The following is a 57671-nucleotide window of genomic DNA, read 5'->3' on the forward strand; positions in this document are numbered from 1 at the left end:
ACCCGTCGCTCCCGCTGCTCCCGTCGCCCCCGCTGGACCCGTCGCCCCCGCTGCTCCTGTCGCCCCCGCTGGACCCGTCGCTCCCGCTGCTCCCGTCGCTCCCGTCGCTCCCGCCGGCCCAGTAGCTCCCGCTGCTCCCGTCGCCCCCGCTGCTCCCGTAGCTCCCGCTACTCCTGTCGCCCCCGCTGCTCCCGTGGCTCCCGCTGGCCCCGTCGCTCCTACTGCTCCTGTCGCTCCCGCTGCTCCCGTCGCTCCCGCTGGACCCGTCGCTCCCGCTGCTCCCGTGACTCCCGCTGGACCCGTCGCTCCCGCTGGACCCGTCGCTCCCACTGCTCCTGTCGCTCCCGCTACTCCTGTCGCTCCCGCTACTCCTGTCGCTCCCGCTGGACCCGTTGCTCCCGCTACTCCTGTCGCTCCCGCTACTCCTGTCGCTCCCGCTGGACCCGTCGCTCCCGCTGGACCCGTTGCTCCCGCTACTCCTGTCGCTCCCGCTTGACCCGTCGCTCCCGCTTGACCCGTAGCTCCCGCTGCTCCTGTCGCTCCCGCTGGCCCCGTTGCCCCCGTTGCCCCGGCTGGCCCCGTCGCTCCCGCTGCTCCCGCCGGCCCAGTAGCTCCCCCTGCTCCCGTAGCTCCTGTTACTCCCGGATCTCCCGTCACTCCCATAGCCCCCGTTGTTCCCGTTATTCCCGGGTCTCCCGTCGCTCCCGTAGCCCCTGTTGATCCCGTTGGTCCTGATGGACCGCCGGCAGGACCTGTAGGTCCAGTTGGACCCGTAGGACCTATTAATGTCGGCGCAGACAGAACATCCGCCAGTTTAGCTTGCAGAATGGCCTCCTCCAGGCTCACAGCTGCTATCGTATTTTTTATGCTTTCATTAACTAGTAAAATATCGCTGATCGTCACTGCTATTGGTGTAATACCGGGCAGAGTACCGAGTACATACTGCAGCTTTTCTCCTTCCGCGTTCAAAATATGACTTAATCCCAGCTCCTCCAAAGCGATAGAGGCTAGCAGTAAATTTATGGCATCTTCTCTGGTAATAGAGATTATAGGTGTAATATTAGGAAAATCGTCTTCGTACATCTTGAAATCCCCCGCTTTCGTCTATAAAGTCAAAGAAATACGAAAAGAGCTGACTTTTCACAAGTCAACCCCTTCATCGTATAACTGGAATTAATTTCTATACCATAGATACACCGGCACTTGCGTATCCTTCAACTGAAGTCACTAGAGTAAGTCCAGTTGCCGTACTAGAATAAACAAGTAATAATCTTGTTTGTGCTGTTACCGGAATCGATAATCCAGTTATGATACCGGAACTAATGGTCCCTAGCGAGATAGCGCCCGTTAAGGCCGGTGTAAGAGTGACTGCAGCTCCCGGTACAGCTGTGAACGAGTTATTTGGTGTCGTAGAACTATATAGTTGAGCTGTTATAGAAACCGTCGTACCGAGTAATGATAAAGCAAGAGTTGTGCTGAAATATGCAGCAATGGAAGTAATTGTTCCTCCCCTTGGCATCGAAAATGCAAAGTTTAGTAATGTACCACTTGCTCCTGTAAGATCAATAACCCCGCCCAAAATCGTGACGCCAGTTGCAGAACTTCCAAAACCAACCATACTGACAGTTCCTACTAACCCACCTGCAATAGTGGTCAATGTAACTGGAAGACCTGATGAATAAGGAATAATCGGACCAGAACCATTCAATCCCGTTGCCCCGGTGGCCCCAGCTACACCGGTTGCTCCTGCTGCACCTGTGGCTCCTGCCGCACCGGTTGCTCCTGCTGCACCTGTTGCACCAACAGCACCTGTGGCTCCCGCTGCACCCGTTGCTCCCGCTGTACCTGTTGCCCCGGTTGCTCCTGCTGCACCCGTTGCTCCGATTGCTCCTGGATCGCCCGTTGCCCCGGTGGCTCCTACTGCGCCTGTTGCCCCGGTTGCTCCTGCTGCACCCGTTGCTCCGGTTGCTCCTGGGTCACCTGTCGCCCCGGTTGCTCCTGTCGGTCCAACTGCTGGTCCACCTGTAGGACCGGTTGGACCAACAGGACCTGTAGGTCCTACAGAAATCGGTGTTTCAAGAATACTTTCCAGCTTAGATTGCAGAAGGAATTCTTTCCTCGCTACCGTATTAATCGTACTTTTTACGCTTTCATTTACTAGCAAAAGATCGCTAATCGTTGCAGGCGGTCCCGTTAAGCCCGGCAATGTTCCAAGAACATATTGGAGCTTTTCACCTTCCGCATTGAGAATATGACTTAATCCAAGCTCTTCCATCGCAATCGACGAAAGCAACAAGTTAATCGCTTGATCACGTGTTACCGAAATATTCGGTGATATATTAGGTATATTAGCTTGTGACATTGTTCAACCTCCTTTCGATAGTTATAGAATATTCTCATCGATTGGAAGTGTGTTGAATTGAATACCTATTTTTGGGAATAAAGGCGCATTTCCACGGAACCACAAAGGACCGTCCCCTAAGTCATACAATGACAAAAGGACGGCCTTTTTTTCTTTTGTATAATTAGTATGGCTCCATTATACTTACGATCGCTTAGGAGTTCGCTTTCTTTCGCGCCGGGTAAACATTAGCGGAGGTGATGCTGACTTATTGGCTTGTCTACGGTCGGACTCCTCAACAGGCAGAGGACTTAATACACCGGATTGTTCTTCCGCAACATTGTCCGGTTCGACGTAATCGAACCGTTCATTTTCATCCGGTATCGTGTTGCTCATGTTCGGGTTGCTCAGGTAATAATCCTTAAGATGGACCAACCTCTCTATACATTCCTTTTTTGATAAAAGATCGGATTGCTGGAGCAACGCAATCATTCTCAGCACGGTTTCATGAATGTCAGAGGATGGAATCGGCTCAATTTCATTTTTTTCGATATGGGAAAGATTTTGGTGTTTACGCTGCACAGCTGCATGTAAATCTAATAAGGAGGTGAACAAAGCGCAAATTTGAAATGAAAGATCATTTCTGATTTCATCCGCTTCGCCTTTCATACGATACAACAAGGCTTCTATAAGGTGAAATACCGATAAGCTTAACTGAGGGACTGCTGCTGCACATTTGTTTACGGCTTGTTCAGTAGTCGAAATGCTCATACTCCAAGTTTTCCAGTTCCATAATATTTTCTGCCTCCACTTCTTCAAGCGGCGTTGACGATTTTGTTTCAAGGAACTGCATATGCGAGATAGCGTGCAGTTTTTTTAGCATTAACCATTGCGTCATCACCATGGAATCTAGAAATTGAATAACACTATGGTTATAGATAAGAATCTCCTGCGTGGTAGGTGCAGTGGGGAAATCGAGATTTCTTCCCACAAAGGATGATGTTTTATCCGCCTCTGTTCTCATTAATTTAGCAAGTGATTCCTCTTCGGAGGCGAGAGACTGCAGCAAATGAGCGATCGCAGATGTGTAGGAAGGCACTTGCTCGAATGGTCTCAACGATTCACTCCCCTTTCGCCTGAAACTAAGCTCTATTCTTCACAATCATCTATGATATACTCGGAGAGCTCGTCTTTTTCTTCAAGCTTCATGATATCGGATAGTTTAAAGGCAAGCAGCATCTGATTGCTAATGATATTTCTCATCATTCGATCCACGCTCGAATTAATAAGAAGTGCTTCATTAATCGTTAGACAACGGTCTTTGAGGACGTGCTGCAGTTTCTCCGCTTCGGCGTTTATCATGTGAGAAAGTCCGATCTCCTCAAGTGCGATCGAGGTCAACAATAAATTAATAACTTCTTTCCGTTTTAGGATAATTTCCGGTTTAATGTCAGGAATATTAGGCATGGACATGTCTTTCAACTCCTGTATTGTAATATTTTATGAACTTTAAGGCATGCATCCGTACCTTCAATCTAGTATATGATGGTTGTCTGTTTTCATGATTTTTTTAACCTGTTTTTGGAAAAATAAAACAAAAAAAGCCCATACGGGCTTTTTTTTATATAGCTTTAATCATTTACAGAACTTCATTCGGGAAGTGATCCAAAATATTTTCCATTTTAAACTGCAGCAGCATTTCTTTCTTAATCACGTCTTGCAAGGTTTTCCTTACACTGTCATTAATGAGCAAAAGATTCGAAATGTTCGTCGTTGGCGGCGTAATCGACGGAAACAAGGTGCCGACTACATACTGTATTTTCTCTGCCTCCGCATTGACGATATGCGCTAACGCAAGCTCTTCCAATGCTATGGAGGCCAACAATAAATTGACCGTCCCACCTAACGTAAGCGATATTATCGGGGTAATATTCGGTATATTGGCTTGTGACATTTACATTCCTCCATTTCCACTTGAGCAGCTTAAGTTAGTCATATATATGCACGATAGCCCGTTTTTTCGAACTGCTAATTTCAACTTATTTATTGCCCATTTGTTCAAAATATCGTTGATTGTGGATGATCGATGGGTGTTTGGGATTATAGGAATAGGAAATATCATGGTGAAATTTAGCCTTATCCGGCCTCCCGATCCGGTCGTAGCATAAACATAACTGTACATGCGGCAGCCACGTCAATGATGAATGATCCATAAAACCCATAGACTCCTTTGGCTTCGGACACTGTGTTGCGGACTCATACCAATAAATCGCTTGAAGATAATCTTGTTCTTCGAGAAAAACAGATCCGATCCGGCAGCAGCAGTCTGCCCGAGGCATATCGTGTTCAAATGCCCTGAAGAGTGCCAAGAGCTGCTCGTCTCTCTGGGCTAAATGACTGTAACAGGTTGCCAAGTGAAGCGCAGCGGCAATCTTATCTTCCTGCCAGCCCTCCGGAGTTTGAAGAAACGCTTCATAATATACAGCTGCTTCCTGATGAAAACCATGTTCTCTGCATTCATTGGCATAATAAAATTGATCCCGTAAGCTTAAGCCTTCTCCTCTGGCCAACATGTTCCGGTATATTTGTAAATTCCGGTCTGTATGAATTTTATCTTTTCGATGTGTGACCGCAATTTCACTGTCGTACACGCTTCCGCTGGCCGCTAAATATTCATGCACAGCGCCAATCCATTGAAATTGGCACTCTCGGCGCACAAGCCGATTCCTGCGCAGACTATATGTCACATTCTGATTCTCATCAAAGCTTAGATGATAGCTCATCGTCACGCGGTCAACGAGCGGTTCCAACGTCCGAATCAATTCCAGAAAAAGCAGGCGATCTTTCTCTGTCAGCGTATCATCGGCATCCAACCATAAGATGTATTGCTGCGTAGCCTTAGAAAAAGCGAAGTTTCTGGCTGCGGCAAAATCGTCCACCCAAGCGAAATCATAAATTTTATCCGTGTACTTGGAAGCAACTGCCTTGGTCCTGTCCGTCGATCCTGTATCGACAATAATGATTTCATCCGGAATATCGCGAATGGAATGTAGACAAACAGGTAGTGCATTCTCCTCATTTTTAACGATGAGGCACACACTGATGGTAATCTTGCGATCTGCTGACTGTACCCCTTTGCAACTTTGCTTATAGGCATTAATACCGGCCAGTTCTGACTTGCGATAAATATGATAAGCCGGAAAATGAGTGTCCACATAGAGGGCAAATCCCATGGCACGTGCGCGTATGCAGAAGTGCCGGTCTTCTCCCCAAAAAGATAAATTCGGAATTTCGGCAAACCGAACCCCGGCTTTAATGGCTTTGCGGCTGATTAAGGTGCATGCGCCAAGTCCGCCAACTTCATATATACCCGGGACTCTTAATTGGCCGAAAAACTGCCAAGTCCGCTTAGCCGACTCCTCATCGGATAACGATTCCTTCCTGTCTTTGTGGTACAACGTATACTGGTCGCTAAGCCAAACTTGCGGCATTTCCATCGTATCCGGCTGCCATTTCGTCCAAAAAATATTGGAGATGATTTCTTTATTCGCTGAAACAAGATGTTCCAATGTATGCGGGTGTAAGATGAGATCCGAATCGACCAGAAATACATAATCGAATTTGCGGTCAAGGGCATATGTAAGAATAGCGTCCTTCATCCTTGCTACTTTCCAAATCGTTTCTTCCGGCCAGTAGTGAGTGAACTCATCCTTCTCATAGGTTTCAGGATGTTTCTCCTCTATATGGATGTCCGTTCTGCCGTGTTGCGATTGGAATTGACGAAGCAATAGCTGTGAAGATTCTTCTGCATTATCATCGACGAATAAATAGCTCACAACGATGTTTGTTCGTTCAAGCTCTGCCAGAGAGGTGAGAAAAGGGGCAAGTATTTCCGGGCTCTGGCGAATGGGACTTCCGATCAATATGCGCTTTTTCCGACTCAAGGTGTCTTCTCCTCCCGGCGAAGATTGGCAAAATAAGCTTTGTTGTGCAAAATACCGGGATGCGCCGGGTTGTAGACGAATGCAATCTCATTATGCAGCTCCGCTTTTTGCTTCTGTCCTGTTCGGTCATAGCATAGACAGAGCTGCAGGTGCGGCAGCCACGTCCAAGCCGCATGATCAACCATTCCGGCATAATCGGCGGGTTCGCCTAACGTAGTTGCTTTTTGAAACCAATAGATTGCCAGCTCGAGCCGATTGTCCTCCATAAAATAACTGCCCACCCGGCAGCACATCTCCGCCCTTGGCTTCCCATATAGCAAAGTTCTAAACCAAGCTTTCAGCTGCATCTGCCGGTTCGCCAGTTTACCGTAACAATCCCCCATCTTCAGGCAAGCGGCAAAACAATCCTCACGCCACCCCTGCTTCGTGGCAAGAAAACGCTCATAATACATGACAGCTTTATCATCAAGCCCATGATCTTTAAGCTCGTTTGCGTAATAGTACAAGTCTCGCGGAGAAAAAATTTCATCCTCGGACTCGCGCTGCTGATAAATCCGCAAATTACGGTCAGTATACTGCTTATCTTTCTTGTGTGTAATGGCTATGTCCGACTGCATGACGTGCCCGCTGACGATCAGCACTTCGTGAACGGGACCTTCCCAGCGAAAACCGCAGGCTCGCCGGACTAGACGGTTGCGTTTCAGACTTGTTATTACCTTGTTATCGGCGTCAAAGGCTAAGTGATACGGCATCATCACGCTGTCCACAGACGGGTCGATGGAGGATTTCAGCGCTGCAAATTTCCGCCGGTCCTCTTCCTCGAGCTCATCGTCCGCGTCCAGCCATAAAATATAGTCCATGGTCGCTTTAGAAAAAGCAAAATTTCTAGCCTCTGCAAAATGATCCTTCCAAGGCATATCGTAAATAAGCTCTGTAAAAGAGGAAGCTATTTCTTTGGTCCGATCCGTAGAGCCTGTGTCTACGATAATGATTTCATCCGCTATGTCTCTAACCGACTGCAGACAGCGGTGAAGCGACAGCTCTTCATTTTTGACAATCATACATAAACTTATCGTTATCAATGGGCTATTCCTCCCAAAGTACGAGGTTTGGATGTTCATCTAGAATAGAATCATACTGCTCTTTCCATCCATACTGGGCATTCGGATCCAGCCGCATATAGCGCTCATATTTCTCTTTCCTGTCTTCCGGCTTAGCCCAGCCATAATGCTTGATTCTGGCACGGTGGCAAACATAAGAGAAATAGTTGATTGTCGCCGGAAATCTGCCGCAGTGCTGAGGCGTCTCTCTCCAGAGATACGGAAAATGCGGCTTATACCTGATTAGGAAAGGGCGATATATATGATGGGCACTCCAATAGGCATCCTCCCGGTAGCTGGTTTCGCTCCACATATCGTACAGCCGAAAATAGATCGCATCCTGCTCACATCCCTTCAGCAAGTCGCCCACTTGATTCGCAAACTGATCTTCAAACAGTTCATCCCCATCCAAATTCAGTATCCATTCGGGGTTCGTACGCACTGTCGCTTCCCATTGCTGCTTGCGCAGCAGCACTTCATTGGCAAAGCGAGATTCCGAATTACGAATCAGATGCAGCGGGATGCCGGACAGCAGCTCTTGACAGATGTCAGAGGTATCGTCCGTACTTCCGTCATCAATAATAACCGCCTCATCAATCCAATCGCGATGTTGTAACAATGCATTTCGCAAGTAGCGGCCGCCTTCATTTTTGACAACCATCGAAAGCGTTAATTTACTCATATCGAGCGCCCCGCTACGCAAAAAATTTCATGTCCGTTCCAGCCGGCCTGAAGCCCAATCATCATCTTTATTTTCTCTTTTTCAGACAGCGATGGAATTGTGCCAGGATGGATCCGCAAATCATTTTCGAGCCGTGCCGGCTCCTCTCTGGAAAATAAAGAGATAATCTCAAGATGACTTAAAGACATCAGATGCTCAATATGTCTCTTAGCATAATGAAATAAATGGTCCTCTTCTGTAAATAACGGCGATGAAGCTCCTTGCAAAGCATTGGTAAGCGAATGCTGATTGGGCACACTGAACAAGATTCTCCCTCCCGGCGCTAAAACCGTACTTACCTGCTCCATAAAAGAAACCGGGGACGGAATATGCTCTAAAACATGCCAAAATACGATCGCATCGAACTTTTCATCCGCCTCAAAAAGATTCAATTCCCAAAGTTCATTTCTGAGATTCAGACCATAACGATCGTTCGCGTATTCGCAAGCAACGGCCGACGGCTCGAGTCCCTGCACTTGCCAACCCGCTTCCCGAGCCAACCACAGAAACTCGCCGGTCCCGGAACCAATTTCAAGCAATTTCCCTTTTTTACGAAAAAACATATCCAACAGCAAAACGCTGAAAGCAGCATGCTCTCTTAGCGTATTCACCGCATATAGATCCCTCATCGCCACCCAGTTGCTATCGTAAATATCCTTAATTAGCTGTTCTTGCTGAACTTTGTCGACCTGCTCTTGATAAATAAGCTGACAGGACTTACACATCATCAGTGTAAAATTAGCATACGAATGGAAAATCATGCTTTCATTCGCTTTACAAAGTGGGCATGACTGCACGCGATCATCCCTTCTTTCATTTATTTGTATGCAGCCGCATACTTATGGCCATAAGCCGTCAAAACCGGAGGTGTCCCTTGATGAAACGCCCGACTGTTTCACTCTGTATGATTGTGAAAGACGAAGAAGCACTGATCCAAACCTGTTTGCTCAGTGTCAAAGATTGGATCGATGAAATGATCGTCGTAGACACGGGTTCAACCGACAAGACCGTGCAGATTGCCCGCTCCATGGGGGCTGCTGTGCTTTCCTTCGAATGGAACAATCATTTTGCCGATGCCAGGAACTATGGACTCACACATGCCAAATCAGATTGGATCCTTTATCTGGATGCTGATGAGGAACTGTCCCCTCTCGGTGATTTTGATTTGCATAAGGCGCTCAAGGAGACACAAGCCTCCATACTCTCCCTTCATTTAGTTAATTATATTGGGGATTCTCCAAATGAAGACGAAGCATTTCATATAGCTCATCCCCGTTTTTTCCGCAACCACATTGGGCTGCAGTTCAAATATGCCATTCATGAAACACTGAATATCGACGATGTTTTTCCCGATCGTGACCATGCCGAAGTAATGGGAGCTATACCGCTTAAATTGTTTCACCGTGGGTATATGGAGCCAATTACGACTCAAAAAAACAAGTATTCACGCAACATGACCTTGTTGCAACAGGAAGCAAAATCACCGTCCTCTTCTTCCAATCCATGGATTGAGTATCACATAGCGAGTGAGTATTATCGAATCCGGGAGTATGAGAAAGCTTTTGAGTATGTAAATTTATCTATTATCCGATTCATACAAGGCGGCAAAATGCCTCCGTCCATGTTGTATAAACTGAAGTATGCGATCCTTTTCAACACAGGAAGCATTGACGGCGCTTGGCCCGGTATCGATAAAGCTATTGCGCTGTATCCGGATTATGTTGATCTTCATTTTTATAAAGGCGTCATCTGTTATGTGAAAGGGTGGTACGCTGCGGCTATTGACGTATTCAAGCATTGCCTAGAGCTGGGGGAGACGACAGGACTTCATCTGACCTTGCGCGGTACGGGCAGCTTTCATGCCTGGTATTATTTAGGTTTATGCTGGGAAAAAACGGGAAATAACCAAGCGGCAATAAACGCCTACGAGAAGGCTTATGAACTTTCCCCCACCTATTCAATTGCCAAAGATGCGCTTCACAGGCTTCAAGAAATCGATAAATAATGTCTTACCTGTGCAATGAGTCAAAGGAGGAGAAGGAATTTATTTACATTCGTCGAATGTAGGCTATAAGTAAGCATGAAGGAGGAAACCAATGGCTAAGCGCGTTCAACTGCTTGTGGGGACCAATAAAGGGGTTTTTATTTATTCTTCTACGATGGAAAGACGAAGTTGGTCCTTGAAGGGACCCTTTTTACCCGGGTGGGAAGCCTACAGTGTGCTTGGAGATACGCGCAACGGCAATAGGCTGTATGCCGGTACTTCGCATGCCGCCTACGGCGCTACGCTTCGTATGTCTGACAATGGCGGTGAAACATGGGATCAGATCGGGGATGGTCCGGCTTATCAGATTGAAAGCGGTTTCAAATTAAATCGGATTTGGCAGATCGTACAAGGCCATGCAACGGAACCCGATACCCTCTTCGCCGGTGTCGAAGAAGCCGGCATATTCGTAAGCCGCGACAACGGCCGTTTCTGGCAGGAATTGGATGCACTAACTAAGCACCCCACTAGGCCGGACTGGTTCCCCGGAGCGGGCGGCATGTGCTTGCATACGATACTCATTGACCCCCGGAACGCCAAACGAATGTGGGTCGGCATTTCCGCAGTAGGCGTCTTCCGTACGCTGGATGGCGGTTCAAGCTGGAGCCCCTGCAATAACGGCTTGAACCGCGTGCCGACAGGGCAACCCGATGAACGAGTCGGCTACTGCGTGCACAAAATCGTGCTCGATCCGGCAAACTCCGATATTCTCTATATGCAGGAGCATAGCGGCGTGTTTAAATCGGCGGACGGCGGTGACAGCTGGTATCCGATCGAAGAAGGCCTGACGCTGCGCGAAGGCGACATGCCCTTCGGCTTCCCGATTGCCGTAGCGCCAACAGGCGATTTGTTTGTGATCCCCTTAGAAAGCAGCGAACAGCGCTCGATGCGGGACGGCAAGCTGCTCGTCTACCGCATGGCAGCCAGTGAACAAAGCTGGAAGCCGATCGGCGATGTGCTGCCGGAGGAAGAACGCCATGTCAGTGTGCTGCGCGACGCCATGACCGTTGACAGCTTGGAACCCTATGGTCTTTATTTTGGAACTACGTCTGGCGAAGTGTACTGTTCTCTGGACCGCGGGGAAAACTGGGAGCGGCTGCCCGGCCAATTTTCACGCATCCTAACCGTCAAGACGCTTATTGGGGAGGATTAGTATGCGTATTGCCGTTACCATTCCTTCCTTATTGCGCGATTGCACAGGCGGCCGCGTCAAGTTTGAACTGGAGGCGCTTACGCTGCAAGAGGCGCTGAATCAGCTGCTGCTCAGCTATCCTCTGCTGCGCGTGCACCTCTGGACGGAAACAGGACAAGTCCGGAAGCATGTCCTGCTTTATTATAATGATACGAATATCGCGTGGCTGGATGATTTGGAGATTCCGCTGCAGGCCGGTGACCGTCTCACCGTATTCCAAGCTGTCTCGGGCGGGTAAAACGGGACCGCTGCTTCATTCCTCTAGACTTTACTATCATAAAAGTAATGCTTAGCCCGAATGCTGTCGCCCAATTCGATTATGCCGTATGAGTATCGCGGATGCCTTCTTTTATCCGTCGGCGAGCCCGGGTTAAACATGAGCATCCCCTGTATGGTTTCGTGAAAAGGGATATGAGAATGCCCGAAAATGACGATATCCGGCTGCTCGTCCCGGAACGCTTCCCTGGCTCTTTCCTGTGTCGTCTTGCGGTAGCCGTCTCCATGGATAAGGCCGATCCGAAACTTGCCGACGGTCACGATTTTTTTCAAACCAAACCGCTCGATGATTTCCTGACCGTCATTATTTCCAGCTACGGCTTCACAAGGAGCAATTTGTTCAACGAGTTCGACCACATGCTCACTCACCCAATCTCCCGCGTGAAGAATAAGCTCGACACCTTGCAAGCCGTCAACCAGCGCATCCGGCAGTTTTTTTGCGCTTGCGGATAAATGCGTATCTGAAATGACGCCAATTCGCATGAAGATCTCTCCTTTCTGTTCATACCACAAATTCGATGTTTGCCGTGCAGTTTGATACAATAAAGCTGAAGTTTACGCCAAGGGGGACAACCATGATGAAAGAGCCCATCGTCATACAAAATAAATTAAGAGAAGCTATGGGGCATCTCGAAAAAAGGTTCATGGAGCGGGAAGAGCTGATTCGAGTACTGCTCCTAGCCATTATGAGCGGCGAACATGTCCTTTTGGTCGGACCTCCCGGTTCAGCGAAATCACAGCTGGCACGCGCTGCTGCGGATCTATTTGGCAACGAGCCCTATTACGACTATTTATTGACTCGCTTCACGACACCGGATGAGCTGTTTGGACCTGTCTCCTTGCAAAAATTAAAACAGGATGAATACAGCCGTCTCACGGAAGGCTACTTACCAAGCGCCCGTTTCGCCTTTCTTGATGAAATCTTCAAAGCGAACAGCGCCATTCTTAACTCACTCCTGTCGATATTAAATGAACGTGTTTTCTTCAATGGCCGTCTGAAGCAGCCATCTCCCCTTTTATTTCTAATGGCGGCATCCAATGAGCTGCCGGAGGATAATGATCAGCTTGCTGCGCTTTACGACCGTTTTCTGTTCCGGTTTGAAGTCGAATACGTCAAACAAATTTCCAGCTTTGAGCTGATGTTTCAGGCGCCGAACACGCCGCTTCCCACCCTGCTTTCCACAGAGCTCATAAAGCAATTGAGATCACAGGCTATGGATGTACAATTGCCTGATGCTTTAATTTACATGCTCTTCCAGTTGAAAACTGCCCTTCAAGAGAAGGAATATGTGGTTTCGGACCGCCGCTGGAACAAAATCGGACACACTTGGAAAATATCAGCCGCCATTCACGGGCGCAGCGCAGCCGGCGTTTGGGATACCGTCCTTACCCCGCACATGCTCTGGGATTTCCCCGAGGATTTGTCAGAAGTTAAAGCGATCTTCGATACCTTATTTCAGGATATGCTAAAACGAGAGATGGAACAAGAGCTCCCATTACAGCAGTACAACTTGACGGTTAAAAAGTGGCTGGACAAGGAAGATGAGCTTCACGCCTTCCAATTTAAGAAAGAAATCGGCGGCTCCTTGACCAAAGACGCCGCTGAGCGTCTAAAAGGAAACTTGGAAGAGTGCCGAATAGAACTTGAGGAAACCGCACGCAGTTTGCGCGGGAGACTCGTCTCCTGGCAGGAGAAAGAAAAGAAACTGCCGGAATGGGTTGCCTCGCAGTCGATATTTCTGCAGCATCCCGAGCAGTATGCCGTTAAATTTACTCACCTTCGCATTCAGGGCGAGCGTATTTTACAATCCATACAAGGCTTATACCGCACATTGTTTGACCGTGAAGTACCGGGCATTGTATACGACTACACACTCTAAGAGGTTATCCTATGATCATACGGTGCACACGGGTTGACCGCTATGTATTTGAGGGCTATGTCCATTCTTCAAGCGTCGCACAGGAGTGGATGCGCGAAGCGGTGCGGCAAGCGCCTTGGTTTTCTATTGAATTGTTTGCCGATTTCTTCATGTGCTTTTATTTGACGAAACCCGAAATGGACGCTGCTTCGGAGGAAACGCCATTCCATCGTTGGATGGTGCTGACCTTGACCAAGCAATACTTCTATGTGTCCATTCATCCGCGTACGATCGGGCAAGTGAACGCTTCCTTCAAAACAGCGCTCAAAGCGCTGATGTGGCTGACCGAGTCCTACGAGAAAGAAGTGAAAAAAAGGCAGAAGGAACAGCAGCAGATTGGCATCGGTCTGGAGAAAAAGCAGCAAATGAGCGGCCAAGAAGACAAAAGCGTCAGCGAAAGGCTCACAGATAAGCAAATCGAGAAGCTGCGGCTCGTTGGCTACACCCTGCAGCAAGCAAAGCGCGCCGTTGAGGATAAACAGGAAGCTGCCGATTCGCGGCCGCTGGTTGCTGAAGAGATACGTGCGCTGAAAGAGCGTATCACGGAACTGCAACGCGAGATGCGTACGGAGTTCATGAAACGCGACAAGCTGAAAGCAAAGCTGCGCAAGGCGGAAGAGGAACTCGAACGCCGGAAGCGGCAGCTGGACCGCATGAGCGCGCGCGATCTTGCCGCGATGCAGGAGCTCGAGGCCGAGCTGGGCGACTGGCTCGGCCGCTCTTTGAAGGAGACGCTGTCCCTCGAAGAGGTGGACAGCTTTAACGTACACGAGCTCGTGCAGGCGAGTCAGCGGCTTGCGAACCGGCGCTGGGGCAGCGAGCTGGGGAAACTGCGCAGGCAGACGTTCGAGCACTACATGCAGTGGATCGAGAAACTGAAGCGCAGCAAGGATTTGGTCGCATTCCTGCAGGAGGTGGGCCGCAACATCCATCATCTGCGGGTGCAGCGGAAAAAGCAGCGCTCGCCTTATGTGCCGGAAGCCTACGATGATCTGCGCTACTCCGGCGACATCGCCCACTTGCTTCCCAGCGAAGCCAGTTTGCTTGCGGATATAGACTTCGAGCCTTATTTTTTGGTCAAATGGATGGAAAATAAGCTCATGACTTACAATTACACCGGCTCCTCTCCCGAGCCGCAAAAAGGTCCCGTGATCTGCATGCTCGATACATCCCACTCGATGCGCGGCAGCAAGCTGCGGCTTGCCCAGCTGTTTACCGCAACGTTCGCATCCTTTGCCCTACTTGAGCGGCGGGATTTCGTTCTGCTCCTGTTCGGCGCAAAGGGCGAGCTCGTCGAGCACATCTTGTCATATAAGCGCCCGGACTGGGATCGCTTCTATGGCCTCGCGCAGCTCGCGTTCGGCGGCGGCACAAACTTCGACGCCCCGCTGGGCCGAGGGATGGACATCGTTCAGTATGAGCCTAAGTTTCACGATGCAGACTTTGTCATGGTCACCGACGGTGTCGGCCAAATCTCCAAAGCGACTCTGCAGAAGCTCGCGACACTTGGCCAAAAGAAGCAGCTGCGGCTGCATTCCCTGATCATCGGCTCCGCCCGCCAGCATCTCGTGCAGAAATACGAAATTGTCGGCGTCTCGCATCAGGTGCGCTTTGCGACTGCCTGGGATATGCAGGATCCCGTCAAGGATGAGCTTTTGCTTGATGTGTTTGCGAAGCGGTGACCTCATTCACGAGTTGCGCTCAACACATAAACCCCCTACTCGCCGCTTTCATGGCTTGAGGGGGTTATCTATAGCAAAATAACGCCGTGAAGGAAGCATACGTCTTGTCACGCTTCGGACACAGCAGCCGTTATCTATACGAAAAGCGTCGTGTCTCTCTGCTAATGGACGCCAGAGCTCTTACTTGCTGATTTTGGGGCGATATCAATCCCCCAGTGTGCAAATAAAAGCGCTGGTGTCTGTTATATGTTCGAAGAGGTCCTTTTCCATCGAATAAGGGCTACTCTGTCCGTCAGCGAGGACAAAGCCTGTGCCCGGCCATTACGCCTGCTCGACCGGCTGAGCAAACAGCCTTCCAAAGCATTTCGTCGTTGGAACCCGACACTAATATGGAAAGGGAACTCCATTCCCTTATTTAAGCAAATCGCCGAATTTCGTGGGCCCAAGGGGAACTACAGGGTCTTATTCAACCTCCATCGTCCAAATTTGTGTCAAAATGGCGAAATAGCGGAGCCTAGTTCCCTCTTCCTCACGCAAAAGGATCTTTTTGGCCAAATAGCGGCCTGTAGTTCCCCTGTAAACATAGCAATTCTATAATATTAAATAAGGACCCCTTTCGGAGTCCACATCCACATTCACATTCACATTCGAAAATCTCAAGCCCGCATCAAATCCCTAATCGTCTTAAGTGACACACCTGTTTGATGATACACCTCCATGACCGTGGCGCGGGGATGTTGCCGGACAAAGTCCTTCACTCTGTGCGACTCGATCAAGAGCTGCTGAGAACACGATTTACAGCGCTTCCCGTAGTTTGAAATAAATACGGTTCCGCACGTTTCACAGTTGCATAGCGACATCTCTCCACACCTTCCATAACCGAACCATTGCAGGCTATTTCTATTTAGAAACAGCATTCGAAAGCTTGCCTGATCTTATGGGGGTATGCTAGGCCGACAATCCCAAGAAATTAATGATGAATCTCGATGAGATCCCCCGACTTCAGCTCGCCAGGACGTTCCACGTAGGCGACGATACCTCTTCTTTTTTGAGCCTGAATCATGAATAACTTCGTTAAACTTTTATCACCGTAATGGTTGGCAATAACATTGCCCGGTCCGGCACAAGGCTCATTTTCTCCCTCACAGACGAGTCCGCCAACGCTTGAAAGCATCATGCGGATGCCCATCGGCAGCTTAGTTAATTCAGGTACGCCGCTCACGAGAGTATTCGCCCCTAACCACTCCGATCGAATCTCTTCTACACCAAGCCGCTCTGCAATTCCTTGCAGCTCCTCTACGGAAACAATGCTAAGCTGGCGTCGGTTCATGATTTCTGTGCCCCGACACCATCTATTTCTCTCGTCACAAAGGTAGCTGCATCATCAGCGATAAACACAGCTTCTACTTTTGCAATTAAGGTCATCCTGCGATCCACCAACCTTGTCTGCCTGTTTTCACTTTCTTCTCGTCTTCCCCACCAAAGGCTTACTCAAAATCGGATTTATCAACTATTTCTCAGCTGCTTTCTCCGGCCACATCACGCCGTCTTCCCAGCCGAGCACAAAAGCTTCCCACCTGCGCGCCTCCGGGAAGACGGCAAGATCGCCAAAATATTTGGAGATCGCAACATGCTGCGTAGCATGAGCTTTCAATGCCGCTGCCTTGACGGGCCAACCTCTTTCGGTATCCACTACGATGGAAGGCTTATGGCCTTGATCACGTAATGTTCCGGATGCGGCATAATAGAGCCTGCGAACACTTGGACATTGTCCACTAAGCACGGCTGCCGTTGTCGCTTTGGAGATCGTTACATGATCTGGATGACCGTTCCCCCCATCCTCTGCGAAACTGAACACGTTCTCCAGTTCGTAACGCTGAATAAACGAGACAACACCTGCAACAAGCGCATCAAAATCAATCACAACCAGTTGGCCGTCCGGATAGCCTAAATGCTCGACATGTGAAAGGCCAAGCACTTCGGCGGCAGCTTTCATCTCTTCCTCCCGCAGTCTGGCAAGCTCCGACTTGTCTGCCGCTCTTTCCAAGCCTTGCCTCCCGGCATCGCCGCGTGTTGCAAGAAGCAGGACAGGGCTGCTGCCTTCGTCGGCAAACTGGCGAATCAAACATCCGCTCAGGAAAGTCTCATCATCCGGATGCGCATATATAAATCCATAGCGAGTTCCCATTTATCGTTTCACTCCATTTTCTATTATTTAAAATCTGCCGGCGGATATACTTTCTCAATGAGATAGATCGCCTGATCCAAGGACATTATCCGCTCATGCGGCTCCAGCCTATCCATGAAGCTCACTCGATCCGCAGCCATTTCATCATCATGGATCCCAACGACAAACCGGATACCAAGATCCTCGGCCATTTGTATCCCGGACTTCGGATTTACACTTTCCGTCCTGACGCCAATCCCGACTTGATCCAGTTCACTAATTAAGTGAATTGACTTCCTTGAATCTTTAGGAGCTAACAGGATGACTCTGACTTGTTTAAGTTGATTGACATTTTGGTTATTCTCATCTGTAATTTCATACCATCTATTCGCGTTCCCCATACCTTCACCTATTCCCTTCTCCCGAGATAAAAAAACGCGCCGGACCTATGGTCCTGCGCGAATTGCTATCCCGCAGGGAGGCCAACGCGAAATGCGTTAGCCCACCCTGATATGTTCAGGTATGTGCTAACGCCTTTGAAAATAATGAAATTGTACGAACCAAGCTGTATTCTTCATATTGATTCGACTCCTTCAACGTTATGATTATTCTGATTATAGCGGGGGCTTGTCTCCATTGCAACTTTTTTTTAGCTATCCTAAGCTAAAATGGCTTCAATATCTGCTGTGATGTCAGAAGGCTCTGTTCTTGCACTATATTGTTTGACTACATTCCCGTTAGCATCTACGAGGAATTTCACAAAATTCCATTCAATTTCACCTGTGCGATAAGCTTCTGGCGTATGCGACAACAAATATGTAAATAACGGATGCGCATCTTCACCTTTCACATCCACTTTGGCAAACATAGGGAAGGTCACCTTGTAATTCAACTCGCAGAAGCTCTGAATTTCTTCATTAGTCCCAGGCTCTTGTCCTGCAAATTGATTGCAAGGGAATCCTAACACGACCAAGCCCTTGTCCTGATACTGTTCGTACAAGCTCTGCAAACCTTTATAATGCGGTGTAAGTCCGCATGCACTTGCAGTATTTACAATCAATAACGCTTTGCCTTTGTATTCAGAAAGTGACTTCGTTTCTCCCGTAATGGTTTGAACCTCGATATCATAAATGGACATAGCGTTTGGCTCCTTCATAGGTATAATAGGTACTCTCCCATTATAGCATTGTTTCCCAGCGGCCCCAAATGTGCCTGCGTTTACGGTTTAGCTTCCCATATCCTGACAGGTGTGGTATATTGTTTACCTGTTTATTCGCAAAATAGACAACATCTGATCTTAGGAGGTAACTGATCTTGGACACAAAGACTCAAAGTGCCTATCAAGAAGAGCTGCAACGGCTTGAAGAAACCAATATCGAAATTGATAAACAACTCGCAAGGCTGCGAGCAACTCCTGTTTATTATGGCCCTGATTTAACCGAACAGGCGCTGGAGGTTGCCCGTGAAAACGGCAGACACAACTTGGCCAAAGCCGTTGACGAGCCTTATTTTGGCCGCCTCGATTTCCAAGAAACAGGCACTGCATCTTCCATGCCGCTTTACATAGGCAAATCAGGCGTAGAAGACGAACGTACCGGACAACTGCTGGTCATTGACTGGCGCGCACCGGTAGCGAGCCTTTTCTACTCGTTCACCGGCGGACTTGATGCCGCTTCCTATGACTCGCCGGACGGTCTCATCGAAGGACTCGTCTACTTAAAGCGAAATCTCGTAGTGCGCAAGCAAATCCTCCAACGCGTCGTAGATACTTATGATCGCAATGAAGATTCCCTGGCCGTTGGCGACGAATTCTTACTGTACCGGTTAGGCGAAAATAAAGATAACAAGCTGCGTGATATCGTCTCCACGATCCAAGCGGAACAAGATCGAATTATCCGCGCAGCCAAAAATACCGCCCTCATTATCCAAGGGGTAGCCGGCAGCGGTAAAACAACCGTAGCCCTGCACCGCCTCGCTTTCCTGTTGTATCAATACCGTGAACAAGTCCGCGCCGAGCGGATGATTATTTTTGCTCCGAACTCGATGTTCCTCGACTATATTTCCGGCGTGCTTCCTGAATTGGGCGTAGGCAATATTCAACAAAGCACCTTTACGGATTGGGCGCTGGACGTGCTCGATCATGAGGTCAAGCTGGCCGATCAAGCTCTAACGCTGCAAACCTGGTTCTCTCTTGGCAGCAAAAGACCTCCGGTGGACGATAACGCTCCGGGTCGATTTAAAGGGTCCGTCGCTTACAAGACCTACTTGGATGACTGCTTGACGAAGTTCGAAACGTCCTATGTCCCTTCGGCGGATTATATCCCCTGGGAGGGTGCTAAGCTGCCGCTGGCAACCATTCGCGAATGGTTCTTCGTCGAGAACAAGCATTACCCGCTTGTCAAACGCCGCGAACGCGTCGTAGCCCGGATCAAGCGCTGGACGGAGATGCAGCTCGATAAAATCTGGGAGCAAACCCGAAAGAAAGAACTCAAAAAGAAATCCTCGCAGAAGCTGCGGACCTATTTGACCGGTTGGCCTGAGCATTCAGCATTCAGCTTTTACAAAATGCTGTACACAGAAAACGGCCGCCCGGACAGTTTGCCTGCAGAGTTGTTAAACCAACTCCCTGAACAGTTGGTCAATGCGTCGCTGAAGCTTTTCAAGAAAAAAGAAGTGCAGCTTGAAGATCTTGCTCCGCTCCTTTATATTCATACGCGTCTAAACGGAATATCATCGGATCAATTGTTTGACCATGTCGTCATTGACGAAGCTCAAGACTTTTCACCTTTCCAGGTAGCTGTTCTCGATAGCTATACGCGCAACAGCTCTTTTACAATACTAGGCGATTTATCGCAAGGGATTCATGCCTATCAAGGCATCAAGGACTGGAAGGAATTTTCCGGTCTGTTTCAAGAAGACCAAAGAGGCTACTTTGAGCTGGAACGAAGCTACCGTTCCACGATGGAGATCATTCAGTTTGCCAATTCGGTGCTGAAACGCGGCGTCGAGAACCCGCTCCTTGCAGTCCCCGTGTTTCGAAGCGGCAACAAAGTCCGGGTCTTGCAAACGGATCTCAAAGGCAGACTGCCTTTGCTGCAACGCGCTATCGCAACCTTACAGCAAGGGACCTCTCGCACCATCGCCGTTGTCGCGCGCACGGAGAAGCAAGCCGAAGAGCTGCATGACGCTTTAACTTCGGCCGGAATCGAAACGAATCTCATCACGTCCAAACAGCGTGTGTACCGCGGCGGAATATCGGTCGTGCCCGTCTATTTGACGAAAGGATTGGAGTTCGATGCCGTCCTGCTGATGGATGTTACCTCCGGACATTATGAAGCCTCACTCATCGATGCCAAACTGCTTTATGTGGGCTGTACGCGCGCACTTCATGAATTGTGGCTGATGGCCGCTGGCGAATTGTCGCCTCTCGTCTCAACGGATGAACCGGAAATCGTCACAACCGCTTTTCCTGAATAAAATAGACACCTGATCCTTCCTTGGCCAGTAGCCTTGGAATCCGATCAGGTGTCTTCTTTGTTAATAGGCGATCAGTACGCCGCCTTCTCCGGCATATGTGCCAATGACCGTGCCCATGTTGGCAAATAACACATTGCGGAACGGATGTTTCTCGAGCAGCTGGTTCAGAACCTCACGCGCTCTTTCCTCGCAATTGCTGTGTGCGACCGCAATCACATCTTTTTCGTAATCGTGGACGGCCTCGCCCACTTTGGCAATCATCCTCTTCAACGCTTGCTGGGTGCCGCGGATTTTTTCCAACACTTCAATTGAACCTTCTTCACTTGCTTTCATGACCAGCTTGATGTTCAGAATGGAAGCGACGGCACCGCGAACCCGGTCAAGCCGGCCGCCTTTGATCACATTTTCTAACGTATCCAAGAAAAAAAGCGTCCCTGAAGAAACAACCGATTGTCGGATTGCTTCTACTAATTGCTCAAAAGGAACATGTCTTTCAGCCATTTTGGCAGCCTTGTATACAAGAACACCAAGGCCTAAGGAAGCCGTTTTCGAATCGATGACTTCAATGCGGCCTGTATAACCTTCCTCTATCAACAAGTCTTTGGCCATGAGTGCATGATGATACGTGCTGCTAAGAGCAGATGACAGACAAATCACAAGAATATCCTGATTTACCTCAGCTTTCTTATGATAATCGGCGAGAAAATGCTGCGGTGAAGGGCTGGACGTCTTAGGCAGAACACTTTCCGTTTTCATTCTCGCATAAAAATCACAAAGTTCCATGTGAGGTGGCATGCACTCCTCTCCGAAATGAACGGACAATGGCACAATGGTAATCCCGAGCTCATCTACAATCATTGTGGGGAGGTCGCAGCTGCTGTCAGTGATAATCTTGATTGTCGTCATGTTGTGTGTACACTCATTTCCTATTTTTTGGCGAAAACGATTCCAACCGTTCGCGGTCCGCAGTGACTGGAAACCACGCAGCCCGTTTCGGTCATATAGACTTGCTTTACATTCGTTTGATGTTCAATCTGCCTTTTCACATAAGCCGCTTCTTCGGCTGCCAATGCATGAGTGACAAACAGAAACTCTGTGTCCATGTCGTCTTTTTGGGCTAGCGCATTATCCAAGAGCTGCTGGAGCGCTTTTTCCCTCTTCCCTCGTACTTTGTCCGTCAATGTCATAGCCCCGTTAATCACTTTCACAACAGGCCTAATTTTCAACAGACTCCCAATGAAGTGCTGCACGCTCGAACATCTGCCGCCTTTATGCAAATACTCCAAGGTGTCGATGATAAACTCAACTTCAATACGGGAACGAAGCGACTCGATCATGATTTTGATTTCCGCGCTGCTTTTGCCGTCTTGAGCCGCTTGCGCTGCTTTCAGCACTAGCAAACCAATTCCAGTTGATAGATTCCTAGAATCTATCAGGGTAATTCTATCATCGGGAAAATTCGCTGCCGCTATGGCTGCATTTTGAATCGTCGAAGACAATTCAGACGAAAGCCCGATGTAAACGATATCATCTCCGGACTGAATGACACCCTCAAACGCACGCTCGAAATCTATGGGAGAAGGCGCAGCCGTTTTGGGCAGCTTACCCGTTTGCTCAACAAGCTCAAAAAGCCGGTCAGACTTAACGGATACGCCGTCTTTCAACGATTGGTCCTCAAAAACAACGTAAAGCGGTACGATTTCAATTTGATATTGTTGAACGAGTTCATTGCTTAAATCACATGTGCTGTCTGTAAAAATACGCACCCGGCACATTGCTGTCTACCACCTTATCTTCATGTTCTAGCAAAACTTTCTATTAATGAAAACCACATCAAATCTATGGATTGTTGTGTGTTCAGTATAAAGGATATAGAGGGAAAGCTCAATTAATGATAAATAAGAACCCTTAGATCGTCATTCCGCCATTCACGAACAACGAATTTCACCTGCTACGTGGTTTAAATGAAGGTAAAAACATATTCTCAACGTCTAATCTGTTAGGTAGTATGTTATTCAACAAGGAAAGAAGGGATTTCCATGGAATATTCCATCCAAGAAGAAAAAGCAAATGCCATCAGCCACGGGATTGGCGTACTGTTGAGCGTCGCAGCGCTTGTCCTGCTTGTCATTCAAGCTTGTCTGCATGGCGATGCGTGGCATATTGTGAGCTTCAGTGTGTTTGGCGCGGCTCTCGTCACCCTGTATACCTGCTCTACCCTGCTGCACAGTGTCACACATCCGCGTTTGAAAGATGTTTTCGAGATTCTCGACCATTCCGCCATTTATCTCTTAATTGCCGGCACGTATACGCCCTATTTGCTTGTGACGCTGCGCGGTCCTTTGGGATGGACATTCTTTGGCGTTATTTGGGGGCTTGCACTTATCGGGATTGTGCTCAAACTATTTTTTGTGAAACGATTCATCATCATTTCAACGCTTTGTTATATCTTGATGGGCTGGCTCATTGTCCTTGCCTTTAAGCCCCTATACGCGAACCTGCCCTATGGAGGCATCGTTTGGCTTGTGGCAGGCGGACTGCTGTACACGTTCGGTTCGATCTTCTATGTATGGAGGCGCATCCCTTTTCACCATGCCATTTGGCATATTTTCGTGCTCGCCGGTAGCGCCTGTCATTTCATTTCCATCTTCGGATATGTCATCATGTCATAGCTGCTTGAGCAACCGCTCAAGGTGCTGCAGCGAAATGGCACTTTCAATCTGACGCGCAAGCTCGTCATAGCCATCCTCATTAGGATGAATGGAGTCCTCGGAAATGTAACGGGTATCCTGCCCCACAAAAGCATCATACACTTGCACGATGTGAATATGCGCCTGCTCCAATTTACGTAAAAACAGATTAAAACGCTGCACCCAGTAAGCCGATTCCGGCACCTGCGGTAAAGGATTATACAATCCGATCAGAGCAATTAAGAACGGGGTATCAATGCCTTGCCGCAGCGTTTCTATTTGTGTCATTATTTTTTTGTAGTTCGCTTCGTAGGTTTGAAGAGCGGTTTTTAAATATGCAGCATCATTTTCATAAAAGAAAGGAATTGCCGCTTGAATAAGATCATTACCGCCAGCCGTAATCGTAATGATATCCGCCGCCTGGATATCCTTCTGAATTTGCGGATCGGACTCAAGCGTTTGGAGCAATTCGCTTGTCGTGGCGCCATTCGTACCCGCTTGAATGAATTGAACGGGAACGTTCAGCAGTTGCTCTACCTTCCGCCGAAAACTGTACACGAATCCGCGACCGTCCGGCGCTCCGAAACCAACAGTAAGCGAATCTCCAAATGCCAAATAGGTGATCGTCTTATCCATGCTATCCTCTCCCTAAAGCTGACGTAGGATAGTATATGCATAAGCGCCCAGTTTGGGAAGGGACATTCTCCTCCGCTGCGAGGCAAGTTTTTTATACGTTTACATGCTCTTGAACAAAATTTTCGATTTGCGCTTTTTCTGCATACGTGAATTGAAATTCGCAATCGCAGCCCTCGTCATGAAGCACAATTTGAACAATTTCCCCTTGCAGATTACATATCACAAGAACGGATGGATCGATGAGATCCTCCGGAAACGCCTCCCCGGCCTGAAGATGCATCCTCAAATAAATGTCGCGCCATTGTCCGCGTACTTCAGATTCTATAAAGGTTAGTGTAAATCGGTGCTCAACGTGCTCGGCTCCGTATTTCATCATCTGACAATTCCCCCATTACTTTATTTTCTCAGTAAAATAATCGCTAACCGTATGAGCTTTCGTTCAATCATTGTAACCCAGCGCGACTTAAAGTGGTAGTTTGGCCGCCTTTATACTACAATAAAAGAAGTACCATGATAAAGGAGCCTTCCGACTTATGAAATCCATCATTACACAAACTATTGACAGCAATGCGAATAGATTCAAATCAATTTCCAGCTTTATCGGAGCGAACCCTGAGCTGGGACACGAAGAATTTCAGGCTTGCTCACGTTTAACGGAGGAACTGGAATTCCACGGTTTCCAAGTTGAACGCGGCGTGTTGGATATTCCAACCGCATTTATCGCGACATTCGATTCCGGCAAAGCTGGACCTGTCGTTGGCTTTTTAGCTGAATATGACGCCTTACCAGATCTAGGCCATGCCTGCGGACATCACTTGATCTGTATGATGAGCATTGGCGCAGCCATTGGGCTTAAATCCGTCATAGCTGAAACCGGCGGCAGTATACGTGTCTATGGGACTCCGGCTGAGGAAACCAAGGGCGCCAAAGTGCCGATGGCCGAAGCAGGACTCTTCCGCGACGTGGATATCGCCCTAATGGCACATCCCTACTACACCTACGAAAAATCAGGTGAATCCCTCGCTATGGATGCGATTCAGTATGAATTTTTCGGCCGCTCCGCTCATGCTGCTGCGCAGCCATATGAAGGCATTAATGCGCTGGACGCCGTGCTACAGCTGTTCAATTCCATTAACGCGCTGCGCCAGCAAATCAGATCGGACGCCCGTATCCACGGCATTATTAACGAAGGCGGCAAGGCACCGAACATTATCCCGGACTACGCTGTCGCTCAGTTTTACGTCCGTTCCGCTACGCGAACGTATACCGATGAGCTCGTTCAGAAAGTGCTCCGCTGCGCGGAGGGCGCTGCCTTGCAAACAGGCTGCACACTCAAAACGTCATTCTATGAGTATTCGTACGACGAACTGCGAACCAATGAGACATTGTCCCAGGTTTTCTCAGATCAGCTGAGCGAGATGGGCATCGATCCTGAAGACATTGAAATCGGCAAGGATCACGGCTCGCTCGATTTGGGCAACGTTTCGATCCAATGTCCGACGATACATCCCTTCGTCAAAGTTGTAGGCGAGAAACACATGCTGCACACCAAGGAGTTTCGCGATCTTGCCCAGCAGGAACCTGCGCTGGACGCGATGATTTTCACGGCCAAAGCACTTGCTTTCACCGCTTATGAAGTACTAAGCAGCCCGGAGCTGCTGCAGAAAATCAAAGCGGAGTTTGCTGCGTCGATGAAATAAACGAGAACAAGGGGTTGTCCCTTCAGGACTTGAAAGTCCTATGGGACAGCCCCTTGTTTACTCTTTGACAGCGGAGAGCTTAAAGCGAAACGCTCGCACTCGCATTTGGTGCAGTCGATGCCTTGTAGCTCATCTCCGCCTTCACTTTGCGCTCCTCTAATTGAGCGAGAATTGCGTAAAACATCGCCATGCCGACAAGCCCGCTTAGCAAGATAAGCGACGCCATCATCCATGACGGAGTCCATCCCCCAATGATAACGCCAAAACCGCCAAGCAGCATGGCCCCTTTGTACACCATCCCATATAATGCCATATAAGAACTGCGTGCATGATCAGGAGCAATGTTGCCCAGATAAGCTTGCTTAATCGGCACATACATCAGCTCACCAACCGTCGCAATCAGCATCGAGAGCAGCAGCAGCATAGGCTGATTGCTGTAAGCTAAGTAGCTGTAGCCCAAAATATAACAAGCATAGCCGACAAACAGCACTTTGCTATCCGAAAACCGCCGCATTAAGACCCCCATCAACACCGAAAGTACAACAACGAGTACGGTATTCTCCGTGCGGATAAAGCCTAGCATTTTGAGTCCGTCAACGTGCCAAGATGACTCCATCCATGGGATGAACGGAGCAGCTACCATCTCTTTTTCCAGTCTGACACCGACATAATTGCCCAAATGAAACTCAACGGATACAAGAAGCAAGGAAGCTGCTGTGAAAATCATAAACGTCTTGTCACGCAGCACCAACTGATAATTGGACCACATCGATGTCTTCCTCTGACTGCGACCCGGTTCCCCCTCATCAGACTGCGGTCGGTAAACCTCATCAATAAAGAAATAAGTAACCATTAGCGTGATCATTCCAATCACCGATAAACCAATGAACAACTCAAATAAGTACGATTTGAACAGGAATGCCCCCGCTATACCGGCAATAGCAAAAGATAAATTGTTCAACCAATACATGATGGCATACATGAATTTACGAATATCGGGAGCAGTAACATCCAGCAGCATCGCATCATTCGCCGGTCCGTGAACCCCCCAGAACATACTTACAAAAATCATAAGCACAAATGTCATCCACGGCGATGAAAACCACGGCGAGTTGGAAACGGCCATGCCCATAAAACAGATCATCCAGCCTATTTCTGCAGTTATCATCAGCTTCTTGCGTCCAATCCGGTCAGCATAATAGCCGCCGATGAAACCTGCGATGACGCCTGCTAAAATGCCAAGGATGACGACAAGCCCAGCGCTCGTATCGCCTAATTTTCCGGAAAAGTAGATCGACATAAAGGGAAGTACCATATTGTTGGCAGTGCCGGATAGAAAGGAAAGACCGATTCTTAGTTTGACATTACGGTGAAAATCACGAAATCTCACGTTATCCCTCCAATGTAGAAAAAAACTTTCTGCCAACCCTCTTATTTTACCTGCGTTCAATTAAAGCGTGAGATTAAAGCATGAAAAACTGTTACTGTTTCTCGTTGCTGCGCAAGAACAAGCCAACTCCCACTAGCAGTATACAACCTGCCAGAAGCTGGATCGCGGTAATTTTTTCGCCAAGTAAAAAATAAGCCAACAAAGACGCGCCCAGCGGCTCTCCCAAGACCGTCATCGAAACGGACGATGCTTTCATGTACTTGAGCAGCCAATTAAACACATAATGACCAAAAACAGTGGGGATGATCGCAAGCAGCAAGAATACTCCCCACTCTTTGGCCGGATAGGCTGTGAATGAAGTGCCCGTGGCAACGTTTGTTACCGCTAGAACGAGTCCTGCGAACAAAAAGACGAAGAAACTGTACACGAAAGCGGAAATGCGCTCTCTCAAACTTTTACCCCAAAGCATATGCAGCGCAACCGCAACCGTTCCGATGAGAGATAGAAAGTCTCCTTTCAGTGCGGTTCCTGAAAATTGAAAATCTCCCCATCCGATACAGATGGCGCCTATAATTGCTACACACATCGCTATGACCGCCTTGCGGCTCGTTCGCTGGCCGTAAATCAGAAACGCTCCGCCAAGTACAAAGATCGGCTCCAGTGTCAGAATCGCAGTTGAGCTAGCGACCGTTGTAAAACGAAGAGAATCCATCCAAAATAAGAAATGCAGGCCCAGTGCGATACCGGAAGCCGCGGTGCGCAACCAATCTCTTCGGCGAATTCTAGTAATCTCGTTTCGGTAATTCCATAGAAAAGGAAGCATAAGCACATTCGTCATCAGCAGCCGGTACATGGCGGTGACTGAGGCTGGCGCATCTGACCATCTGACAAAAATAGCCGAGAACGAGATCGCGATAATGCCGATCAACAAATAAACAGAGATCGGAACTTTGGTTTTATTCATTGCATTCATACTTGCAAAACTCCTTAGTTAGTAGATACCTGTTGATGCCAAATAATTATATAAGAGGAAGCTGGGATTGCCAATCTTTTTTAAACATCGTTCAATTTTCTTCAATGATCAAAATAAGGGGAAGGGTATAAAAAAAAGCCCTCCTGGAGCCACCTAAATATACTTAGGCAGCCACCAAAAGGGCTCTCGAATCATTCCTTGCGCTATTAGTCTAAAACAGCCGTAATATGCTTGGTTGTGACAGACCAGTGAGAGGTGTTCCAAATGGATTCTTTATTTTTAAAATAAAGAATTTGCGGCGATGCGTGTTTAATTCCAAGATCCTCCGCAATTTGGTTTGAAACCGGACGGGATTCGATCACCTTCACCAAATAATAATCGACATCGCTATTCGGTTTTCCAGACAAATACTCTTCGTATTCATCCAGCGCGCTTGCGCTAACCGGACATGTTGTGCTGTGCTTCAGGACGACCGCCGGTTTATCGGAGGATCGATCGAGAACTTCCTGCCATTGATCAACGGTTGTGAGCTCTTTCCATGCTGACATTTCCTACATCTCCCTTCCCATTACATTAAAATTAGTATAAAGTAACGAATCCTCATATGCAACTCGCACAATTCGCATACGCCGCTTCCTTCTTGGTATAATCAGGATATACCTAGGACATCATGGAACGGGAGGAATTTATGCAATCACCACCCCAAATATCAAGACGCGCTTTTCTAAAAAAAGGCGCTGTGCTTGCCGGTTCTCTGCTGGCTTCCGGAGGTCTTGCCGGCAGTTATGCCAGTTACATCGAACCCAAATGGTACGAATTCACACGAATCAACCTTTCATTTGAAAGACTGCCAAATAACTTTCACGGCCTTAAACTATTGCAGTTCAGCGATTTACATCTCGGTCATCATCTAAACCTGCAGGATCTCGAACATATCGTGAGCCTTATCAATCATGAAAAAGCAGATATCGTAACTTTCACCGGCGATTTATTCGATTCCCAAATTACGGAAGACCCCGCATCAACGAGCAAATTGCTCGCCAGCCTTGAGGCTCCTTTAGGCAAATGGGCTGTCCTTGGAAACCATGATAAATTGAACAAAACAAACCATACTCTGTCGATCCTCCAAGAAGGCGGCTTTCAAATGCTGCTTAATGCTTTTAAAAAGATCTCATACAAAGGACAGACCATTCAAATTGCAGGCGTTGAAGACAAGCTCACCGGCAATCCCGATATCACAATGACCCTTCAAGGTGCCAATACACAAATGTTCACGCTCCTTCTCTCTCATTGTCCCGATTTCGCTGATGAAGCTGCCGCCTTACCCATTGATTTGCAATTATCCGGGCACTCGCATGGCGGTCAGGTCCGATTGCCTGTTGTCGGCGCCCTCTTCACCCCGCTCCAAGCTAAAAATTACGTAATGGGGCTTTATGAGGTGCCCGATTCCAAGATGCTTGTTTATACCAATCGGGGCATAGGAACAACGTTCCTCCCTTTCCGCTTCCTATGCAGACCTGAAATTACAGTCATCACGTTACAAAAAAGAAAACCCTGAGCGCCTACGCAGCAGCATGACAGGGTTCAAGCCTTATTGTCTGACATGCAAAAACTGACGGAATAAGAAAACGGCTTTCAGCTTCAACAGGTCATTGACTTTTTTGAAATCCACTTGCAAGAGATCACTGATCTTCTCTAATCGGTAAGTGACCGTATTTCTATGAATAAATAATTGCTTCGCGGCTTCGCTGACTTGACCGTCATTGCGGATAAACACTTCTAAGGTCCGAATCATTTCTTGCGAGTACTCGGCATCCCTTTCCAAGAGCGGACGAAGTATTTTAGCGCAATAGTCTTCCATCATATTCACCGACACATGTTGAAAAAGATGCGCAAACTCTATCGTTTCATAATGAACCACCCGGTCGGAAAGCTCGAGTTTATCCGCCATTCGCTGCGTCTCCATACATTCCATGTAAGCTTCTCTTAAAGCTGTCGGCTTTGTCTTCATTGCACTTGTATAGAAAGCGATCTCGCCAGCTTCCTCTCTGCAGCCAGAATCCCCCGCATACTTGATCAGAAGCTGCGACAACTCCTCTTCGGGGAAGTTATCGGCATGATTCGCGGAATAAACAGAGAACATCATATCCCGAATAATAAAGTGGCTCGCATGCAAAATATTGGATTTAGGATGCAGCTCCATATACTGTTTCAAGCGCTTCAGCTTCCCTTGGCGTTGTTCATCCGCCTGACTGTCCGGCTTGCTTTTACTTATAACGCATTGGTATCCGCCCGTGAAAAGCGATAAGTTTCTGTTCTCCACTTGTTCCAAGAACTCCTCGAGCGATGTTCCCTTCTCCAAATACCGCAGCAGCGAGTTAACCATATCCCGCTCCGCCGAAGCCTCGACATGCGACCGGAAGGTATAGCTCATATGAAAAGTTAAGATGTCTGCAGCTTGCTGAAACAAGCCTTCTTCCACATTTGCAAGCAGCACCACATCCGGCATAATGAGCAAATGCCCCAGAAGTTCATCTTCTTGCTGACAAAGTCCCACCCGATACGCACGGTCTTTGTTGGCATAAACCCAACCTGATTTTCGCTTAGGCCAGTTCTGAACCAACTGCTCTTGTGTCCAAGCGCTTGTATTATATAGAATCTGCCCTCTGGCAGAAACCACAGCCATCGGATAGCCAAGGATATTGCTTAACAATTGGAACATAGACGCCATATTCTCTTGTTTCAAACCGAACTGCATCAGCTTCGTCTGCTTTTCCAGCACGGATTGCAGCATCTTCGTATTGCGGCGGTATTCCGCATTGAACAAGGCATTCATTTGATCGGAAAATGTAAATTGAAAAGGCATCTCAATAATTGGAAAATGCAGCCGATCCGCTTCCTCGACAACAACCTGTGGCAGCTCCGTCCAGAATCGTCCCAGTTTAATGCCCAGCCCGGCAGCGCCGCGATCATTTAATTTACGAAGCAGATTGACCGTTTCCTGCGGACTGTCTTTCATAGCGAAAGCGGTAGTGAAGAGCATTTCGCCGGATTTCGTCCAATCGGCAATATCTGGTGCGTCCATCACATTGACTGATTTAACGATGCGGGATTCCCCTTGTTTGCCAGCTACTAGCTTCGCTTCCGTTAATGGATAGATGGATAATGCTTCGCGAATGGTAAGATGCATGGTGCTCCCCCCTTATGCCTTTTTAAAGATTATAGGATGACATTAGTAAACAGTCAATGACTATATGTTAACTTATATGACATTAACGAAAAATTTATGAACATTTTATGACTGTAATTTAATTTCATGTCATATTAAGTGACATGAAATTAAAAAAAGAACATGCTCGCACATGTCCCGCAAACTCATACAACCTATATGACGCGAAAAGTTCCCGTTCCCATCGTCCCTAAATTTCCTTCCCGGTCCAGCACTCGCCCTTGTGCCGTAATCATTTTTCGAGACTGATGAACAAGTTCGGCCGTTACCGTCAACCGCCCCTCATAGAGCGGAGCGACGAAGTGCACGTTCAAATTCGTTGTCACAACCTTATCCTCGGGTCTGGCTGTCATCACAACAATGCCCATGGCATTATCCAGCAAAGAGGAAAGAACGCCGCCATGAACAATACCGATCGGGTTTAAATGATGGGGCTTTGCCTCCAAGGCAATTGTAATGACCCCATCGTTCATATCTACGAATTCACAGCCGAGAAAGCCCCAAAATGAAAGCTCCGCTGATGCCGCCAACTGCTGCAGCCGTCTATTCACTCGCTCGCGAGTATTATCCATAGGATCCCCCTCCACTCTTCTTGCAAAGGGCTAACCCTTATGTGAACAAACAAGAAGAGACCGCTAAGTTTTTTTCTCTTCTTCCAGTAATTGCCTTCGCAGCACTTTCCCAATCATTGTTTTCGGCAAAGATTGACGGAATTCCACCTTCCGAGGCACTTTAAATGCAGCCAAGCGTTCCCGGCACCACAGCTCAAGTTCCTTCTCCGTCAACGTCATGCCGGGCTTCAGCACGATAAATGCTTTCACCGTTTCCCCCCGGTATTCATCCGGTACACCGACCGCCACCGCTTCCAATATGGCCGGATGCTCAAAGAGCACCTCCTCGATCTCACGCGGGTAAATATTGAAGCCGCCGGCAATGATCAAGTCTTTTTTACGGTCAACAATAGAGAAAAAACCATCCTCATCCATACGTCCCATGTCGCCCGTATAGAGCCAGCCGTCTCGAATGGTCGTGGCGGTTTCATGCTCACGCTGCCAATACCCTTTCATCACCTGCGGGCCTTTGATTAACAATTCCCCAATTTCACCGATTGGCAATTCTTCGCCGGAATTCACATCGACCACTTTGGCCGCCGTATCCGGTAAAGGAACGCCGATCGATCCGATTTTCCGATAACCCCAAATGGGATTGGCATGTGTGACCGGGGAAGTTTCCGTTAACCCGTAGCCTTCAATTAATTTACCGCCAGTCAACGCTTCAAATCGCTCCTGAACTTCTAAGGGAAGGGGAGCTGAACCGCTTACACAAACATTAATGGAAGAAATATCAACCTCTTTCACCCGTTTGTGATTAATGATAGCAATGTACATCGTCGGTGCTCCGGGGAAAATCGTCGGCTTCATTTTGTTAATCGTGTCCAGGATCGTATCAATATCGAACTTCGGTATCAGAATCAGCATTCCTGCCTGCAGCATCGCTTGATTCAGCAATACGGTCAGACCAAATACATGGAAACAAGGAATCGCTCCAAGGAAACGCTCGCTTCCCATTTGAGTCCGGTAGCACCATTTCATCGTTTGATACGCGTTGGCGATTAAATTCGAATGAGTCAGCATAACTCCCTTGGAAATCCCTGTTGTACCGCCCGTATACTGCAGCAGAGCAATATCCGTATCTGCATCCACGTCAACACAATCGGGTATTCTTGAGGTTTCCCGCAGCAATTTTTTGAAAGCGTAAACGCCCTCACCATAGACGACATCCAGCTTTGCTCCGTCTTTTTTCATTTTAATCGGATACAAGACATTTTTCGGAAAAGGCAAATAATCTTTGATTGACGTTACAATAACGTGTTGAATCGGCGTCCTTGCTTTCGCCTTCTGCACGCGGTCGAACAATAAATCTAGCGTGACAATGACCGTTGCCCCAGAATCGGAGAGCTGGTGAACCAGCTCCCTATCCATATATAGCGGATTCGTCATAACGACGATCCCGCCCATCAAGAGCGTGCCGAAATAAGCGATAATGGCGGACGGACAATTGGGCAGCATAATCGACACGCGGTCTCCCGGCTTCACACTCAAAGCTTTTAAAACATTTGCAAAACGATACGATGCATCAAGCACTTCTCGATAACACAGCGTTTTACCCATGAAATATAAGGCAGGCCGGTCCGAATATTTTTGAGCGGAATCTACCAACAAACGTGCAAGATTATGCTTAGGGTACTCGTAAGTCGGCGCCACTTCCTCCGGATAATGACGCAGCCAAGGCTTTGTCTCACTCATACAAAACCATCCCCTTCAGGTTCTTCACACCGATGACTATACGATGAATTTCTCACCCTGAATAACACGTGCGGCGATGTCGCGCTTCAATTGAGTCGTATTGACTGTGCTGCGTCTTGCCAGCTTTTTCAATATGGATAATTGCGTCCGAAGCACATCTCCTTCTTCCATCGTACTAAGCGCTTCCTTCGCGTATGCCTCAATTTTGTCAAAAGCTTCGTGCACGAATACCGTTGTTATTTGAATCGCATTGACCGATTTGTCTTCCCCTGCTTTGGCGATCAGCTTTTGCGTACGTAGAAGTCCGCTCTCCCCCGCAAAAATCTGGATCATCATATCAGCCAAATTGCTTAATACTTCCTGATTTTTCTCTAGTGCCATGCCGTACTTTTGCACAGCAAGCCCGCCAACCATAAGGAAAATTTTCTTCGCCATCGAAATGAGATGCGTCTCTTCAGCGAGCGTGCCCTCGAATGTTTGGCCCGGGACGATCGACAGCAGCTCGCCTTGCAGCGCTTGCGCTTTTTGCAGCAAAGGCAGTTCGCCTTTCATCGCTTTCTTCACTAAAGTCCCCGGAATGAGCAGGCGGTTAATTTCATTCGTTCCTTCGAATATGCGGTTAATGCGCGAATCGCGATAAATACGCTCAATTTTGTATTCCTGAATAAAGCCGTAGCCCCCATGAATTTGCAAGCCTTCATCTGCGACAAAATCCAAAACTTCCGATGCGAACACTTTATTGATCGAGCATTCCAGCGCGTATTCAGAAATCCCTTTCGCCGAATGTTTGCCGGCATCGGGACTTGTATGATCGATGTCTTTGAGCATGTCATCGAATAAGCCCGTCGTTCTATACACCATGCTCTCTAACATATACGTTTGAATATTCATTTCAGCCAGCTTCTTGCCGATCAGCGGGAATTTGGAGATTGGCGTATTGAACTGTTGACGGGTATTGGCATATTTGGATGCTAATTCGATCGTTTCCTTGGCTGCGCCCAAACAGCCCGTAGCCAGCTTGTAACGGCCGATATTCAAAATATTAAATGCAATCAGGTGCCCCTTCCCGATTTCGCCAAGCAAATTCTCCACCGGCACCTTGACATCTTCAAAAAAGAGCGGTCGGGTCGACGAGCCTTTAATCCCCATCTTTTTCTCTTCCGGTCCGAGCGTAAAGCCCGGGTCGCCTTTTTCTACAATAAACGCTGTGAAGTCCGTTCCGTTGATTTTAGCGTAGACGATGAAAATATCGGCGAATCCGGCATTCGTAATATACAATTTAGAGCCGTTTAAGAGGTAATATTTCCCATCATTTGAAAGCCGCGCGGTCGTCTTCGCACCCAATGCATCGGAACCAGATGTCGGCTCCGTCAAGCAGTAGGCTGCAATTTTCGCGCCTGTGGCGAGATCGGGCAAATACTTTTTCTTCTGTGCAGGTGTCCCGAAAAACACAATCGGCAGCGTTCCGATCCCGACATGCGCGCCAATTGAAAGTGCAAACGCGGAAGCACGCGCCAGATTTTCGCTAATGACCGTGGAACTTACCTTATCCAGCCCAAGCCCGCCATACATTTCCGGCACATCGGCTCCCAGCAGCCCTAATTCCCCAGCGTTTCTCATCAGCTTAACCGTCAAATCATAATCCAGCTTTTCCAGATGCTCGTCATTCGGCAGCACTTCGCCCGCTACGAAATCGCGCGTCGTGTCCGCAATCATGCGATGTTCCTCCGTAAAATCCTCCGGAGTTACGATATTATGAAAATCGATATCAGAAATGACAAAGCTGCCGCCTACGATTTTATCGGACATGGTTCATCTCTCCTCAGAATGAATTGGACAAGGGTTAATAATTGGATGCGAGAAAGGAAGCAAAAACAGCGCGGGAACTCCCCCCTTCCGCTAAAAACAAATAACTGGAATTACTGCCGTTATTTCAGCGGATTATTTCAGAAAAGCTTATTTTAGATGGAAAAACTCCCGCTAAATCGAACAGATTGGATCGTTTTAAGCGAATAGGCAGCCAATAGGGGGGAGAATTTCCCGTTAATTGAACGATTCTACAATTTGATGATTGATTAACTGGAGGAAATCCCGTTAATTACAGGCGTGCACAGGATAATAGTAGATTAAATGGGACTCCCGCTAGATTAATGAGTGACAACATAACGAGTGAGTCACGGGAGGGTAACGCATTAGACACCCAAATCAAGCGTGCACTTGAAAGACGCCCGCAGCGCCCATCCCGCCTCCGATGCACATGGAAACTACGCCGTAACCGCCCCCTCGGCGCTGCAGCTCATGAATTAAAGAAGTCGTCAACTTCGCGCCCGTACATCCTAACGGATGGCCCAGCGCAATCGCGCCGCCGTTCACATTGACCAGCTCCTCATTCAAACCGAGCTCGCGAATGATATGGACGCATTGCGAAGCAAACGCTTCGTTGATTTCAAACAGATCCACCTGGTCCTGGGTGATGCCGGCCATCTGCAAAGCCTTCGGAATCGCCTTCACCGGGCCAACCCCCATAATTTCCGGTTCCACACCGGAAAGCGCGAACGCCTTGAACGTCGCCAGCGGCTTCAGCCCGAGCGCCTCCGCGCGCTCACGGCTCATCAGCACGGCTGCCGCTGCGCCGTCCGACGTCTGTGACGCGTTGCCCGCCGTCACCGAACCGTTCAAGCTGAACGCAGGCTTCAGCTTGGCAAGCCCTTCCACGGATGTATCGGGGCGAACGCCCTCATCCGCAGCAAATACAAACGAACGCTCAAACGCTTTGCCGCGTTCGTCAATGCCCTTCACGCTCGTAGCCACCGGCACGATCTCATCCACGAACTTGCCGGCTGCTATCGCCGCAGCCGCCCGCTTATGGCTTCGCACCGCGAAGCCATCCTGCGCTTCGCGCGAAATGCCGAAGCGCTCCGCCACAGCTTCGGCCGTATGCCCCATGCCCATGTACACCTCAGGCATAGTCTCGACAAGCCCCGGATGCGGCGAGAGCTTGAAGCCCGTCATTGGGACGTGGCTCATGCTCTCTACGCCTCCGGCGATAATCACCTCCGCGTGGCCCAGCATAATGCGCTCCGCCGCATAAGCGATGGCCTGCAGCCCGGAGGAGCAGAAGCGATTGACCGTGATCGCCGGCACGGTCACCGGGAAGCCCGCATAGAGCGCCATCGTGCGGGCGAAGTTGAGCCCTTGCTCGCCCTCCGGCATCGCACAGCCGATGATGATGTCGTCGACATCGCCTTTATCGAGGCCTGGCGCCCGCCGCACCGCTTCTTCCAAAACGGCTTTGCCGAGATCCTCCGCTCTCGTTTGAGCGAAACTGCCTTTCTTTGCGCGTCCGACGGCGGTACGCGTGATCGATACAATGACTGCTTCCTTCATCGTTTCTCACCTCAATCAAAGTAGTAGGGACACTTTCACTTATTTCCGTTCGCAATCACCGCTTAGTTGCGCAGCGGTTTACCTTTAGAGAGCATATATTGCATACGCTGCTGCGTTTTCAGTTCTCCGCACAGGCTCAGGAAAGCTTCCCGTTCCAGATCCAGCAAATATTGCTCGGTGACCAGCGTGCCTGCAGAGACATTTCCGCCGGCAAGCACATGCGCAAGCTTGTTGGCAATCAGGACATCGTGATCGCTGATGTAGCCGCCCTGTTTCATCGAATACGCGCCTACCTGCATAACCGCTTTGCCGTTTTCCCCGACGACGCGGATTTTCTCCACCGCAGGCGGCGAGTATCCTGCCGCATCCATGCGAAGGACGGCTTGCTTCGCTTCATAAATCCGGTGATCGTCATTAATCACGACCGTATCTTGGGGACGCATATATCCGAGCCGCTTCGTATCGTGACCGCTCGTCGACACCTTCGCCATCGCCACGGTCTCAAAGCTTGCATTGATCCATGGCTGGAGATCCACTTCCGGATCGCGCACAAGCGCACTGGCCTTAAGCGCCAGTTCCTTACAGCCGCCGCCGGCAGGAATTAAGCCCACGCCAACCTCAACGAGCCCATAATACGTCTCCGCTGCGAAAATAATTTGATCGGCCGGCATACAAGCTTCAACGCCGCCGCCGAGCGTCATCTTGTGCGGAGCTGCAACAACCGGCTTCTCCAAGCTTTTCAGCTTCATCATGGAATTTTGGAATAAACGAATAATGCCGTCCACTTCATCCCACTCGCCATCCTGCGCTTCCATGAGAAGCAGCATCAGGTTAGCGCCGACACAGAAATTTTTGCCTTCATTTGCCACGACAAGTCCGCGGTAATTGCTGCGCACTTCATCTACACTCTGTTGAATCATGGTGAGGATATCTCCGCCTATGGCATTGTTCGGCGACTGAAATTCTAAGCAGGCAACCTCATCCCCGATATCGATTAAATTCGCTCCGCTGTTTGAGCGGATCACTTTATTTTGCTGTTTTAATGCTGACAGTGAAATAAGCTCTGGCTTTGCTTCAATGCCGCGATACTCATTTTTCAAATAATAAAAGCTTTGGCCTTCCTTGCTCTTATAGAAGCTGTCGTTGCCTGCAGCAATCCATGCTTTCACCCAGTCAGGCACCTTGCTGCCTTCTGCTTCCATGCGCTCCACAGAGCGCTTTAGCCCTATCGCATCCCATGTCTCGAACGGACCCAAATCCCAATTAAAGCCCCATTTGAGCGCACGATCGATCTCCACAATGGAATCCGCGATTTCATTCATTTTTTCTGCGGAGTACAGCAGCACGGGTTTCAAAATGTTCCACGCCAGATCGGAATACCGATCCTTCGCGCCAAGCAAAGCTTTAAGCTTGCCGCTTGTGCCTTTGGCCTGCTTCGACGCCTCCAAGGATGCCGAGCTGATCTTTCGGCTGGCCGCATACGTCATAGTGCCCAAATCCAGCGACTGAATTTCTTTTCCGGTTTCAGACTTTACCTTTTTATAAAAACCTTGGCCAGCCTTCTCCCCGATCCAACCTTTTTCTACCATCGTTTTTAAAATTTCCGGCGTGTCGAAAACTTCCTTCTCAATCGTGTCATCCACAAGGCCAAACACATTATTCGCCACATGCACAAATGTATCCAGACCGACAAGATCCAGCGTTCGGAACGTCGCGCTCTTCGGACGGCCCATAGCCGGACCTGTGACGGCATCGACTTCTTCAACGGAATAACCATTGGCCAACATTTCACGCAACGTAACCAAAAGCCCGTACGTACCGATCCGGTTCGCAATGAAATTCGGCGTATCCTTGGCTTGCACGACGCCTTTCCCCAGCTTCTTCTCACAGAATTCAGTCATTAAAGATACAATCGCCGGGTCTGTGTGTTCACTTGGGATAACTTCCAAAAGCTTCATATAACGAGGCGGATTAAAGAAATGGGTGCCTAAAAAATGCTTTTTGAATGCATCGCTTGCCTGCTCGATCATCGCATGAATCGAAATGCCTGACGTGTTAGAGGAAACGATCGTTCCCGGCTTCCACACCTTTTCAATACGGCTTAATAACTGCTGCTTCGCCTGCAAATTTTCTACGATAACTTCAATGATCCAATCCACGCTGCCAAGCTTCGCTAAATCATCCTCCAAATTACCGGGCGTGATCCGGTCCATGAAGGCTTCACTGTATAGAGGCGCCGGGTTCGTCTTTTTGAGCTTATCCATGGCGTTAACCGCTAACCGGTTCCGCACTTTGGGATGATCCAGCGTTAGTCCCGCGGATTCTTCTTGCGGCAGCAGCCCGGTCGGCACCATATCGAGCAGCAACACGGGAATGCCTGCATTTGCCAAATGGGCAGCAATGCCGGAGCCCATTACACCGGAGCCGATAACGGCAGCAGTACGAATCTTTGTCATATGGAAATACCCTCCTACATGAAATATTCAGTCTGTCTTACGCGGTTCCAAACACAGACAAGGCAAGAATTTCAGCGATATCCCGCGCTTTAACCTGCTCCTCTACCTCCTTAAGCTTCGTACCGTCCTCCACCATCGTTAAACAATACGGACAGGCCGAAGAAATCACTGTCGGATTCACACTCAGAAGCTGTTCAGTGCGTGCTACATTAACGCGAGTTCCGGCTGTTTCTTCCATCCACATCATGCCGCCTCCGGCACCGCAGCACATGCTGTTTTCGCGGGATCGCGGCTGCTCCACCAATACGGCCCCGGGAATCGCACGCAGCACGCTGCGCGGTTGCTCATATACCTCGTTATAACGGCCCAAGTAACACGAATCGTGATACGTGATGCGTTCTTGCACTTCGTATTGAGGATTCAGGCGCCCTTCTTTCACCCACATATCCAACAGCTCCGTGTGATGAAAAACGGCGGCCTCCAAGCCGAATTCAGGATACTCATTTTTAAAAATATGGTACGTGTGCGGGCAGGCCGTTACGATTTTTCGAACCTTATACTTTTGAAAAGTCGCAATATTGTCGGCACACAGCTGTTGGAACAGGAATTCGTTCCCCATACGGCGGGGGGTATCACCGGAATTTTTCTCCTCATTCCCCAAAATGGCAAAGGAGATCCCGGCTTCATTCATCAGTTTCACGAAAGCATGCGTAATTTTGCGGCTGCGGTTATCATAAGAGCCCATGGAGCCTAGGAAGAACAAATACTCGAAGTCGGGATTTTCCTTTACCGTACGAACGTTCAGCTCATGATTCGGGTCTATTTCCTTGATCCATTTCACGCGATCATTCCTGCTAATTCCCCACGGATTGCCTTGACGCTCAATGTTTTGCAGGGCACGCTGACCGTCATGCGGCATACTGCCTTGCGTAAGCACCAAATGTCTGCGCAGATCCACAATTTTGTCTACGTGCTCATTTCCGACCGGACACTGATCCTCGCAGTTGCGGCAAGTTGTGCAGGCCCACAGCTCCTCCTCCGTGATTACTCCGCCGATAAGCTCAACCTCCAGTGGGTTATGTCCGCTTTGTACGGCAAATGCGGCAGCAGGCACCCATGGCGATTTGGACGTGATGGCGGCGCCTTTCTCTGTCAAATGATCGCGGAGCTTCGTAATCAGGTGCATCGGCGAAAGCAGCTTGCCTGTCGTATTAGCCGGGCAAACATTCGTACAGCGCCCGCACTCCACACAGGAGTAGAAATCAAGCATTTGCTTCCGGGTAAAATCTTCAATTTTGCCAACACCGAACGATTCTGCTTCTTCATCCTCCAGATCAAGCGAGGTTAGCTTGCCGGTTGGCTCTGTACGTCTGAGCAAGATGTTGATAGGTGCAGTAATAATATGAAAATGCTTCGATTGGGGAACATAGATCAGAAAAGACAGCAGGATCAGCAGATGCATCCACCAGCTGACATAAAACCCTATGGCCGCCCCCGTATGCGAGAGACCGCTAAACATGGCCGCAAATAAAGATGAGATAGGAGCATAGCCAGAAGCTTCAAGCCCTTCCCGCACCCGCTCAAAACCTCCGCTGACCACGACGGAAAGCATGAGGAAAAAGATAAAGAAAACAACGATGCTTGGTTTCCACCCGCGTTTTAAGCGTTTGAGCTTTTCGATATACCTACGGTAAGTCGCATAACCCATCGCCAGCAGAATCAGGGCAACCGTCACTTCCTGAATGAAGGTGAAATAATCATAACCGGGAAGCGGCAGCCCGCGGCCTATTAATCCTCTTAGAATGAGATCAAGCGCCCCTAGCTGTAAAATAAGGAAGCCATAGAAGATGACAATGTGCATGATGCCGCTTTTCATATCCTTCAGGAGCTTCGTCTGACCGAAAACTTGAATGGCGAATTCCTTCAGGCGCGCTTTTGCTTCTTTCTTTAAATTCACTGACTTTCCCAGCTGGATGTACAAGTACCGGTGGTATACAACCCGGCCAAACAAGTACAACGCGGAACCTGTAACCATTAGAAACAATAGAAACTGAATGAGTGAACCGATCATAGAGGACCTCCTTGCATTGAAAAGATAGCGCTTACATTGGTGGATCGTAAAAAAGCAAGTTCCATATGCCCCTATTTCCAGAGTTGAAAAATGCTTCATTGTTTGCTGTAAGCCGGCTAACTTTCTTACTTGCTTCTTAAGCTGAATAAGTCGTTGACAAGGCGTACTACGTATTTTATGATGGGATTACAAAAATGAATGAGTATTCATTCACCAATATCTGTATCTTAACACCGAGGTGATCTTCTTGACAAGTAGCAAAAAACCAGACAAGTACTATGCAATTCTCGAAGGCGCTCTGAACGTCTTTGCCGAGAACGGCTTTCACAAATCCCAAGTATCCCGGATCGCCAAGGAAGCCGGAGTGGCCGACGGAACCATCTATTTATATTTCAAAAAGAAGGAGGATATTTTGACAAGTTTGTTTCAAGAGAAATTAGGCGAGCTTGTTGAGAAATTCAACTCCGGCCTCACGGAGCAAATGACAGCGAAAGAAGCCCTGTACAAAGTTTGCGAAATTCATTTCAGCGAGCTTGAAGCGAATGTCAATCTTGCTTTCCTTACCCAGATAGAGCTGCGCCAGAGTGATTTGGAGCTGCGCAAAGAGATTGGCCTTGCCCTCAAGAGATATATTATTCTCATCGAAAATATATTAGAAAGAGGCAAACAAGACGGGAGCTTCCACGCTGACTTTGATGTGAAACTCGTAAGGCTTCTCATCTTCGGAGGCATGGATGAAGTTGTGACCTCTTGGCTTATCTCCGGGCAAAAGTATTCCTTAACCGCTCAAGTTGGCCCTACGATTAACTTTTTTATGAAAGGCATCGAGGCTTAAGGGTCTGTATATCATGTATATTCAGGAAGGAGCTTGGCTATGGACATTTTTGTATTATTGAAGCAAACGTTCGATACAGAGGAGAAAATCGTTCTGCAAGGGGGCAGCGTGCAAGAGGATGGCGTCAAATTCGTCATCAATCCTTACGATGAATATGCCGTCGAGCAAGCCATTCAGCTGCGGGATGAATTCGGGGGTAAGGTCACATTGCTCTCCGTAGGACCTGACCGAACGGCAGAAGCACTGCGCACCGCTCTGGCTATGGGGGCGGATGAGGCCATTCTCATCACGGATGACCGCATTCAAGGGGATGAGTTCGAGGTTGCCGAAATCTTGGCGCAGTATTTGCGCGGACAGTCCTTCGACTTGGTGTTAGGCGGTAATTTCTCTGTCGATAACGGTGCCGGCCAAGTGGCGATCCGCATCGCTTCCCTTCTTGATTTACCTCATGTAGCATCCATCACGAAGCTTGACATATCGGGAGGCGTGGCAGTTGCTCACCGCGATGCAGAAGGCGATATGGAAGTGATCGAAGTTCCGCTCCCCGCCCTTTTCACGGCCCAGCAAGGCTTGAACGAGCCTCGCTACCCTTCGCTGCCGGGCATTATGAAAGCTAAGAAGAAACCGTTTAGGCACTTAACGCTAGATGACATTGAAGGTTTCAGCTCCGCTGCCGCCAAAACAACGCGTATTGCCTTAACACTCCCGCCGGAACGCAAAGCGGGCCGCATTCTGAGTGGCGAGCTCACTCAGCAGGTGACTGAGCTTGTCCAAGCGCTGCGCAACGAATCCAAAGTGATTTAAGGAAGAGGAGGCTACCATCTATGGCTAAAATATTTCTCGTTGTTGCCGAAGCTCGCGGAGGCAAACTGCGTCAAGTTACCTTCGAAGCCTTGCGCGCTGCGCAGCTCTCCGCTGCAGACGGCGATGCGATACACGCCGTTCTGATTGGCGGAAGCGGTATCAAAGCGCTTGCCGGCGAGCTTGCCGCGTATGGCGCGGACAACGTCTATGTCGTTGAAGACGCTGCGCTTGAGAGCTATAGCTCGGAAGCATATTTAAGCGCATTATTGGCAGTGAGCGATGCGGTGAAGCCAGGAGCGCTTTATTTCGGCCATACCGCTCTCGGCCGCGATCTTGCGCCGCTGGCCGCAGCGAAGCTCTCCGCCGGCCAGCTCTCGGATGTGACGGCGATCTCGCGCAGCGGCGACAGCGTGCAGTTCACGCGGCCGCTATACGCTGGCAAAGCCGTCGAGAAGAAAGCGTTTACGGACCCGGACGGCATCTGGGTCGTCACGATCAGACCCAACAACATCGCCCCCCAAGCGACGGACGCTTCGCGTCAGGCTGCCGTTGTCGATGTTGCTTACCCGGCCCCCTCCCTGCGCAGCATCATTCGGGAGGTGGTGAAGAAAACGTCCGGCGCCATCGACTTGGCAGAAGCCAAGATCGTTGTCTCCGGCGGACGGGGCGTGCGCAGCGCCGAAGGCTTCCAGCCGCTCGAAGAGCTGGCTGCCGTCTTGGGCGGCGCTGTCGGGGCATCCCGCGGAGCCTGCGACGCGGGCTACTGCGAGTACGCGATGCAAATCGGCCAGACCGGCAAGGTTGTGACGCCGGAGATCTACATCGCGTGCGGCATTAGCGGCGCCATCCAGCACCTTGCGGGGATGAGCTCTTCGCGCGTCATCATCGCCATCAACAAGGATGCCGAAGCGCCGATCTTTAAAGTTGCCGACTATGGCATCGTCGGCGATCTGTTTGAGGTCGTGCCGCTGTTGACGGAGGAATTCCGGCAGCTGCTGAAGTAGCCACTTTGCTTGCTTGCGCGCGCATCATTCATTTGGGAACTATGGTCCGGAGCCCTCTAGTTCCTTTTTGCATTTCCGATTACTGGAGCTACTCGCTTGTCATCCAACTGCTATTCTAGTAAACTCATTGTACAGTTCAAGCAAGTTAGGAGTCCTCATCGATGTCAAAAACACCATCAGAAATCGTTCAGCAATTTTTCCATAACGTCCGTACCGGATTACACCCCGATGCTGCTCATGAGTACATGGCCGAACAAGTGCTGGCTCATCAAATGACGGCCGAGAACGAAACAACCTTTCACCGCACCCCTGCCAATTATGCTGATCACGTCAGGGAAATGATCGCCGCATATGGCGATTTTACGTTAGATGTTCAAGAGCTTATCGCTCAGGACGATCGCGTCTTCGTCCGTTGGAAGCAAACCGGCACACATGTCGGCGAAGTGGATGGATTTGCCCCTACAGGCAAAACCATCGTAGAAATTGCGAGCGCTGTTTATCGGGTCGAGAAAGAACGGATCGTCGAGTACTGGATTCAAATCGACCGCGAAGGCATCCGTCAGCAGCTTCAGCGGAACGTTGACTAGCCCAGCTGTCGTATAACCACCGTCATCTTTCCATGGATAAGAGCCTTTGAAGGCTCTTATTTCTATTTTTTCTCCCCTTTGAGGGCAAATAGCAGTCTCCAAAGGCTTTTATCTCCGCTCTTCCCCAACCTGCTGGTCCAACCAACCCGCCAAGTCGGCCATAACTTCCTCGCGGTTCACTTCGTTCAGCATCTCATGCCGACCGCCCGGATAAAGTTTGCTGCTGACCTTCGTAAGTCCGAGCTCCTGATACATCCGGATCAATCTGCGAACCCCTTTGCCATGCCCGCCAACCGGGTCTTCCTCCCCTGAGAAAATATAGACCGGCATTTTTTTCGGAATCCGCTGAACATGCGCCGGGTGATGGATGGCCTTCAACCCACGGAAGAAGTCCTGAAAAAAACCGGACGTAAACATCACACCACAGTATGGATCGTCCATATACTTATCGACTTCCGCCTTGTCCGTGCTCAACCAATCAAAAGACGTCCGGTTGGGAGCAAATTTTTTATTATACGCTCCAAAAGATAGCGACGTCAGCAGCGAACTGCGATGATGGTCACCCCGAATCGCCGCTTCAGCAGTCGCTAACGCGATTCCAGCGTTAAGCGCAGCCCCCTCGCTCCCATTTGATCCCGACAATATGATGCCTTGTACATGGTCGGGAAATTGTACGAGATAAGTACCCATATAAGATTGCGTCAAGAAGGAGCCCATGCTATGGCCCATTACGAACAACGGCATCCGATTCGTATACCGCTCCCGAATTTTTCCTGTAATCTTCCCCATGTTATCCACCATACGCTCAAAGCTGTTCTTGCCAAATTTACCAACGGCATCCGGCGTTCCGGCTGTTCGCCCATGTCCCAAATGATCGTTCGCATAGACGGCATACCCTCTTTTCGTCAACACCTCAGCGAGCCTTTCGTATCTCTCGGCCGTTTCGGCCATGCCGTGCGCAATCTGCACAATACCTTTAATTGCAATCGTTTCCAAGGGAAGCCATTCGTACACATAGTGGTTGTTATGCTCATCGTCCTGCCATATAAAATGCTGCTTTCTCATAAACTCTTTGGCCTCCCTGCCACCTGCAGTTCCTGTATTCTCTTCAGTATACTTCTCTTTTCACGTGAAAACAGCCCCTTTCCGAAGAAAGAAGGCTGCTCATGATTATCTTTATGATAGCTAGGCTTTGCTGGTTTGTTTAACTGATTTAACAGCTTGCAATTGGGACTGAGATTGCGCGGGAGTGTCGAATCGTCTTCTCTCTGTTTTATCGATTTGAGCAATTTTCCCATCATGCACCACGATCTGTACCGATCCGTATTCCAACCCGTTTAACATTTGTTTAATTCTGTCCACCCAAATGTCATCTAATTCCAATGGTTTCGCCATCTCTTTTCCTCCGCTCTTTATCATATCGTCCAGTCATTCCAGTCGTTTTTCCGTTTCTGAATAAAGGACAGCCAATTACTTGTTTTCTCAAATAGTTCTTTGGTCGCTCCAGATGTCGAATACGTATGATCCGCTTGATAAATAAGATCAAGCTCGCATTGCCCTTCATTGCGCAGCCAAAACATTTTCTGATATAAAGGGGCATAATCAACAGGGATGATCTCATCGGCTGTTCCGTGCAAGACGAGAACATCGCCATTAAATTTTCGCAGTTGTTCAAATGGCTGATGCTGCGCTAACGAATCAAAGAAACGGCTTGTTAGTAAATAACCATGATGATCAATGGCGCCGCCTAACGGCAGTTTCTCATATTCACTCCTGCCTACGATCCGAACGATATCGTTATGCGGGTGTGCCACTGCTGACCAAAGCACAAGCGTTTTGACACGGGAATCTTTCGCTGCGGTCAATACGGCTGCAGCTCCGCCCAAACTATGTCCAACCAAGATAACACGGCTTAAATCTACGCAATCAATGGTTATCGCATAATCAATGACTCTGCGCGTTTGTTCAATGAGAACATCCAGCCCGCCTGCACCGTAATCTCCGGTACTATCGCCGCAACCGCCGTAATCAAAGCGCAGTACCAAATATCCTTTGGAGCTAAATTCACGCGCTGCCTTCACAAACAGCCGATCCACGCCGATCCGGCTTCCGATAAAACCATGACAGATGATGACCAGCGGCCAACGCTGACAGTCGGCTTGCCCAGCTCCTGTTTGATTCGTAGGGTAATGCAGCGTTGCGGCCAATTCGATGTCGTCGCTCTGTATAGTGATAGCATGCTCCATGATGTTAACTCCCTTTCGTATAATTCCGATAAGATTAGTATGAATTAGGTATATACCAATATTAGCATCCACTTACGAGGGTGTCAATCCTGTTTTTAACATATTTTCGGTAAAAATAAGTTGATTCGAAAAGACCCTCACCAAAGTATCCCCAAGTGAGAGTCTTTCCATATTTGTCATTCATTAACCGCGCTTGAATCTCTGTCTATTTACAAACTGTTTGTACTGAAAGTAAATCGTGCATCCAACGCAATAGCCAAGGAGCGCTGCGCCTGCTGCCAGAAGTAAAAATCCCGCAAACAGATAGCCGACGAAAGCCCAGCCAATCGCAAAAGCTGCCAGAGATATGGATAAAAATAATACAGCCAAAGCATTGTTAAACCTGGTCAACTCCTGCGCTTGCGTTTCTGCTGTTGTCACCTTATAGGAAAAGATCTTCTTAAATGCCACCACGAACACATTCCATTTCGCTCCGCCAACTAATCCAAGCACCTGAATGACCCAAAGTATACCAACCAACCATGCCCACTGAAACGCTAAGGCCAGTAGAACAAAAACAACAATGCCTGTTTGATTGGCCTTCACAAAGGAAATGGGGACTTCTCTCATCGCTGTCACCCCTAATTCGTTAACCAGTCCTTAATCACATAATCTTTCTTAGCCAAGCCCTGATCGACCAGGAATTTTTTCGTTTCTTCGATCAGTTTAAGTCCGTCAGGCAGAGCTGCCTCCACAGGCCATTGATCGATTTTGAAGGAAGCTTTCACGACATCCAACGGATATCCAGAGGCTTCTGCATAAAATTTGAAATATTCTTCTTTGTTTTCACGAATTTCTTTGACAGCTCTCGTACGCAGGTCATTCCATAGCTTTGGAAATTGCGGGTTTTTAGCCAAGTAATCCTCGGTTACAACAGTCAAGCTGGAGCCTTGCAGAAGCGGATGATTGGCGGCTTCATCGATCGCCACATAGCCCTTTTTCAGCAGCAAAGGTCCGAAGCCAGTCGGGTAGGCATAAGCGGCAATATCCCCGCGGGAAAGCGCTGCTTCCGCATCTGCAGGCAATAGATGAAGGATTTTCACATCCTTATCAAGCCCTTTCTCTTTCAAAAGGCTGGTTAAATAACGGCTCATATATGAGCCTTGGGAAGTAGCAACCTTTTTACCTTTGAGATCTTCCAACGATTTCGAACCGTCGGCTTTCGCAACCAGCCAAGCATTCATATTGACCTGTGTGATGTTGATTAAACGCGTTTTCAAGCCTGCCGCTTTGCCATTAATGGCCGGTGTGTCACCATAGATGCCAACATCAAGCGTACCGGCCGAGATCGCCTCGTTAAGGTTTGGACCGTTCGGGAACGTGAAGTATTTGAACTCTTTCACACCGTATTTCTTTAGTTCACTCTCTAAATAGCCCTTCGATTGTGCCCAACCTTCTGGTCCGGTGATCGTTTTGTTATTATTCGCCGAAATAAATCCGATCCGCAATGTTTCAGGCAGCGTAATCTTGGCATTGGATGCTGCGTTCGCCCCAACTGGAGCCGCTGTTTTCTCTGAATTAGCTCCGCAAGCTGCCAGCAGTACGGTGAATATGGATAGGATGAGTATAAGGCTGGCTGCTTTCAATGTTCTTTGTTTCATATGTCTTTGACCCCCTGAGTTGTAAATGGATTGGAAAATAAACGAATTAATGCGATGCGTGCATCCGCTGGAAAATGATATAGGAACCGTCAGAGGAGGCTGTAGATACTCTGCCTTTCCCCCAGCCCACGTTTTGTTTGTAGCTGCCTAATAAGCCATCTTGAACTAACTCGCCCTCGTCAACCTTTGTCTTTTCTTCTGCAACCGGTGAAACGTACAATGCGTCGGTCGGGCAATATAATTCGCACATAAAGCAGCTTTGGCAATCCGATTGTCTAGCGATAACGGGATTATCGCCCTGAACCGCCTCAAAAACATTCGTCGGGCAAACGGAAACGCATTGGTTGCAGCTAATGCAGCGATCTTTGCTTAACAGTTCTATCATTACACAACAGCCTCCTTAATCTCGGCCGGTTGGGCTCCATCCACCAACGGCTTCGCCCATGTCTTATCCAAGCCGCCGCTCTTAATGCGGTACTTTTGTGCTTCATCGATACGCGGAAAATCTTCCCGGCGATGCATGCCCCGCGTTTCTTTGCGTTCAAGACCGCTGGTATACATCCATCTCGCCGTCGCTGTCATGGCAGCCGCTTCGCGAACCCGTACGACATTGCCGTCGTTAGCTTGAATGCCATGCTTCAATTCATGCCATAGTTGATCCAATCGCCCTAAAGAGCTCTGCAGACCTTCTCCTGTACGGAACCAGTTGCGGTCATACGGGAACACTTCATCCTGAACGGCTTTGATAATTTCATTCGTATCAGGAGCTCCCGACTTCGTTGTTGCCTGTGTCGGAACGCCGCTCGCTTCCGATAGGCCTTTCGCCTTGCGATCCGAAGCGGCTGCGCCCAATTTTCGTGCATATTTAGCCGCTGCTTCGCCTGAGAAATATCCCGATGACATCGCCCAAGCCGCATTGTGGCTGCCTCCGCCGGTAAAACCGCCGCAGATCAATTCTCTTGTCGCGGCATCCCCCGCCGCATAAAGACCAGGCACTTCCGTCGCGCAAGTTTCATCGATAATATGAATGCCCCCGGTTCCTCTCACTGTCCCTTCGAATCTGAGCGTCACGGGAAACTTTTGCGTAAAAGGATCGATGCCCAGTCGGTCAAAAGATAAAAAGAAGTTAGGCTGCGCTTGCCGCATCGCTTTTTTGACAATGTCATCGGCCTTATCTATTCTTGCGAATACAGGCTGTGTCAGCAATGTCTTGGCGATGACAGACCGTCCTCGCTGCGAACCGGCCCCTTCGATCACCGTACCATCCTCATAGTAAAACGTTGCCCACGTATAGAAGGCTGATTTCGTTACCGGAGAAAAAGCCGGTGCTAAGGAATAGGCGGTAGAGAACTCCATGCCGGATAGGTTCGCTCCTGCCTCAGCAGCAAGCAAGTATCCGTCTCCGGTTAGCACATTCGTACCAAGCGCTTTACTCAGGAACGCGCAACCGCCTGTTGCGATAACGACCGATGCGGCATCCACGCGCCATGTGTCTTTGGTTTGGTTGTTCACACCGGTTGCCCCAGCGACCCCATGCTCATCCGCAAGAAGCTCCAGCGCAGGACTGTGGTCGAGAATGCGGACACCGGCTTTCTGCACCTGCTTGCGCATTAAACGCATGTATTCCGGTCCTTGCAGACTTTTCCGATGTGAAGTACCTGTTTCATCGATTGGGAACGGGTATCCCCAAGCGGCAATTTGGTTCGTATTGCTATACGTTTGATCTAATACCTTTTTCATCCAGCCGCGATCCGCGAGATATCCGCCAAGCGCCTCTCTGCTCTTCATCGCTGCTTCACGTTCTTCGGCCGTTGGGTTGACATACCACAAGCCTGTTCCCGATGGTGCCGTAGCACCGCTCGTGCCGCAATAGCCTTTATCTACAAGTACGACCTTTGCTCCTTCTTTGGCAGCCGTGATCGCCGCCCAAGCCCCGGAAGGTCCTCCACCGATAATGAGTACATCCGCGTGCAATTGCAAATCAAATTGAGTCATCTTTAAGCCCTCCCTCATCTCATCAATCTTAAACTTCATTAAATGGAAAAAGCCTCTGCAGCTGTTTTCGCTGTTTCATAGTGCTGTTTCACTAGCAGCCGGTCCAAAATTATTTTCTCAAAATAAGCAAAGCCGCTATCATGCTCCCTGGGTCTGGCCAGCGAAATCTTCAAATCCAACCCAATCTTTCCATCTTCAATAAGAATGACTCTGTCCGCCAACGCTACGGCTTCACTCACATCATGAGTGACGAGCAGCACGGTGAATTGCTTCTCCAGCCAAAGCTGTTCAATAAGCTGCTGCATCTCAATGCGAGTTAAAGCATCTAATGCGCCAAGCGGCTCATCCAAGAGAAGAAGCCTCGGGTTACCGGCAAGCGCCCTAGCCAGCGCAACACGTTGTCTTTGACCGCCGGACAGAACAGCCGGCCAGTCATCCTTCTTATGTTCAAGGCCAACTTGTTGTAGCGCCTTATAAGCAATCTCCTTGTCGCCGGATTTAACACCAATCCGAACGTTATCGATATTTTTCTTCCAAGGAAGCAGCCGATGTTCCTGAAACAGCACACGAGTATCCTTGTGAATGCCTTGAATCCCCTGTGCATCCAGCAAGATGGCTCCGCTTGTCGCTTCATCCAAACCTGCGATGAGGCGGAGAAGCGTGCTTTTGCCGCACCCGCTGCGGCCCACAATCGCGACGAATTCCCCTTGCTTGATGTTTAAATCGATGCCTGACAGCACACTTGTCGTTCCGAAAGATTTGTTCACATTTCGAATGTGGAGCTGAATGCCTCCGGCTTTACTCATAAGAATCCTCCCCTTCTTACGTTTTTTGAATATAGTTGTGATGCCATTTCAACCAGCGATTTTCGAAAAATTTGGCAATTAAATCCGATAGCTTCCCTAAGACTGCGTATAAAATGACACATAATACCACCACATCCATCTGCATGAATTCTCTGGCATGCGTCGCCATATAGCCAATCCCCGAATCCGCGGCAATCGTTTCGGCGACGATCAAGCTGAGCCACATAATCCCTAAGGAAAAACGGATACCAAGCAGGATGTTCGCCAACGCTCCCGGCAAAATTACTTTAGCAAATAACGAGAACCCCTTAAGGCCATAGACCTTGCCCATCTCGATCAAACCTGGATCAACGGAACGGATGCCATGGAACGTATTCAGATAGATCGGAAAAGCAACGCCGAGTGAAACCAGAAATAATTTGGAGGTCTCGCCAATGCCGAACCACATAATGACGAGCGGAATCATCGCAAGATGCGGAATGGTTCGAACCATTTGCACCGAAGAATCAATATATCTTTCAGCGATTGGAAAAATCCCATTAAGCAAACCGATGACAAATGCGATGCTGCCGCCAATGAGGAAGCCTAGAAATGCCCGCTTGGTACTCACCGCAACATATTCAAAGATGGTTCCGTCTTTAATCACCCCGTATAGAGCTTTCACGACTTCCCATGGTGTTGGCAAAATTCGCTGTGATAGCCATCCGGTTAAGCCAAACACTTGCCATAGCAGTAAAATGAGAATCGGTATGACCCATGGCTGCCAAACCTTGGAACGGGCAATTGGTGCGTTGCGATTAGCTAGCATGTGATTCCCTCTTTCTTTGTATAAAGTGAAGAGGCGTTAGAAAACAAAAAGACTCCCAATCCTTGTTCAGCAAGGACGGGAGTCTCCAGTCATCTGGTCGACTCTTTGTAAACTTTATAATTCTTATTGTTTTACTCGGATATTGATTGATACATATACTAGCACTGGCATTAAGGCGCGTCAATGCTTTTTTTGCAAACAACAGTATGCGAGTCCCTATTGCCAGCAGACTCTCAACCAGTTCATCCTTCTATTTTGTATTCTTTCATATAATGGCCGATCACGAATAGGGTACACGCTTGACAATTATAAATTAATTTGAATAATTCCATAAAAAACAGGAATAGATGTATTGACAAATTTGACTACGCGCTGTTATATTCAATTTAATATTCCGAGTAAAACGCTATGATTAATAAAAATGGGTGGTGCAATGTGATTAACACAGTATTTAAAGCTACGGTTCGATCTGTGCTTATTGGCTATCTGATTGTGCTTCTGCTCATCCCGATCGGTTCCATCTATTTCAAAGGATTTTCTTTAGGATGGGAACCCTTTTGGCAAGAAGTAACAGGACCACTAGCCTGGAAGTCCATCTTGCTTACAATCAAGCTCAGCGTTGTATCGACGATCATTCAAGCCATAGTTGGAACCATCATCGCCTATGTGCTCGTCAGATACACATTCCGAGGGAAGAGCATTTTGAACAGCATGGTCGATCTTCCCTTCTCTCTGCCAACCTCCGTGGCAGGACTCATGTTTCTAACGTTGCTTGGCCCTTCAAGTCCGCTTGGCGTCTGGCTCGACCATGCTGGAATCAAGCTGCTTTACAATCAAACGGCCATAGTGATCGGCTTGGTTTTCGTAACTTTTCCATTCGTGATTCGGACCGTTCAACCCCTGCTTGAGCAAATTGACCCTGCTGAAGAACAAGCCAGCTTTACACTTGGCGCGAGCAGATTCTATTCATTCTGCCGAATCGTTTTTCCAGCTGTATTACCGGGTATTCTTGCCGGCAGCATGCTTGCTTTTTCCCGATCCCTAGCCGAGTTTGGCGCCATCTCGTTGATCTCCGGCAATTTGCCGGGTAAAACAATGGTCGCATCGGTCTATATATACGGTGAGACGCAGAACTATAATCCCGAAGGCGCGGCAGCTATTTCCCTTGTGCTCCTTACGTTATCCCTCCTTATTTTGTGGATTATCAACGTATTGACACGCGGAAAGGGGCGCCTCGCATGAGAAGAATATTGATTAGCATTTCGTTTCTCGTCATTTTTCTATTGATTATGCTGCCGTTTCTCGGCGTAGCCTTCGGCGCTTTTGAAGAAGGCCCGAAAGCCTTTCTCGATGCGCTTGTAAGACCCGAAGCCTTGCATGCCTTAAAAATCTCTTTCATTATCGTACTGATCGTAACTTTGCTAAATACCATCGTCGGTGTTTACCTTTCATTAGAGATCGTAAGAGGTTCCTGGATCTCCCGTTGGTTGAAACCTGTCATCAATGCCCTGATTGATTTGCCATTTGCAGTATCACCGGTCATCGTCGGCTTAATGGTCATTCTCATTTTTGGTCCAAACACGGCGCTTGGAGCATTCATGGAAGATCATAATATGAAAATCGTATATGCCATTCCCGGGATGGTTCTGGCTACGATGTTCATTACGTTTCCTCTAATGGTTCGGGAAGTCGTCCCTTTGCTCGAAGAGATCGGCACGCAGTCCGAAGAAGCATCCGCTACACTTGGCGCCGGTGCATGGCGCACCTTTTTTCAGATCACATGGCCGGGCATCCGCTGGGGCGTCGTGTACGGACTCATTTTAACCATTGCAAGATCGCTCGGTGAATTCGGCTCTATCTTAGTTGTCTCAGGAAATATCATCAACCAAACGCAAACCGCAACTACACTCGTATATCAAGACGCCGAGCAATTTCAGCTCGTTGCAGCAAACAGTGTCGCATTTGTACTCGGTCTCATCTCCATTTCTATTTTATTAACGTTAGAATGGTTGAAAAGAAGAAGCGAAAAATTGAGAAGCCATTAAGGAGGAACCCCGTATGCACATCGAAGTAAAAAATCTCAATAAACATTTCGGGTCATTTCACGCCATCAAAGATGTTAATTTCAGCATTACGAAAGGTCATCTGGTTGGTTTGATCGGTCCCAGCGGCGGCGGGAAAACGTCCATCCTTCGCATGTTATCCGGCCTGGAGAGTCCGACAACCGGAGACATTTATTTCGATGGAAAGCTGGCCACACATCTGCCCGTTCAAGAAAGGGGAATTGGCTTCGTTTTTCAGAGCTATGCTCTCTTCAAGCATATGACCGTTTTTGATAACGTGGCTTACGGCCTTAAAGTTCTCAAAAAGCCAAAAGACGTCATTCATGACAGAGTGACCTATCTTTTGAACTTAATGGGGCTTGCCGGCAACGAGCGCAAATACCCGCACCAGCTTTCCGGCGGTCAACGCCAACGGGTTGCTTTTGCTAGAGCTTTGGCGCCTGAGCCTCAATTGCTGCTGCTGGATGAGCCTTTTGCCGCAATCGACGCCAAAATCCGCAAAGAGCTGCGCCTTTGGCTGCGGAATCTGATTGACGAATTTAAAGTAACAACCCTCTTCGTCACCCATGATCAAGATGAGGCCATTGAGGTCGCTGATGAAATCATCCTCGTTCAAGGCGGAAAAATCGAGCAGCAAGGAAGTCCGTGGGAAATTTACACCAAGCCTGCAACATCATTCGTGGCATCCTTCATCGGAGAATCTAATGTAATCTCCCAATACACGCCGCTCATCGGCTTCCCTTACTTGGATGAAATCCAACAAGACGGCAAATGGCTGCCGGATGTGAACGTGCTGATTCGTCCCGAATCCATCGAAGTTCGCCCCCATGACGTAAGTCATCTTGCAACGGCTGGTGAAAAAGGAAAAGTTACTCATGTCCATTTCCGCGGGGATTCCTGGTATCTGGAAATCGATACGGGCGCGATTAAGCTTTTCGCTTATCAATCTGTGAAAGAGAAAATTTATCGAGCCGGCGATGAAGTGAATATTTTGATCCATCACATTTCCGTCTTTACCAAAACAGAGAACATCGTCATTGAAAATCAGGCGAAACAAGATCCACTGCCTGTTTTTATATAAAAAAACTATTTATAGGATGAAGGGGAGTTGTAAACCATGAAAAAATTCAAATCACTAGGTCTTATCACTGCTACGTTATTCACTGCAAGTATCGCGCTTACAGCTTGCGGAACAAGTACTAAAACAACTAGCACGCCTGCTCCATCAGCGGCTGCAACAGCTGCGGCTACGGCAGCGGCCAGTTCCGCTCCAAAGGCTGAAAAAGTAACGATCACCATCGGCGCGTATTCCATCCTTAAAGATTCCTTCGACGTTATTTTGCCTAAATTCAAAGAAGAGTGGAAAAAGAAAACCGGCCAAACCGTAGAATTCCAAGAATCTTATGTGGCTTCCGGTTCGCAAGCTACCGCGATTATCCAAGGATTTGAAGCGGATATCGCACCACTTTCCCTTGAAGGAGATATCCAAAAAATCGTCGAAAAAGGCTTAATCACACACGATTGGAAAAACAACCCCTACAAAGGCAATATCACCTCTTCCATCGCAGCAATCGGCGTGCGTGAGGGCAATCCAAAAGGCATTAAAGACTGGACCGACTTGACAAAACCGGGCGTTGAAGTGTTGATCCCGAATCCAAGTACTTCCGGCGGAGCCAAATGGGACATTAATGCGATCTATGGCGCAGGCTTGAAAACTTCTGAGGCTGCTGGCAAAAAAGATCCGGCCTTCGCTAAGGATTATGTAGCCAAAGTGTACAAAAACATCAAAGTACTGGATAAGAGCGGTGCAGATTCCCTTGCGACTTTCGATAAAGGCGTTGGCGATGCGATCGTCACATACGAAAATGAGCTTATTTCCCGCATTCAATCCGGCAAAAAATATGTGGAAGTCATCCCGCAATACACGACATCCATCGAAAATCCCGTTGCACTTATTGATAAAAACGTAGATAAGCATGGCAATCGCGAAGCTGTTCAAGCATTCCTCGACTACTTATGGAGTCCTGACGCTCAAAAAGTATTCGCGGATAAAGGATTCCGCTCCGTATTGCCGGAAATTGCCAAACAATATGAGAAAAACTACACAACTCCAGCCGGCTTATTCAACATTGAATATCTTGGCGGTTGGGATAAAGTAAATAAAGAGCTTTACGGCAAAGGCGCTATTTGGGAAACTATCCTCGCAGAAGGCGGATCCAAGTAAGGCAATTGCAAAAAAGCCCGGAGCGAAGGTCATTTCGCTGCCGGGCTTGCTTTTTGTGGACGATGGCATGGGATAGATTTCATTCAATACGGCGATTTTCATGGTTAGTTTCAGGAGGTTGTTATTTTTTTCGTGACATAGCTTCCTGAAATATAGATAACAACACCTATTGCCATGATGATCATAATTTCACTAATCACATTAAGCGGGCTAGCTTTAATCCCGAACTCAACTTTATGACTTCCAAAGTCAATTGCAGATGATGAATTGCTAATGTCAGGCACATACTTCAATGTGATATAGTAGCCCCAAAACACTTGAACGGCATAATAGCCGATGACGAGTAGGATCGCGAATATCAAGGAGCGAAACATCATTTTTCTCATTTGAATCCTCCTTCCGGGTTTTTTTCATTTCCATAATAATCCATATCAGTCGATTTTTCCATCATAAAAAGCATGATGACGCTTCAAGTGGGAACTATGATCCTTTATTTGCTCAAAAAGCTGTTCAGCAGCTCACAATTGGGAACTATGTTCCGTTATTCCACCTTTTTTGCTCGAAAACGATGTTTTTACAATAAATAGTGCCCTGTAGTTCCGTTTCAGCATCCTCTGTGCCCATATTCTTCAAAATAGAGGACTACAAGTTCCACTTACTAAAGATAGTGCTACTGGCCTCCTGTCCGTAAGCACAAAAAAGAGCAGATCTCCATGAGATCCACTCTATATTTACTACAAATTTAAATTCCGTTCCTCTTTCCGAAGCTTGCGCGCGGCAAATCGCGTTTCAGCCGTTTCGAAAAGTCGCTTCTCTTCCTCCGTCTCAGGGATAATGCCCGGCACTTCACAAGGCTGTCCGTTATCGTCTAGAGCTACGAAGGTTAAATAAGAATTGGCTGTCCGCTTTTTTTCGCCTGTCAACAAGTTTTCCGACTCGATTTTCACGAATACTTCCA

Annotated in this window: 56 protein-coding genes and 1 pseudogene (1 of these 57 running past the window's edge); 17 read left to right on the forward strand and 40 right to left on the reverse strand. The window is 48.5% G+C overall.

All coding sequences use genetic code 11. The features are described 5' to 3' along the window. The 10 genes from GC097_RS02815 to GC097_RS02860 all read right to left on the reverse strand — a co-directional run. On the reverse strand, nt 1-1083 hold a 1083-nt coding region (locus GC097_RS02815; RefSeq protein ID WP_171681838.1), incomplete at its 3' end, for an alpha-helical endospore appendage domain-containing protein. A 97-nt stretch (nt 1084-1180) separates the two neighbouring features. Continuing rightward, the gene (locus GC097_RS02820) at nt 1181-2362 is read right to left on the reverse strand and encodes an exosporium glycoprotein BclB-related protein (protein WP_171681839.1); all 1182 of its coding nucleotides are present in this window, start codon (nt 2360-2362) and stop codon (nt 1181-1183) included. Nucleotides 2363-2545: 183 nt separating this feature from the next. Beyond that, nucleotides 2546-3112, reverse strand: a complete 567-nt coding sequence (locus tag GC097_RS02825) for a hypothetical protein (protein WP_171681840.1) — start codon at nt 3110-3112, stop codon at nt 2546-2548. After that, a complete protein-coding gene (locus GC097_RS02830; RefSeq protein WP_171681841.1) occupies nt 3093-3458 on the reverse strand; it encodes an alpha-helical endospore appendage domain-containing protein in 366 nt (121 codons plus the stop codon). The genes GC097_RS02825 and GC097_RS02830 overlap by 20 nt, the downstream gene beginning before the upstream one ends. 32 nt (nt 3459-3490) lie before the next feature. Further along, nucleotides 3491-3814 carry an alpha-helical endospore appendage domain-containing protein gene (locus GC097_RS02835; protein WP_171681842.1) on the reverse strand — a complete coding sequence of 108 codons (324 nt, stop codon included), beginning with the start codon at nt 3812-3814 and terminating at the stop codon, nt 3491-3493. A gap of 166 nt (nt 3815-3980) precedes the next feature. Then, nucleotides 3981-4295, reverse strand: coding sequence for an alpha-helical endospore appendage domain-containing protein (locus GC097_RS02840; RefSeq protein WP_171681843.1), 315 nt, complete (start codon nt 4293-4295; stop codon nt 3981-3983). A gap of 85 nt (nt 4296-4380) precedes the next feature. After that, nucleotides 4381-6285, reverse strand: coding sequence for a glycosyltransferase (locus GC097_RS02845; RefSeq protein ID WP_246293911.1), 1905 nt, complete (start codon nt 6283-6285; stop codon nt 4381-4383). After that, nucleotides 6282-7367: a tetratricopeptide repeat-containing glycosyltransferase family 2 protein gene (locus GC097_RS02850; protein ID WP_171681844.1), complete on the reverse strand. Its 1086-nt coding sequence runs from the start codon at nt 7365-7367 to the stop codon at nt 6282-6284. The genes GC097_RS02845 and GC097_RS02850 overlap by 4 nt, the downstream gene beginning before the upstream one ends. 4 nt (nt 7368-7371) lie before the next feature. Continuing rightward, nucleotides 7372-8067 carry a glycosyltransferase gene (locus tag GC097_RS02855; RefSeq protein WP_171681845.1) on the reverse strand — a complete coding sequence of 232 codons (696 nt, stop codon included), beginning with the start codon at nt 8065-8067 and terminating at the stop codon, nt 7372-7374. Beyond that, nucleotides 8064-8867 carry a class I SAM-dependent methyltransferase gene (locus GC097_RS02860; RefSeq protein ID WP_171681846.1) on the reverse strand — a complete coding sequence of 268 codons (804 nt, stop codon included), beginning with the start codon at nt 8865-8867 and terminating at the stop codon, nt 8064-8066. The genes GC097_RS02855 and GC097_RS02860 overlap by 4 nt, the downstream gene beginning before the upstream one ends. A gap of 116 nt (nt 8868-8983) precedes the next feature. On the opposite strand from GC097_RS02860, the gene GC097_RS02865 reads away from it, so the two are divergent. The 3 genes from GC097_RS02865 to GC097_RS02875 all read left to right on the forward strand — a co-directional run bounded on the left by GC097_RS02865 (nt 8984) and on the right by GC097_RS02875 (nt 11580). Next, nucleotides 8984-10111 carry a glycosyltransferase gene (locus GC097_RS02865; RefSeq protein WP_246293912.1) on the forward strand — a complete coding sequence of 376 codons (1128 nt, stop codon included), beginning with the start codon at nt 8984-8986 and terminating at the stop codon, nt 10109-10111. Between the two features lie 91 nt (nt 10112-10202). Then, nucleotides 10203-11303 carry a WD40/YVTN/BNR-like repeat-containing protein gene (locus GC097_RS02870; RefSeq protein WP_171681847.1) on the forward strand — a complete coding sequence of 367 codons (1101 nt, stop codon included), beginning with the start codon at nt 10203-10205 and terminating at the stop codon, nt 11301-11303. 1 nt (nt 11304) lies between these two features. Beyond that, nucleotides 11305-11580, forward strand: a complete 276-nt coding sequence (locus GC097_RS02875; RefSeq protein ID WP_171681848.1) for a MoaD/ThiS family protein — start codon at nt 11305-11307, stop codon at nt 11578-11580. Between the two features lie 23 nt (nt 11581-11603). Here GC097_RS02875 and GC097_RS02880 read toward each other — a convergent pair whose 3' ends face one another. Further along, complete coding sequence (locus GC097_RS02880; RefSeq protein ID WP_171681849.1) at nt 11604-12101, reverse strand: metallophosphoesterase family protein; 498 nt, start codon at nt 12099-12101, stop codon at nt 11604-11606. A gap of 95 nt (nt 12102-12196) precedes the next feature. On the opposite strand from GC097_RS02880, the gene GC097_RS02885 reads away from it, so the two are divergent. Then, a complete protein-coding gene (locus GC097_RS02885) occupies nt 12197-13498 on the forward strand; it encodes an AAA family ATPase (RefSeq protein WP_171682227.1) in 1302 nt (433 codons plus the stop codon). An 11-nt stretch (nt 13499-13509) separates the two neighbouring features. Then, nucleotides 13510-15219 (forward strand): vWA domain-containing protein, encoded by a 1710-nt coding sequence (locus GC097_RS02890; RefSeq protein WP_171681850.1) that lies wholly within the window; start codon nt 13510-13512, stop codon nt 15217-15219. A 970-nt stretch (nt 15220-16189) separates the two neighbouring features. Here the strand turns inward: GC097_RS02890 and GC097_RS02895 are convergent. From GC097_RS02895 to GC097_RS02910, 4 genes are all read right to left on the reverse strand, one after another. Then, entirely contained in the window at nt 16190-16549 is a 360-nt protein-coding gene (locus tag GC097_RS02895; protein WP_246293915.1) for an MOSC domain-containing protein, read from the reverse strand. Between the two features lie 180 nt (nt 16550-16729). Further along, nucleotides 16730-17407 carry a PIG-L deacetylase family protein gene (locus GC097_RS02900; RefSeq protein WP_171681851.1) on the reverse strand — a complete coding sequence of 226 codons (678 nt, stop codon included), beginning with the start codon at nt 17405-17407 and terminating at the stop codon, nt 16730-16732. A gap of 23 nt (nt 17408-17430) precedes the next feature. Continuing rightward, nucleotides 17431-17787: a hypothetical protein gene (locus GC097_RS02905; RefSeq protein ID WP_171681852.1), complete on the reverse strand. Its 357-nt coding sequence runs from the start codon at nt 17785-17787 to the stop codon at nt 17431-17433. A gap of 257 nt (nt 17788-18044) precedes the next feature. Beyond that, nucleotides 18045-18524: a glutathione peroxidase gene (locus tag GC097_RS02910; protein ID WP_171681853.1), complete on the reverse strand. Its 480-nt coding sequence runs from the start codon at nt 18522-18524 to the stop codon at nt 18045-18047. A gap of 176 nt (nt 18525-18700) precedes the next feature. On the opposite strand from GC097_RS02910, the gene GC097_RS02915 reads away from it, so the two are divergent. Then, nucleotides 18701-20863 carry a HelD family protein gene (locus GC097_RS02915; RefSeq protein WP_171681855.1) on the forward strand — a complete coding sequence of 721 codons (2163 nt, stop codon included), beginning with the start codon at nt 18701-18703 and terminating at the stop codon, nt 20861-20863. A 60-nt stretch (nt 20864-20923) separates the two neighbouring features. Here the strand turns inward: GC097_RS02915 and GC097_RS02920 are convergent, their stop codons facing one another. Beyond that, a complete protein-coding gene (locus GC097_RS02920; protein WP_171681856.1) occupies nt 20924-21769 on the reverse strand; it encodes a DegV family protein in 846 nt (281 codons plus the stop codon). 20 nt (nt 21770-21789) lie between these two features. Then, nucleotides 21790-22638: a DegV family protein gene (locus GC097_RS02925; protein WP_171681858.1), complete on the reverse strand. Its 849-nt coding sequence runs from the start codon at nt 22636-22638 to the stop codon at nt 21790-21792. Between the two features lie 264 nt (nt 22639-22902). Here GC097_RS02925 and trhA point away from each other — a divergent pair, with 264 nt between their 5' ends. Beyond that, nucleotides 22903-23535 (forward strand): PAQR family membrane homeostasis protein TrhA, encoded by a 633-nt coding sequence (trhA, locus tag GC097_RS02930; protein ID WP_171681860.1) that lies wholly within the window; start codon nt 22903-22905, stop codon nt 23533-23535. Here trhA and GC097_RS02935 read toward each other — a convergent pair. Further along, nucleotides 23530-24189 carry a GDSL-type esterase/lipase family protein gene (locus GC097_RS02935; protein ID WP_171681861.1) on the reverse strand — a complete coding sequence of 220 codons (660 nt, stop codon included), beginning with the start codon at nt 24187-24189 and terminating at the stop codon, nt 23530-23532. The genes trhA and GC097_RS02935 overlap by 6 nt on opposite strands. 91 nt (nt 24190-24280) lie before the next feature. Then, complete coding sequence (locus GC097_RS02940; RefSeq protein ID WP_171681862.1) at nt 24281-24565, reverse strand: hypothetical protein; 285 nt, start codon at nt 24563-24565, stop codon at nt 24281-24283. A 157-nt stretch (nt 24566-24722) separates the two neighbouring features. On the opposite strand from GC097_RS02940, the gene GC097_RS02945 reads away from it, so the two are divergent. Beyond that, nucleotides 24723-25889 carry a M20 family metallopeptidase gene (locus tag GC097_RS02945; RefSeq protein ID WP_171681864.1) on the forward strand — a complete coding sequence of 389 codons (1167 nt, stop codon included), beginning with the start codon at nt 24723-24725 and terminating at the stop codon, nt 25887-25889. A gap of 79 nt (nt 25890-25968) precedes the next feature. On the opposite strand, the gene GC097_RS02950 is transcribed toward GC097_RS02945, so the two are convergent. The 3 genes from GC097_RS02950 to ytxJ all read right to left on the reverse strand — a co-directional run bounded on the left by GC097_RS02950 (nt 25969) and on the right by ytxJ (nt 28800). Next, on the reverse strand, nt 25969-27279 hold the full coding sequence (locus GC097_RS02950; RefSeq protein ID WP_171681865.1) for an MFS transporter: 1311 nt from the start codon (nt 27277-27279) through the stop codon (nt 25969-25971). A gap of 91 nt (nt 27280-27370) precedes the next feature. Further along, on the reverse strand, nt 27371-28252 hold the full coding sequence (locus tag GC097_RS02955) for a DMT family transporter (RefSeq protein WP_171681866.1): 882 nt from the start codon (nt 28250-28252) through the stop codon (nt 27371-27373). A gap of 206 nt (nt 28253-28458) precedes the next feature. Continuing rightward, nucleotides 28459-28800: a bacillithiol system redox-active protein YtxJ gene (ytxJ, locus tag GC097_RS02960; protein WP_171681867.1), complete on the reverse strand. Its 342-nt coding sequence runs from the start codon at nt 28798-28800 to the stop codon at nt 28459-28461. A gap of 140 nt (nt 28801-28940) precedes the next feature. Here ytxJ and GC097_RS02965 point away from each other — a divergent pair, with 140 nt between their 5' ends. Further along, nucleotides 28941-29810, forward strand: a complete 870-nt coding sequence (locus GC097_RS02965) for a metallophosphoesterase (RefSeq protein ID WP_171681868.1) — start codon at nt 28941-28943, stop codon at nt 29808-29810. 33 nt (nt 29811-29843) lie between these two features. Here the strand turns inward: GC097_RS02965 and GC097_RS02970 are convergent, their stop codons facing one another. From GC097_RS02970 to GC097_RS03000, 7 genes are all read right to left on the reverse strand, one after another. Then, on the reverse strand, nt 29844-31442 hold the full coding sequence (locus GC097_RS02970; RefSeq protein WP_171681869.1) for a PucR family transcriptional regulator: 1599 nt from the start codon (nt 31440-31442) through the stop codon (nt 29844-29846). Between the two features lie 194 nt (nt 31443-31636). Then, nucleotides 31637-32053 carry a PaaI family thioesterase gene (locus GC097_RS02975; RefSeq protein WP_171681870.1) on the reverse strand — a complete coding sequence of 139 codons (417 nt, stop codon included), beginning with the start codon at nt 32051-32053 and terminating at the stop codon, nt 31637-31639. A 63-nt stretch (nt 32054-32116) separates the two neighbouring features. Further along, nucleotides 32117-33787 (reverse strand): long-chain-fatty-acid--CoA ligase, encoded by a 1671-nt coding sequence (locus tag GC097_RS02980; protein ID WP_171681871.1) that lies wholly within the window; start codon nt 33785-33787, stop codon nt 32117-32119. A 36-nt stretch (nt 33788-33823) separates the two neighbouring features. Next, nucleotides 33824-35596 (reverse strand): acyl-CoA dehydrogenase FadE, encoded by a 1773-nt coding sequence (locus GC097_RS02985; protein ID WP_171681872.1) that lies wholly within the window; start codon nt 35594-35596, stop codon nt 33824-33826. 396 nt (nt 35597-35992) lie between these two features. Further along, entirely contained in the window at nt 35993-37174 is a 1182-nt protein-coding gene (locus tag GC097_RS02990; protein ID WP_171681873.1) for an acetyl-CoA C-acyltransferase, read from the reverse strand. 62 nt (nt 37175-37236) lie between these two features. Then, a complete protein-coding gene (locus tag GC097_RS02995; RefSeq protein WP_171681874.1) occupies nt 37237-39630 on the reverse strand; it encodes a 3-hydroxyacyl-CoA dehydrogenase/enoyl-CoA hydratase family protein in 2394 nt (797 codons plus the stop codon). Nucleotides 39631-39667: 37 nt separating this feature from the next. Next, nucleotides 39668-41701 carry a (Fe-S)-binding protein gene (locus tag GC097_RS03000; protein WP_171681875.1) on the reverse strand — a complete coding sequence of 678 codons (2034 nt, stop codon included), beginning with the start codon at nt 41699-41701 and terminating at the stop codon, nt 39668-39670. Nucleotides 41702-41948: 247 nt separating this feature from the next. Here GC097_RS03000 and fadR point away from each other — a divergent pair, with 247 nt between their 5' ends. The 4 genes from fadR (at nt 41949) to GC097_RS03020 (ending at nt 44931) form a co-directional block, all read left to right on the forward strand. Next, nucleotides 41949-42536, forward strand: coding sequence for a fatty acid metabolism transcriptional regulator FadR (gene fadR / locus GC097_RS03005; protein WP_171681876.1), 588 nt, complete (start codon nt 41949-41951; stop codon nt 42534-42536). 39 nt (nt 42537-42575) lie between these two features. Beyond that, the gene (locus tag GC097_RS03010) at nt 42576-43340 is read left to right on the forward strand and encodes an electron transfer flavoprotein subunit beta/FixA family protein (protein ID WP_171681877.1); all 765 of its coding nucleotides are present in this window, start codon (nt 42576-42578) and stop codon (nt 43338-43340) included. A 20-nt stretch (nt 43341-43360) separates the two neighbouring features. Next, nucleotides 43361-44344, forward strand: a complete 984-nt coding sequence (locus GC097_RS03015; protein ID WP_171681878.1) for an electron transfer flavoprotein subunit alpha/FixB family protein — start codon at nt 43361-43363, stop codon at nt 44342-44344. A 161-nt stretch (nt 44345-44505) separates the two neighbouring features. Continuing rightward, nucleotides 44506-44931 (forward strand): ester cyclase, encoded by a 426-nt coding sequence (locus GC097_RS03020; protein WP_171681879.1) that lies wholly within the window; start codon nt 44506-44508, stop codon nt 44929-44931. Between the two features lie 108 nt (nt 44932-45039). Here GC097_RS03020 and GC097_RS03025 read toward each other — a convergent pair whose 3' ends face one another. From GC097_RS03025 to GC097_RS03065, 9 genes and pseudogenes are all read right to left on the reverse strand, one after another. Continuing rightward, a complete protein-coding gene (locus tag GC097_RS03025; protein ID WP_171681880.1) occupies nt 45040-45996 on the reverse strand; it encodes an alpha/beta fold hydrolase in 957 nt (318 codons plus the stop codon). A gap of 120 nt (nt 45997-46116) precedes the next feature. Then, a complete protein-coding gene (locus tag GC097_RS03030; protein WP_171681881.1) occupies nt 46117-46326 on the reverse strand; it encodes a YezD family protein in 210 nt (69 codons plus the stop codon). A 20-nt stretch (nt 46327-46346) separates the two neighbouring features. After that, nucleotides 46347-47177 (reverse strand): alpha/beta hydrolase family protein, encoded by an 831-nt coding sequence (locus GC097_RS03035; RefSeq protein ID WP_171681882.1) that lies wholly within the window; start codon nt 47175-47177, stop codon nt 46347-46349. Nucleotides 47178-47360: 183 nt separating this feature from the next. Next, on the reverse strand, nt 47361-47786 hold the full coding sequence (locus tag GC097_RS03040; RefSeq protein ID WP_171681883.1) for a DUF4395 domain-containing protein: 426 nt from the start codon (nt 47784-47786) through the stop codon (nt 47361-47363). Between the two features lie 11 nt (nt 47787-47797). Further along, nucleotides 47798-48817, reverse strand: coding sequence for an ABC transporter substrate-binding protein (locus GC097_RS03045; protein WP_171681884.1), 1020 nt, complete (start codon nt 48815-48817; stop codon nt 47798-47800). A 46-nt stretch (nt 48818-48863) separates the two neighbouring features. Further along, entirely contained in the window at nt 48864-49202 is a 339-nt protein-coding gene (locus GC097_RS03050; protein ID WP_171681885.1) for a 4Fe-4S binding protein, read from the reverse strand. After that, nucleotides 49202-50812: an FAD-dependent oxidoreductase gene (locus tag GC097_RS03055; RefSeq protein WP_171681886.1), complete on the reverse strand. Its 1611-nt coding sequence runs from the start codon at nt 50810-50812 to the stop codon at nt 49202-49204. Before GC097_RS03055 ends, GC097_RS03050 begins: the two co-directional genes overlap by 1 nt. A 38-nt stretch (nt 50813-50850) precedes the next feature. After that, nucleotides 50851-51519, reverse strand: a pseudogene (locus GC097_RS03060) (ATP-binding cassette domain-containing protein); the annotation flags it as partial. Nucleotides 51520-51634: 115 nt separating this feature from the next. Next, entirely contained in the window at nt 51635-52426 is a 792-nt protein-coding gene (locus GC097_RS03065) for an ABC transporter permease subunit (RefSeq protein WP_171681888.1), read from the reverse strand. 435 nt (nt 52427-52861) lie between these two features. Here GC097_RS03065 and cysT point away from each other — a divergent pair, with 435 nt between their 5' ends. The 4 genes from cysT to GC097_RS03085 are packed head-to-tail and all read left to right on the forward strand — an operon-like array spanning nt 52862 to nt 56713. Continuing rightward, nucleotides 52862-53668 carry a sulfate ABC transporter permease subunit CysT gene (cysT, locus tag GC097_RS03070; RefSeq protein ID WP_312875601.1) on the forward strand — a complete coding sequence of 269 codons (807 nt, stop codon included), beginning with the start codon at nt 52862-52864 and terminating at the stop codon, nt 53666-53668. Beyond that, nucleotides 53665-54471 (forward strand): sulfate ABC transporter permease subunit, encoded by an 807-nt coding sequence (locus GC097_RS03075; RefSeq protein ID WP_171681890.1) that lies wholly within the window; start codon nt 53665-53667, stop codon nt 54469-54471. The genes cysT and GC097_RS03075 overlap by 4 nt, the downstream gene beginning before the upstream one ends. A gap of 13 nt (nt 54472-54484) precedes the next feature. Continuing rightward, a complete protein-coding gene (locus GC097_RS03080; RefSeq protein WP_171681891.1) occupies nt 54485-55570 on the forward strand; it encodes an ABC transporter ATP-binding protein in 1086 nt (361 codons plus the stop codon). 36 nt (nt 55571-55606) lie between these two features. Further along, the gene (locus GC097_RS03085; protein ID WP_171681892.1) at nt 55607-56713 is read left to right on the forward strand and encodes a sulfate ABC transporter substrate-binding protein; all 1107 of its coding nucleotides are present in this window, start codon (nt 55607-55609) and stop codon (nt 56711-56713) included. Nucleotides 56714-56823: 110 nt separating this feature from the next. Here GC097_RS03085 and GC097_RS03090 read toward each other — a convergent pair whose 3' ends face one another. Both GC097_RS03090 and GC097_RS03095 read right to left on the reverse strand, forming a co-directional pair. Further along, the gene (locus tag GC097_RS03090; protein WP_171681893.1) at nt 56824-57099 is read right to left on the reverse strand and encodes a hypothetical protein; all 276 of its coding nucleotides are present in this window, start codon (nt 57097-57099) and stop codon (nt 56824-56826) included. Between the two features lie 348 nt (nt 57100-57447). Further along, on the reverse strand, nt 57448-57671 hold the 3' end of the coding sequence (locus GC097_RS03095) for an acyl-CoA thioesterase (protein ID WP_171681894.1). It continues 259 nt past the right edge of the window; the window shows 224 of its 483 coding nt (coding positions 260-483); its start codon lies off the right edge, out of view; the stop codon is at nt 57448-57450.

The sequence above is a fragment of the Paenibacillus planticolens genome, from assembly GCF_013141725.1.
Taxonomy (GTDB): Bacteria; Bacillota; Bacilli; order Paenibacillales; family NBRC-103111; genus Paenibacillus_E; species Paenibacillus_E planticolens.

Bases quoted from the DNA above. Each gene is read 5' to 3' on its own strand.
- GC097_RS02900 (WP_171681851.1), bottom strand. From the start codon at position 17,407: ATGGGAACTCGCTATGGATTTATATATGCGCATCCGGATGATGAGACT.
- GC097_RS03015 (WP_171681878.1), top strand. From the start codon at position 43,361: ATGGCTAAAATATTTCTCGTTGTTGCCGAAGCTCGCGGAGGCAAACTG.
- GC097_RS03025 (WP_171681880.1), bottom strand. From the start codon at position 45,996: ATGAGAAAGCAGCATTTTATATGGCAGGACGATGAGCATAACAACCAC.
- GC097_RS02975 (WP_171681870.1), bottom strand. From the start codon at position 32,053: ATGGATAATACTCGCGAGCGAGTGAATAGACGGCTGCAGCAGTTGGCG.
- GC097_RS02835 (WP_171681842.1), bottom strand. From the start codon at position 3,814: ATGTCCATGCCTAATATTCCTGACATTAAACCGGAAATTATCCTAAAA.
- GC097_RS03035 (WP_171681882.1), bottom strand. From the start codon at position 47,177: ATGGAGCATGCTATCACTATACAGAGCGACGACATCGAATTGGCCGCA.
- GC097_RS02965 (WP_171681868.1), top strand. From the start codon at position 28,941: ATGCAATCACCACCCCAAATATCAAGACGCGCTTTTCTAAAAAAAGGC.
- GC097_RS03040 (WP_171681883.1), bottom strand. From the start codon at position 47,786: ATGAGAGAAGTCCCCATTTCCTTTGTGAAGGCCAATCAAACAGGCATT.
- GC097_RS02825 (WP_171681840.1), bottom strand. From the start codon at position 3,112: ATGAGCATTTCGACTACTGAACAAGCCGTAAACAAATGTGCAGCAGCA.
- GC097_RS03085 (WP_171681892.1), top strand. From the start codon at position 55,607: ATGAAAAAATTCAAATCACTAGGTCTTATCACTGCTACGTTATTCACT.
- GC097_RS03010 (WP_171681877.1), top strand. From the start codon at position 42,576: ATGGACATTTTTGTATTATTGAAGCAAACGTTCGATACAGAGGAGAAA.
- GC097_RS03000 (WP_171681875.1), bottom strand. From the start codon at position 41,701: ATGATCGGTTCACTCATTCAGTTTCTATTGTTTCTAATGGTTACAGGT.
- GC097_RS03080 (WP_171681891.1), top strand. From the start codon at position 54,485: ATGCACATCGAAGTAAAAAATCTCAATAAACATTTCGGGTCATTTCAC.
- GC097_RS02925 (WP_171681858.1), bottom strand. From the start codon at position 22,638: ATGTGCCGGGTGCGTATTTTTACAGACAGCACATGTGATTTAAGCAAT.
- GC097_RS02990 (WP_171681873.1), bottom strand. From the start codon at position 37,174: ATGAAGGAAGCAGTCATTGTATCGATCACGCGTACCGCCGTCGGACGC.
- GC097_RS03055 (WP_171681886.1), bottom strand. From the start codon at position 50,812: ATGACTCAATTTGATTTGCAATTGCACGCGGATGTACTCATTATCGGT.
- GC097_RS03065 (WP_171681888.1), bottom strand. From the start codon at position 52,426: ATGCTAGCTAATCGCAACGCACCAATTGCCCGTTCCAAGGTTTGGCAG.
- trhA (WP_171681860.1), top strand. From the start codon at position 22,903: ATGGAATATTCCATCCAAGAAGAAAAAGCAAATGCCATCAGCCACGGG.
- GC097_RS02955 (WP_171681866.1), bottom strand. From the start codon at position 28,252: ATGAATGCAATGAATAAAACCAAAGTTCCGATCTCTGTTTATTTGTTG.
- GC097_RS02885 (WP_171682227.1), top strand. From the start codon at position 12,197: ATGAAAGAGCCCATCGTCATACAAAATAAATTAAGAGAAGCTATGGGG.
- GC097_RS02940 (WP_171681862.1), bottom strand. From the start codon at position 24,565: ATGATGAAATACGGAGCCGAGCACGTTGAGCACCGATTTACACTAACC.
- GC097_RS02945 (WP_171681864.1), top strand. From the start codon at position 24,723: ATGAAATCCATCATTACACAAACTATTGACAGCAATGCGAATAGATTC.
- GC097_RS02855 (WP_171681845.1), bottom strand. From the start codon at position 8,067: ATGAGTAAATTAACGCTTTCGATGGTTGTCAAAAATGAAGGCGGCCGC.
- GC097_RS02870 (WP_171681847.1), top strand. From the start codon at position 10,203: ATGGCTAAGCGCGTTCAACTGCTTGTGGGGACCAATAAAGGGGTTTTT.
- GC097_RS02895 (WP_246293915.1), bottom strand. From the start codon at position 16,549: ATGAACCGACGCCAGCTTAGCATTGTTTCCGTAGAGGAGCTGCAAGGA.
- GC097_RS02910 (WP_171681853.1), bottom strand. From the start codon at position 18,524: ATGTCCATTTATGATATCGAGGTTCAAACCATTACGGGAGAAACGAAG.
- ytxJ (WP_171681867.1), bottom strand. From the start codon at position 28,800: ATGTCAGCATGGAAAGAGCTCACAACCGTTGATCAATGGCAGGAAGTT.
- GC097_RS02970 (WP_171681869.1), bottom strand. From the start codon at position 31,442: ATGCATCTTACCATTCGCGAAGCATTATCCATCTATCCATTAACGGAA.
- GC097_RS02875 (WP_171681848.1), top strand. From the start codon at position 11,305: ATGCGTATTGCCGTTACCATTCCTTCCTTATTGCGCGATTGCACAGGC.
- GC097_RS03075 (WP_171681890.1), top strand. From the start codon at position 53,665: ATGAGAAGAATATTGATTAGCATTTCGTTTCTCGTCATTTTTCTATTG.
- GC097_RS03090 (WP_171681893.1), bottom strand. From the start codon at position 57,099: ATGAGAAAAATGATGTTTCGCTCCTTGATATTCGCGATCCTACTCGTC.
- GC097_RS02860 (WP_171681846.1), bottom strand. From the start codon at position 8,867: ATGATTTTCCATTCGTATGCTAATTTTACACTGATGATGTGTAAGTCC.
- GC097_RS02890 (WP_171681850.1), top strand. From the start codon at position 13,510: ATGATCATACGGTGCACACGGGTTGACCGCTATGTATTTGAGGGCTAT.
- GC097_RS02920 (WP_171681856.1), bottom strand. From the start codon at position 21,769: ATGACGACAATCAAGATTATCACTGACAGCAGCTGCGACCTCCCCACA.
- GC097_RS03030 (WP_171681881.1), bottom strand. From the start codon at position 46,326: ATGGCGAAACCATTGGAATTAGATGACATTTGGGTGGACAGAATTAAA.
- GC097_RS02820 (WP_171681839.1), bottom strand. From the start codon at position 2,362: ATGTCACAAGCTAATATACCTAATATATCACCGAATATTTCGGTAACA.
- GC097_RS02985 (WP_171681872.1), bottom strand. From the start codon at position 35,596: ATGTCCGATAAAATCGTAGGCGGCAGCTTTGTCATTTCTGATATCGAT.
- GC097_RS02935 (WP_171681861.1), bottom strand. From the start codon at position 24,189: ATGGATAAGACGATCACCTATTTGGCATTTGGAGATTCGCTTACTGTT.
- GC097_RS02995 (WP_171681874.1), bottom strand. From the start codon at position 39,630: ATGACAAAGATTCGTACTGCTGCCGTTATCGGCTCCGGTGTAATGGGC.
- GC097_RS02840 (WP_171681843.1), bottom strand. From the start codon at position 4,295: ATGTCACAAGCCAATATACCGAATATTACCCCGATAATATCGCTTACG.
- GC097_RS03045 (WP_171681884.1), bottom strand. From the start codon at position 48,817: ATGAAACAAAGAACATTGAAAGCAGCCAGCCTTATACTCATCCTATCC.
- GC097_RS02880 (WP_171681849.1), bottom strand. From the start codon at position 12,101: ATGCGAATTGGCGTCATTTCAGATACGCATTTATCCGCAAGCGCAAAA.
- GC097_RS03020 (WP_171681879.1), top strand. From the start codon at position 44,506: ATGTCAAAAACACCATCAGAAATCGTTCAGCAATTTTTCCATAACGTC.
- GC097_RS02980 (WP_171681871.1), bottom strand. From the start codon at position 33,787: ATGAGTGAGACAAAGCCTTGGCTGCGTCATTATCCGGAGGAAGTGGCG.
- GC097_RS02905 (WP_171681852.1), bottom strand. From the start codon at position 17,787: ATGGGGAACGCGAATAGATGGTATGAAATTACAGATGAGAATAACCAA.
- GC097_RS03050 (WP_171681885.1), bottom strand. From the start codon at position 49,202: ATGATAGAACTGTTAAGCAAAGATCGCTGCATTAGCTGCAACCAATGC.
- GC097_RS02865 (WP_246293912.1), top strand. From the start codon at position 8,984: ATGAAACGCCCGACTGTTTCACTCTGTATGATTGTGAAAGACGAAGAA.